This window comes from Burkholderia sp. Cy-637, assembly GCF_011753175.1.
In the GTDB taxonomy this organism is placed as follows: domain Bacteria; phylum Pseudomonadota; class Gammaproteobacteria; order Burkholderiales; family Burkholderiaceae; genus Burkholderia; species Burkholderia gladioli.
In genome coordinates this window covers 1-56921 of record NZ_VWWC01000003.1, presented here as the reverse complement: position 1 = coordinate 56921, position 56921 = coordinate 1, and the positions used below count along the sequence as shown (strand labels likewise).

Annotated in this window: 48 protein-coding genes (1 of these 48 running past the window's edge); 26 read left to right on the top strand and 22 right to left on the bottom strand. The window is 68.3% G+C overall.

Annotated features, from left to right (window positions below; genetic code table 11):
• On the bottom strand, nucleotides 1–710 hold the 5' portion of the coding sequence (locus F3J10_RS01850; RefSeq protein WP_167240767.1) for a zinc-binding dehydrogenase. The gene continues 430 nt to the left of window position 1, outside the view; 710 of the gene's 1140 nt are visible here — the first part of the coding sequence; the start codon lies at nucleotides 708–710; its stop codon lies beyond the left edge, outside the window.
• Nucleotides 711–846: 136 nt separating this feature from the next.
• Nucleotides 847–1761 carry a LysR family transcriptional regulator gene (locus F3J10_RS01845; protein ID WP_025098554.1) on the bottom strand — a complete coding sequence of 305 codons (915 nt, stop codon included), beginning with the start codon at nucleotides 1759–1761 and terminating at the stop codon, nucleotides 847–849.
• Between the two features lie 267 nt (nucleotides 1762–2028).
• Between F3J10_RS01845 and F3J10_RS01840 the strand changes: the two genes are divergently transcribed.
• Nucleotides 2029–3003: an oxidoreductase gene (locus F3J10_RS01840; protein ID WP_167240764.1), complete on the top strand. Its 975-nt coding sequence runs from the start codon at nucleotides 2029–2031 to the stop codon at nucleotides 3001–3003.
• 90 nt (nucleotides 3004–3093) lie between these two features.
• Here the strand turns inward: F3J10_RS01840 and F3J10_RS01835 are convergent, their stop codons facing one another.
• Nucleotides 3094–3861, bottom strand: coding sequence for an SDR family oxidoreductase (locus F3J10_RS01835; protein ID WP_166911294.1), 768 nt, complete (start codon nucleotides 3859–3861; stop codon nucleotides 3094–3096).
• Between the two features lie 96 nt (nucleotides 3862–3957).
• Here F3J10_RS01835 and F3J10_RS01830 point away from each other — a divergent pair, with 96 nt between their 5' ends.
• Nucleotides 3958–4893: an AraC family transcriptional regulator gene (locus F3J10_RS01830; protein WP_025098551.1), complete on the top strand. Its 936-nt coding sequence runs from the start codon at nucleotides 3958–3960 to the stop codon at nucleotides 4891–4893.
• Between the two features lie 7 nt (nucleotides 4894–4900).
• Here the strand turns inward: F3J10_RS01830 and F3J10_RS01825 are convergent, their stop codons facing one another.
• Nucleotides 4901–5845, bottom strand: coding sequence for an AraC family transcriptional regulator (locus F3J10_RS01825; RefSeq protein ID WP_025098550.1), 945 nt, complete (start codon nucleotides 5843–5845; stop codon nucleotides 4901–4903).
• Between the two features lie 103 nt (nucleotides 5846–5948).
• Between F3J10_RS01825 and F3J10_RS01820 the strand changes: the two genes are divergently transcribed.
• The 3 genes from F3J10_RS01820 (at nucleotide 5949) to F3J10_RS01810 (ending at nucleotide 9172) form a co-directional block, all read left to right on the top strand.
• Complete coding sequence (locus F3J10_RS01820; RefSeq protein ID WP_167240762.1) at nucleotides 5949–7028, top strand: zinc-binding dehydrogenase; 1080 nt, start codon at nucleotides 5949–5951, stop codon at nucleotides 7026–7028.
• Nucleotides 7029–7183: 155 nt separating this feature from the next.
• Nucleotides 7184–7615 (top strand): VOC family protein, encoded by a 432-nt coding sequence (locus F3J10_RS01815; RefSeq protein WP_013690350.1) that lies wholly within the window; start codon nucleotides 7184–7186, stop codon nucleotides 7613–7615.
• 264 nt (nucleotides 7616–7879) lie between these two features.
• Nucleotides 7880–9172 (top strand): MFS transporter, encoded by a 1293-nt coding sequence (locus F3J10_RS01810; RefSeq protein ID WP_230954765.1) that lies wholly within the window; start codon nucleotides 7880–7882, stop codon nucleotides 9170–9172.
• Between the two features lie 116 nt (nucleotides 9173–9288).
• Here F3J10_RS01810 and F3J10_RS01805 read toward each other — a convergent pair whose 3' ends face one another.
• Both F3J10_RS01805 and F3J10_RS01800 read right to left on the bottom strand, forming a co-directional pair.
• Nucleotides 9289–10674 (bottom strand): MmgE/PrpD family protein, encoded by a 1386-nt coding sequence (locus F3J10_RS01805; RefSeq protein WP_060002987.1) that lies wholly within the window; start codon nucleotides 10672–10674, stop codon nucleotides 9289–9291.
• Between the two features lie 103 nt (nucleotides 10675–10777).
• The gene (locus tag F3J10_RS01800; protein WP_240155311.1) at nucleotides 10778–11470 is read right to left on the bottom strand and encodes an FCD domain-containing protein; all 693 of its coding nucleotides are present in this window, start codon (nucleotides 11468–11470) and stop codon (nucleotides 10778–10780) included.
• A 323-nt stretch (nucleotides 11471–11793) separates the two neighbouring features.
• On the opposite strand from F3J10_RS01800, the gene F3J10_RS01795 reads away from it, so the two are divergent.
• The 10 genes from F3J10_RS01795 to F3J10_RS01750 all read left to right on the top strand — a co-directional run bounded on the left by F3J10_RS01795 (nucleotide 11794) and on the right by F3J10_RS01750 (nucleotide 23561).
• On the top strand, nucleotides 11794–13092 hold the full coding sequence (locus F3J10_RS01795; RefSeq protein WP_166911300.1) for an MFS transporter: 1299 nt from the start codon (nucleotides 11794–11796) through the stop codon (nucleotides 13090–13092).
• Nucleotides 13093–13234: 142 nt separating this feature from the next.
• Nucleotides 13235–14530: an MFS transporter gene (locus F3J10_RS01790; RefSeq protein ID WP_167240760.1), complete on the top strand. Its 1296-nt coding sequence runs from the start codon at nucleotides 13235–13237 to the stop codon at nucleotides 14528–14530.
• On the top strand, nucleotides 14527–15282 hold the full coding sequence (locus F3J10_RS01785) for an SDR family NAD(P)-dependent oxidoreductase (protein WP_025098543.1): 756 nt from the start codon (nucleotides 14527–14529) through the stop codon (nucleotides 15280–15282). Before F3J10_RS01790 ends, F3J10_RS01785 begins: the two co-directional genes overlap by 4 nt.
• A 124-nt stretch (nucleotides 15283–15406) precedes the next feature.
• On the top strand, nucleotides 15407–16576 hold the full coding sequence (locus F3J10_RS01780) for a porin (protein ID WP_167240758.1): 1170 nt from the start codon (nucleotides 15407–15409) through the stop codon (nucleotides 16574–16576).
• A gap of 76 nt (nucleotides 16577–16652) precedes the next feature.
• Complete coding sequence (locus tag F3J10_RS01775; protein WP_036038759.1) at nucleotides 16653–17207, top strand: heme-binding protein; 555 nt, start codon at nucleotides 16653–16655, stop codon at nucleotides 17205–17207.
• A 28-nt stretch (nucleotides 17208–17235) separates the two neighbouring features.
• Nucleotides 17236–17997, top strand: coding sequence for a gluconate 2-dehydrogenase subunit 3 family protein (locus F3J10_RS01770; protein WP_167240755.1), 762 nt, complete (start codon nucleotides 17236–17238; stop codon nucleotides 17995–17997).
• Nucleotides 17998–18125: 128 nt separating this feature from the next.
• Nucleotides 18126–19910 carry a GMC family oxidoreductase gene (locus tag F3J10_RS01765; protein ID WP_166911308.1) on the top strand — a complete coding sequence of 595 codons (1785 nt, stop codon included), beginning with the start codon at nucleotides 18126–18128 and terminating at the stop codon, nucleotides 19908–19910.
• 10 nt (nucleotides 19911–19920) lie between these two features.
• Complete coding sequence (locus tag F3J10_RS01760) at nucleotides 19921–21246, top strand: cytochrome c (RefSeq protein WP_167240753.1); 1326 nt, start codon at nucleotides 19921–19923, stop codon at nucleotides 21244–21246.
• Nucleotides 21247–21481: 235 nt separating this feature from the next.
• Entirely contained in the window at nucleotides 21482–22837 is a 1356-nt protein-coding gene (locus tag F3J10_RS01755) for an MmgE/PrpD family protein (protein WP_167240751.1), read from the top strand.
• Complete coding sequence (locus tag F3J10_RS01750) at nucleotides 22830–23561, top strand: MmgE/PrpD family protein (RefSeq protein WP_167240749.1); 732 nt, start codon at nucleotides 22830–22832, stop codon at nucleotides 23559–23561. Before F3J10_RS01755 ends, F3J10_RS01750 begins: the two co-directional genes overlap by 8 nt.
• A 49-nt stretch (nucleotides 23562–23610) precedes the next feature.
• Here the strand turns inward: F3J10_RS01750 and F3J10_RS01745 are convergent, their stop codons facing one another.
• Complete coding sequence (locus F3J10_RS01745) at nucleotides 23611–24351, bottom strand: GntR family transcriptional regulator (RefSeq protein WP_167240747.1); 741 nt, start codon at nucleotides 24349–24351, stop codon at nucleotides 23611–23613.
• Nucleotides 24352–24519: 168 nt separating this feature from the next.
• On the opposite strand from F3J10_RS01745, the gene F3J10_RS01740 reads away from it, so the two are divergent.
• Nucleotides 24520–24903, top strand: coding sequence for a VOC family protein (locus F3J10_RS01740; RefSeq protein WP_167240745.1), 384 nt, complete (start codon nucleotides 24520–24522; stop codon nucleotides 24901–24903).
• A gap of 232 nt (nucleotides 24904–25135) precedes the next feature.
• Entirely contained in the window at nucleotides 25136–26227 is a 1092-nt protein-coding gene (locus tag F3J10_RS01735; protein WP_060002951.1) for an alpha/beta fold hydrolase, read from the top strand.
• Between the two features lie 95 nt (nucleotides 26228–26322).
• On the opposite strand, the gene F3J10_RS01730 is transcribed toward F3J10_RS01735, so the two are convergent.
• The 5 genes from F3J10_RS01730 to F3J10_RS01710 all read right to left on the bottom strand — a co-directional run bounded on the left by F3J10_RS01730 (nucleotide 26323) and on the right by F3J10_RS01710 (nucleotide 33671).
• The gene (locus F3J10_RS01730) at nucleotides 26323–27792 is read right to left on the bottom strand and encodes an efflux transporter outer membrane subunit (RefSeq protein ID WP_025098532.1); all 1470 of its coding nucleotides are present in this window, start codon (nucleotides 27790–27792) and stop codon (nucleotides 26323–26325) included.
• A gap of 8 nt (nucleotides 27793–27800) precedes the next feature.
• Nucleotides 27801–29009: an efflux RND transporter periplasmic adaptor subunit gene (locus tag F3J10_RS01725; RefSeq protein ID WP_025098531.1), complete on the bottom strand. Its 1209-nt coding sequence runs from the start codon at nucleotides 29007–29009 to the stop codon at nucleotides 27801–27803.
• Nucleotides 28999–32217, bottom strand: coding sequence for an efflux RND transporter permease subunit (locus tag F3J10_RS01720; protein ID WP_166911319.1), 3219 nt, complete (start codon nucleotides 32215–32217; stop codon nucleotides 28999–29001). The genes F3J10_RS01725 and F3J10_RS01720 overlap by 11 nt, the downstream gene beginning before the upstream one ends.
• Before the next feature lie 254 nt (nucleotides 32218–32471).
• On the bottom strand, nucleotides 32472–33266 hold the full coding sequence (locus F3J10_RS01715) for a hypothetical protein (protein ID WP_167240743.1): 795 nt from the start codon (nucleotides 33264–33266) through the stop codon (nucleotides 32472–32474).
• Between the two features lie 207 nt (nucleotides 33267–33473).
• On the bottom strand, nucleotides 33474–33671 hold the full coding sequence (locus tag F3J10_RS01710) for a hypothetical protein (protein WP_167240741.1): 198 nt from the start codon (nucleotides 33669–33671) through the stop codon (nucleotides 33474–33476).
• A 375-nt stretch (nucleotides 33672–34046) separates the two neighbouring features.
• Here F3J10_RS01710 and F3J10_RS01705 point away from each other — a divergent pair, with 375 nt between their 5' ends.
• The 3 genes from F3J10_RS01705 (at nucleotide 34047) to F3J10_RS01695 (ending at nucleotide 37013) form a co-directional block, all read left to right on the top strand.
• A complete protein-coding gene (locus tag F3J10_RS01705; protein WP_025098529.1) occupies nucleotides 34047–35078 on the top strand; it encodes a glycosyl hydrolase in 1032 nt (343 codons plus the stop codon).
• A gap of 244 nt (nucleotides 35079–35322) precedes the next feature.
• A complete protein-coding gene (locus F3J10_RS01700) occupies nucleotides 35323–36411 on the top strand; it encodes a retroviral-like aspartic protease family protein (protein WP_167231823.1) in 1089 nt (362 codons plus the stop codon).
• A 122-nt stretch (nucleotides 36412–36533) separates the two neighbouring features.
• Entirely contained in the window at nucleotides 36534–37013 is a 480-nt protein-coding gene (locus tag F3J10_RS01695) for an Ivy family c-type lysozyme inhibitor (protein WP_167240739.1), read from the top strand.
• Between the two features lie 334 nt (nucleotides 37014–37347).
• Here the strand turns inward: F3J10_RS01695 and F3J10_RS36505 are convergent, their stop codons facing one another.
• Nucleotides 37348–37476: a hypothetical protein gene (locus tag F3J10_RS36505; protein ID WP_275691123.1), complete on the bottom strand. Its 129-nt coding sequence runs from the start codon at nucleotides 37474–37476 to the stop codon at nucleotides 37348–37350.
• Between the two features lie 313 nt (nucleotides 37477–37789).
• Between F3J10_RS36505 and F3J10_RS01690 the strand changes: the two genes are divergently transcribed.
• The gene (locus F3J10_RS01690) at nucleotides 37790–39643 is read left to right on the top strand and encodes an amidohydrolase (protein ID WP_167240737.1); all 1854 of its coding nucleotides are present in this window, start codon (nucleotides 37790–37792) and stop codon (nucleotides 39641–39643) included.
• A gap of 214 nt (nucleotides 39644–39857) precedes the next feature.
• Here the strand turns inward: F3J10_RS01690 and F3J10_RS01685 are convergent, their stop codons facing one another.
• The 3 genes from F3J10_RS01685 to F3J10_RS01675 form a co-directional block, all read right to left on the bottom strand.
• Nucleotides 39858–40649, bottom strand: a complete 792-nt coding sequence (locus F3J10_RS01685) for an ROK family protein (RefSeq protein WP_205200129.1) — start codon at nucleotides 40647–40649, stop codon at nucleotides 39858–39860.
• Between the two features lie 103 nt (nucleotides 40650–40752).
• Entirely contained in the window at nucleotides 40753–42432 is a 1680-nt protein-coding gene (zwf, locus tag F3J10_RS01680) for a glucose-6-phosphate dehydrogenase (protein ID WP_167240734.1), read from the bottom strand.
• 254 nt (nucleotides 42433–42686) lie between these two features.
• A complete protein-coding gene (locus tag F3J10_RS01675) occupies nucleotides 42687–43031 on the bottom strand; it encodes a cupin domain-containing protein (RefSeq protein WP_013690335.1) in 345 nt (114 codons plus the stop codon).
• A gap of 1423 nt (nucleotides 43032–44454) precedes the next feature.
• On the opposite strand from F3J10_RS01675, the gene F3J10_RS01670 reads away from it, so the two are divergent.
• A complete protein-coding gene (locus tag F3J10_RS01670; protein ID WP_025098523.1) occupies nucleotides 44455–45159 on the top strand; it encodes an autoinducer binding domain-containing protein in 705 nt (234 codons plus the stop codon).
• A gap of 57 nt (nucleotides 45160–45216) precedes the next feature.
• Here F3J10_RS01670 and F3J10_RS01665 read toward each other — a convergent pair whose 3' ends face one another.
• Both F3J10_RS01665 and F3J10_RS01660 read right to left on the bottom strand, forming a co-directional pair.
• Complete coding sequence (locus tag F3J10_RS01665; protein ID WP_167231835.1) at nucleotides 45217–46050, bottom strand: alpha/beta fold hydrolase; 834 nt, start codon at nucleotides 46048–46050, stop codon at nucleotides 45217–45219.
• A gap of 38 nt (nucleotides 46051–46088) precedes the next feature.
• Entirely contained in the window at nucleotides 46089–47330 is a 1242-nt protein-coding gene (locus tag F3J10_RS01660) for a cation:proton antiporter (protein ID WP_166911335.1), read from the bottom strand.
• A gap of 355 nt (nucleotides 47331–47685) precedes the next feature.
• Here F3J10_RS01660 and F3J10_RS01655 point away from each other — a divergent pair, with 355 nt between their 5' ends.
• The 4 genes from F3J10_RS01655 to F3J10_RS01640 all read left to right on the top strand — a co-directional run bounded on the left by F3J10_RS01655 (nucleotide 47686) and on the right by F3J10_RS01640 (nucleotide 51399).
• Entirely contained in the window at nucleotides 47686–49173 is a 1488-nt protein-coding gene (locus tag F3J10_RS01655; protein ID WP_025098520.1) for an amino acid adenylation domain-containing protein, read from the top strand.
• Nucleotides 49174–49202: 29 nt separating this feature from the next.
• A complete protein-coding gene (locus F3J10_RS01650; protein ID WP_166911337.1) occupies nucleotides 49203–49445 on the top strand; it encodes an acyl carrier protein in 243 nt (80 codons plus the stop codon).
• 61 nt (nucleotides 49446–49506) lie between these two features.
• Complete coding sequence (locus F3J10_RS01645) at nucleotides 49507–50430, top strand: chlorinating enzyme (protein WP_025098518.1); 924 nt, start codon at nucleotides 49507–49509, stop codon at nucleotides 50428–50430.
• Between the two features lie 123 nt (nucleotides 50431–50553).
• A complete protein-coding gene (locus tag F3J10_RS01640) occupies nucleotides 50554–51399 on the top strand; it encodes a TauD/TfdA family dioxygenase (RefSeq protein ID WP_025098517.1) in 846 nt (281 codons plus the stop codon).
• 193 nt (nucleotides 51400–51592) lie between these two features.
• Here F3J10_RS01640 and F3J10_RS01635 read toward each other — a convergent pair whose 3' ends face one another.
• The 4 genes from F3J10_RS01635 to F3J10_RS01620 form a co-directional block, all read right to left on the bottom strand.
• The gene (locus tag F3J10_RS01635) at nucleotides 51593–52837 is read right to left on the bottom strand and encodes an MFS transporter (RefSeq protein WP_167240732.1); all 1245 of its coding nucleotides are present in this window, start codon (nucleotides 52835–52837) and stop codon (nucleotides 51593–51595) included.
• 122 nt (nucleotides 52838–52959) lie between these two features.
• Nucleotides 52960–53805, bottom strand: a complete 846-nt coding sequence (locus F3J10_RS01630) for an alpha/beta fold hydrolase (RefSeq protein WP_167240730.1) — start codon at nucleotides 53803–53805, stop codon at nucleotides 52960–52962.
• Nucleotides 53802–56228 carry a GNAT family N-acetyltransferase gene (locus F3J10_RS36600; protein ID WP_345791180.1) on the bottom strand — a complete coding sequence of 809 codons (2427 nt, stop codon included), beginning with the start codon at nucleotides 56226–56228 and terminating at the stop codon, nucleotides 53802–53804. Before F3J10_RS36600 ends, F3J10_RS01630 begins: the two co-directional genes overlap by 4 nt.
• 18 nt (nucleotides 56229–56246) lie before the next feature.
• A partial coding sequence (locus F3J10_RS01620) for a phosphopantetheine-binding protein (protein ID WP_345791179.1) occupies nucleotides 56247–56921 on the bottom strand: 675 nt, incomplete at its 5' end.

Here is a 56921-nt window from a genome sequence, read left to right as displayed (position 1 = left end):
GCCTCGACCAGCGCGCTATCGAAATCGGCGGCGCTGCTGTCGAGAACGTATTGCGCGCCGAGTTCGCGCAGCAGGGCCACCTGCGAGGCGTTGCGCACCACGTTGACCAGCGGCACGCCGTCGGCCGCGCAGATCTTCACCAGCATCTGGCCGAGATTCGAGGCGGCCGCCGTGTGGATCAGCGCGGTGTGGCCTTCCACGCGCATCGTCTCCAGCATCGACAGCGCCGTCATCGGATTGATCAGCGCCGAGGCGCCCGCTTCGGGCGCCGTGCCTTCGGGCAGCACCAGCACCTCGGCGGCGCTCACCGCGCGGTATTGCGTGTAGGCGCCGAGCGGGCTGCGCAGCGCCACCGCGCGGCCGAGCAGGTGGCGCGCCTGGTTGCCCGCGGCCACCACGGTGCCGGCGCCCTCGTTGCCGAGGCTGAGCGGCAGGTCGTGGCGCGCGGCCGCCGAGGCCAGCAGTTCGGCCGGCACGTCGGCGGTGGTGACGGGTGGCTGCGCGGCCGCATCGCGGGCCAGGGTGGCGATATCGGCCGGCCCGAGCAGGCCGAGGATGTCGGAGGGATTGACGGGCGCGGCCTCGATGCGCACCAGGATTTCGTCGTCGGCCGGCGCCGGCACGGGCGCCGTTTCGAGCCAGAGGCGCAACTGGCCCTGCGAGGTGATCAGCGAGCGGAGTTCGAGTGCGGAGGTCGGTACCTGGGTCATGTCGGCGTGTATCCATGGGCAGCATCGGATCCGCCAGTGTCCGCGTTCGATCCGCAAAGAACAACGGGGAAAATGCCGTCGATCGATCTGGAAATCCGATCGATCGGCGCATCGATGCGCGACGTCCGTCGCGGCGTCAATCGCGCGGTTTCGGCAGCGTGCAGTAGGTGCGCGCCAGGCGCAGCAGCAGCGCGTTGAGCTCGCCGATCAGCGGGCGGTGGTCGTCGCGGCGCCAGACCAGGGCCGAGGCGATCGGCGGCAGGTCGATCTCGGCGAAGCTGATGCCGGGCGTGGCGTAATAGCAGGCGGCCCGGCGCGTCAGCATCATCAGGCCCTGGTGCGCGGCGACCGCTGCCATCGCCTCGCGCAGCGTGCGGATCACCGGGCCGTCGCCGATCGGCGCGCCTTGCGGCGTGAAGCGCGGCAGGTGGAAATCGAGCCATTCCTCGCTGGCCACGCCGGGCACCATCCGCACCAGCGGTTCGCCGGCCAGCGCCTCGCCCGACACGCGCTCGCGCCGGGCCAGCGGATGATCGTTCGGCACGCACAGCATGCGCCGATCCTCCATCAGCACCGGGCCGTGCATCAGGCCCGGCGCGCCGAGCGGCAGCCGGCAGATCGCCACGTCCACCTCGCCGCGCACCACGGCCAGGAAATGATCGAGGAAGGACAGCTCGACGAATTCGAGCTCGATGCCGGGAAAGCAGCCGCCGAATTCGGCGACCAGCGGGCGGTGCAGCTCGTAGAGGCCGCCGCCCAGGAAGCCGAAGCGCAGCTTGCGCGCCTCGCCGGCCGCCGTGCGCCGGCAATCGGCGAGGGTGGTCTTGAGCGACATGTAGGCGGCCTCGGCGCCTTCGCGCAATGCCTGGCCGAGCGGCGTGAGCGCCACGCGGCGGCTGGTGCGATCGAACAGCGGCGCGCCGACGGTTTTTTCCAGCGCGCGGATCGATTCCGATACGGATGACTGGCCTACGTGCAGGCGCTCGGCCGCGCGGCCGAAATGCAGCTCCTGGGCAAGCACGAAGAAGCATTCGAGATGACGGAAATCCATGCGGGCCTCGGGCGGTGAAGGGCACGACCGGGGCGCGACCGTGCGCGATGGCCATGCCTCGATCGATCGACGATGCCGATGGATTCTACGGAAATCCGGAGCCGCTTGCCGGCGGTGCCCGCGCGCTGGATGAATCGGTGCGCAGCCTGTACGCGCGACGAGGAATTGCGGCCGATCGATGATGGGCAAGGCGGGCGCGATGCTCGACCATCTCCCGAGCGAGCCGGCCATGTCGACCGGCTCCGCCAGCACACAGGAGAAATGCCCATGTCATCCCAGCAGACCCCGATCGATTCCGGCTTCGATGCGAACCACGCCGCGCGCGAGGTGATCGCCGGCATCGACCTGAGCGGCAGCACCGCGATCGTGACGGGCGGCCATTCGGGCATCGGCCTGGAGACCACGCGCGCGCTGGCCGGCGCCGGCGCCACGGTGATCGTGCCGGCCCGCGATCCGGCCAAGGCGCGCGAGGTGTTGCACGAGGTGCCGCGTACCGAGGTGGCCCGGCTCGACCTGCTCGATCCGGCCTCGATCGACGCCTTCGCCGCGCAGTTCCTGGCCAGCGATCGCGCGCTGCATCGCCTGGTCAACAACGCCGGCATCATGGCCACGCCCTTGCAGCGCGACGCGCGCGGCTACGAAGGCCAGCTCGCGGCGAACCATCTCGGCCCGTTCCAGTTGACCGCGCGTCTGTGGCCGGCGCTTGCGCGCTCGGGCAAGGCGCGGGTCGTCAACCTGTCCTCGGGCGCGCATCGCCGCGCGCGCTTCGATTTCGACGATCCGAATTTCGAGCGGCGCGACTACGACAAGTGGGTCGCCTACGGCCAATCGAAGACGGCCAACGTGCTGTTTACGGTCGAACTCGACCGGCTGGTCAGGGCGCATGGCGTGCGCGCCTTCGCCGTGCATCCGGGGCGGATCGAGACCAACCTGCAGCGCTCGCTGACGATCGAGGAGTTGCAGCGCGCGGGCTTTCGCGACGAACACGGGCAGATCCCCGCATCGCAGCGCGCCCTGTACAAGACGCCGGAGCAGGGCGCCTCGACCACCGTCTGGTGCGCGACCAGCCCGGCGCTCGACGGCATCGGCGGCGTGTATTGCGAGAACAACGAGGTGGCGCGGGCGGTGCCGGCCGATCACCAGCCGCTCGACGGGGTGCTGCCCTGGGCGATCGACGAGGCCGAGGCGGGCAGGCTGTGGACGCTGAGCGAGCGGATGACGGGCCTGAGGTTCGCGATCTGAGGCTCGCGCTGGGCAGCAAGCCGGCGGGGAGAGGATGTGCGGGCCGCCGCGCCGGCCCTTCCAGGACGGCGCGGCTGCCGAGAGCGAGCTTCAGTGGCCGGCCGCGGCTGCCGCCGCCACCGCCACCGCATCGGCGCCGGCGGGGATCCGCATCGGCGCGGCCGGATCGGTCACCGCCCGCCAGACCGCCTCGGCCACGTCGCTCGACTGCGTGGTCGGCGTGCTGGTGTCGCGCACCGAGGCGAACACGCGATCGCGAAACGCGGCATACGGCGCCGGCACGTCGTCGCCCATCAGGCGGCGCGCGTTGTCGCCGAAGCGCGTGGTGGGCGCGCGCCCGGGCAGTACCAGGCGCACGCGCACCTCGAAGGGCGCCAGCTCCAGCGCCAGCGATTCGGTGAAGGCGTTCACGGCCGCCTTGCTGCCTGTATAAACGGCCAGCAGCGGCAGGGGGCGCACGGTCACGCTCGAGGTGACATTGACGATCACGCCGGCGCGCCGCTCGCGAAACTGCGGCAGCACCGCCTGCGTCATCGCGATGGTGCCGAGCACATTGGTCTCGAACACCTCGCGCACGCTGGCCGGATCGGTGCCTTCGAGCGGCGCGAGCAGGCCCACGCCGGCATTGTTGACGAGCGCGTCGATCGGGCCGGCCGCCGCGAGGCAGCGCGCGATGCTGTCCGCGTCGGTGATGTCGAGCGGCAGCACGCGCAGCCGCTCGGAGGCGGGCAGCAGGTCCTCGCGCGGGGTGCGCATGGTGGCCACCACGCGCCAGCCCTGCGCGAGGAAATGGCGCGCGATGTCGAGGCCGAAGCCCGACGAGCAGCCGGTGACGAGAACGGTGGAAGCTTGGGACATCGTGAACTCCAGTGGGTTGGGATGCCCTCCACGATAGGCGTCAATTCGCGGACGAACTATACTTCCGAATCCATGAATTTGTAGAGATCGTCCGGAATGTCTGTCGACCCGCTCGCCGAAGTCGTGTCCTTGCTGCAGCCTCGCGCGGCCTTCTCCAAGCAGGTGATCGCCTCGGCGCCCTGGGCGGTGCGCCGCGCCGAGACGGGGCGCCCGGTGTATTTCGTGGTGCTGGAAGGGCGCTGCCGGCTGCGCGTGGACGGCCCCGGCCAGGACGAGACGATCACGCTGGAGGAAGGCGATTTCGCCATGATTCCCGCCGCGCGCGGTTTCGCCACCTCGAGCCTCGATCGCGAGCCGCCGCGCGAGGGCGAGCCCATCACCACGCCGATCGTGCCGATGCCGGGCGGCGCGCGCGTGGGCGATCCGGACGGCGCGGTGGATGTGCGGATGCTGGTGGGCGTGTGCCTGTTCGGCTCGCCCGACGCGGCGCTGCTGGTGTCCCTGCTGCCGCGATGGATCTGCGTGCGCGGCGAGCGCCGGCTCTCGACCCTGGTGCAGATGATCGGCGACGAGTCGCGCGCCGAGCGGCCCGCGCGCGAGATCGTGCTGGAGCGGCTGCTGGAGGTGCTGCTGATCGAGGCGCTGCGCTCGACCTCGGGCACGGCCGCCTCGCCGGGGCTGGTGCGCGGGCTCGGCGATCCGAAGCTGGCCGCCGCGCTGCGGCGCCTGCACGAGCGGCCGGCCTCGCGCTGGAGCGTGGCCGAGCTGGCGCGCGAGGCGGCCATGTCGCGTTCGGCCTTCTTCGAGCGCTTCAGCCGCGAGATCGGCATGGCGCCGATGGAATACCTGCAGGCCTGGCGCATGGCGCTGGCCAAGCAGTGGTTGCGGCAGGGGGAGCTGTCGATGGCCGAGATCGCCGAGCGTAGCGGTTATGGCTCGGTCAGCGCGTTCGGGGCGGCCTTCACGCGGCTGGCCGGGATGTCGCCGGGGCGGTATGCGCGCGGGGAGGTGGAGGAGGCGGGCCCGGCGTGAATGACGCTCAAGCAGCCCGCGCCCCCTCCTGCCCGCGTCGCGCGCTGCGATAACGCCCCGGGCTTTCCCCCGTGCTGCGCTTGAACGCGATGCTGAAGGCCGTATCCGACAGATAACCGACGCGCTCGGCGATCCGCGCGAGCGGTTCGTCGGTGTCGGCCAGCGCCGTCATCGCCAGCGACATCCGCCAGGCCTGCAGGTATTCGAGCGGCGCGCTGCCCACGCGCTGGCGGAACCGTTGCGCGAAGGCGGTGCGCGACATGCCCACCTCGCCGGCCAGCGTGTCGACGGTCCAGCGCTCGCCGGGCGCCGCGTGCATGCGCGACAGCGCGCGGCCGATGCGCGCGTCGGCCAGCGCGCCGAGCCAGCCGGCCGGCGCCTCGCTGGTGGCCAGGTAGGTGCGCAGCGCGTGCACCAGCACCAGGGTGGCCAGGCTGCCCTTGGCGACATCCGAGCCCGGCATTTCTCCCTCCGTTTCGGCGCGCATCAGCGCGAGCACGTGGCCGAGCGCGTGCGAGGCTACGTCGGCCGCGCGCAGATGGATCAGCGGCGGCAGGTGCGCGAGCAGCAGCGCCGACAGTTCGTTCTCGAAGGTGAAACGCCCGCTCGCGAGGCTGACCAGCGGCAGCTCGCCCGGGCCTTGCCAGCGCACCACGCCATCGGGGCCGCGCGCGGCGCGATAGTGGAGCGGGCCGTCGAGGGTCTCGCGGCTCGGGTCGCTGGCCGCGCAGAAGCTCGCGCCGTCGGTCAGCAGGTAGAAATCGCCTTCCTCCATGCGGTAGCGCCGCGTCTCGCCGACCATCCACAGATGAAGGCTGCCCTGCAGAACCGAGCCGAATTTCACGTGCTGGTAAGCAGGGAAATGAAAGGCCCAGGCGCCGCGTCCCTCGAAACGCGAGGACAGCGCACTGGAGACGCGCAGCATCGACAGCACTTCCGACAAGGCATCCATGAATGTACGAATGAATAGGAATATCGACCGGGGGATTATACAAACAACCGATTGAGGCGGGGATCATGGTGGCTGTCCATTCAGCCATCAAAAGGAGAAACCCATGAAAGCCTGGCAACTCGATCGCCTCGGCGGCGCCCTCGCGCTCGTCGATCGTCCCGTGCCCGAGGCGCGGCCCGGCAGCGTGGTGGTGCGCATGCAGTGTTCGGTGCTGATGTCCTACATGCGCGATTACGTCGAGGGCAGGCTGCCCGTCTATCGGGCGCCGGCGCGGCCCTTCGTGCCGGGCGGCAACGGCGTCGGCACGATCCACGCGGTGGGCGCCGGGGTCTGGCATCTGCAGGCGGGGCAGCGCGTGGTGATCTCGCCGCATCTGGTCGCGCCGGAGAACGTCGTCGATCCGGCGCAGATGCTGCTCGGTGTCACGACCGTGAACGACGCGGGCTTGCGCATGCAGCAGGACTGGCCAGACGGCACGCTGGCCGAATACGCGCTGCTGCCCGCATCGGCCGTGACGCCGGCCGATGCGGTGCCGGATCTGGACGCCCGCGCGCTCGCCACCAGCATGCGCTACACGGTGCCTTACGGCGGCCTGCTCAAGGGCCGGCTCGCGGCCGGCGAAACGGTGCTGATATCGGGTGCGACTGGCGCTTACGGATCGGCCGCGGTGCGGCTCGCGCTGGCGATGGGCGCGGCGCGCGTGATCGCCTTCGGTCGCGACGCGAGCAAGCTGCAGCACCTCGCGCGGGAAGCCGGTGCTCGCGTGACGCCGGTCGCCGCCACCGGCGAGATGGCGGGCGACGTGGCCGCCTTGCGCGCCGCCGCGCAGGGCGCCGGCATCCAGCTCGGCTTCGACATGGTCGGCAATGCGCGCGATCCGAACCTGACGCTGGCCAGCCTGCGCAGCCTGGCCTTCGGCGGCCGCCTGGTGCTGATGGGCACCATGGCGGTGCCGCTGCCCCTGCCGTACACGGAGGTGATGATGAACGGCTGGGAGATCCTCGGCCAGTTCATGTATCCGCGCGATGCCTATCGGCGCTTGCTGACGCTGATCGGCTCGGGGCTGCTGCCGTCCGACGCGATCCGCGCGATCGATTTTCCGCTGGCCGAGTTGCCGGCGGCGATCGATGCGGCGGCCGGCGCGACGGCGTCCGAATGCATCGTGATCGACCATCAGGCCTGAGTTTCGAGGTGGGCGAGGGCTGTCCCGGGGTTTTCCCGGGGCGCCGAATGAATATCGAATCATTCGAATGATTCGATTGACGTTCGCATGCGAGTCTCCTAGACTGGCCTCATCGCACGACAGGTTCGCGCGCCATCCACCCAGAGGAGACATCGATGCCGAATTTCATCAAGCACATCGCGTTCAAGGTCGAGGACGTCGAGCGCGAACGCGCCTTCTACGAGAACGTGTTCGGTTACAAGCACGTCAACACGGTGCGTCGCAAAGGCAAGAACGGCGACCACCTTTCGTATCACATGACCGACGGCTACATGGACCTGACCCTGATCCATTACGAATCGTCGAACTCGGACGAGGCGGACTTCGCCGGCCCGGCGCCCTGCATCCACCACATCGGCATGGAAGTGGAGGACCTCGAGGCCTTCATCGAGCAGATCAAGGCCAATGGCGGCGAGATCCTCACCGCGCCGGGGCACCTGCCCGTCAAGTTCCGCTCGCCCAACGGGCCGGTGGCCGAAGTGGTGCCGATGAAGCGCTGGGAGAAGGAAACGCTCGCGGCCGGCGTGCACGGCGAAGTGCTCGAGTAAGCAGCGTTTTTTCGCCTGCCTTGCCGCCGTTGCATCATCATGGGCGGCAGCAGGCAGGCGAGCAGGTCCAGGTCGTCCGGCAGCGAAGCGAGGGCGACATGCGCAGCACGACAGGCCCGCGAGGCAAGGCCCGAGGTCGACGAGGCGAACACGGAACACTCGGCGGCGAGGCGCCAGGCGCGGGTACAGGCAGTCCAACGACGCGCCTTCCAGAAACGGCGCGCATGGAGACAGACGATGGCTTCCTCTCGCCCCACGAGACGGTTGAGCGCCACCCATGGCGTCTTGATCGTGCTGTGCATCATGTCCTTCCTGATGTACGTGGACCGCACCAATATTTCCACCGCCGCGCTCGCGATCCGGCGCGACCTGGTCCTCAGCAATACCCAGCTCGGGCTGGTGTTTTCCGCGTTCGCGATCACCTACGCGCTGGCGATGATTCCCGGCGGCTTCATCGGCGACCGGCTCGGCGCGCGCAAGATGCTGGCGATCTGCGGCGTGCTGTGGGGGCTCGGTACCTTGCTGACCGGCCTCGCCGGGGGCTTCACGACGCTGCTGCTGGCGCGCTTCGTGGTGGGCCTCGGCGAGAGCCCGATCGTGCCGGCCTCGGCGCGCGCGCTCACCGGCTGGATGAAGCCCGATCAACGCGGCTTCGCGCAGGGCGTCACGCATGCCTGCGCGCGCCTGGGCAACGCCTCGACGCCGATCCTGGTGGCGGGCCTGATCGCCGCCTTCTCGTGGCATGCCGCCTTCGTGATACTCGGCTTGGCCAGCCTGGCCTGGGTGGTGCTGTGGGTCTGGTACTACCGCGACAACCCCGCCGACCATCCCGCGATCAGCGCCGAGGAACTCGCGCGCCTGCCCGCGAAGCTCGGCAAGACGCGCGTGCCGATGCGCTGGTCGCCGCTGCTGCGCGCGCTGTGGCCGGCCACGGTGGTGAGCTTCTGCCATGGCTGGATCCTGTGGTTCTTCCTGAACTGGATGCCCTCGTTCTTCGCGCAGGCCTATCACCTGAACATCCGCCACTCGGCGATCTTCAGCTCGGGCATCTTCCTGAGCGGGGTGGTGGGCACCACGCTGGGCGGCTCGCTGAGCGACCTGCTGCTCAAGCGCACCGGCAATATCCGGCGCTCGCGGCAGATCATGATCACGATCGGCTTTCTCGCGCCGATCGTCTTCTTCATCCCGATGTTCCTGCATCCCTCGGCCACCATGGCCGGCTTCTCGCTGGCCGCGGCGCTGTTCCTGTCGGAACTGGTGACGGCGCCCCTGTGGGCGGTGGCGATGGATCTCGCGCCGAATCACGCGGCGACCTCCAGCAGCATCATGAATACCGGCCTGGGGCTGGCCGCCTCGGTGTCGCCGCCGCTGGTGGGCTGGCTGGTCGACGCGCTGCATTCCTGGGAGCCGGTGTTCGCGCTGTCGATCTTCTTCCTGGTGCTCGGGCCGATCGCCGCGAACTGGATTCGTCCCGATCGTCCCTATCTCGGCGAGCGTGGCAGCCGGGACAGCGCGCAGCAGCCGGCCGGGCTCGCGCCGCAGCTCGATGCATCCTGAGCGGCGAGGTGTGATGCAGCGGGGAGGGGTAGGCAAGGGTGGCCCGTCATCGAACGGGCCATCGCCTCGATAAAGGAAAACGCGCCGCGGTCGGAGGACGGCGGCGCGTTTGGCGTTTACTGGCGGAAGGCCGAGAGACTGTCGAACCCGGCGTAGGTGAAGGCAGCCTCGCACCAGGCGCGAGCGAACTCGGCGCGCTCGGTTTCCCAGCCGCCGTAGCGCAGGTTGTCGAGGAACTTGGCGCCCAGCTCGTCCTTCGAGAGCGGTTCGCGGGCGCCGCCGCGCATGTGCGGCTGGCGAATCTCGTGGACGCTGCCGTCGGCCAGCACGGCGCGCAGATGCCCCGTGAAGTTCTTCGGGTACTCGTTCTCGGGATCGATCCGATAGCGGATCTTCCCGGCCAGCTCGAGCACGGCGGCATCACGAATGCGCGCTTCGGTGAACTGCTCGAAGCCGGCCTTGCGGTCGAAGAAGCCCACCGCCATGCAGAACGGCGTGCTGAATTTCGCGGCATAGGCGGTGGGCGGGCGATGCTTCACCGCCAGTTCCTCCCACAGCCGATGGACCGTGCCTTCGCCGACATCGCAGACGATTTCGCGGATCTGCGCGGCCTGCACGCCGCGCTCGGCCAGCGCGATCGCGCAGTCGATATAGGGTTGCGTCATGGTCCCGCAGGCATAGGGCTTGAAGGCGATCGTCTCCATGATCCAGCGTTCGCCGAGCTGGTCGAGCACCGGCACGAAATCGGGCGTGCGCGAGGGCGCGAAGGCCTTGAAGAAGCCGTGCGTGCCTTCCAGCACCGTGCGCGGGCCGTCGAAGCCGGCGCGCGCCATCAAGGCCGCGCGAATCCCCGATTGCGCCGCCCAGCCTGCGTGCATGCGCTTGGTGGAGGTGCCTTCCGCGAGATATTCGATGATCCCCGAAGCCATGCTGCCGGCGATGCCGAGCGCCGAGGTGGCGGCCCGCGCGTCGAGCCGCAGTGCGGCCGCCACGCCGGCGGCTGCAGCCAGCGCGCCGATCACGGCGGTGGGATGAAAGCCCGCCGAGTGGATCGCGCGCGGCGCGACCAGCGAGAGCCGGCACATCAGCTCCGCGCCGACCGCGATGCCGCGCAGCAGGGCGTCGCCGTCCAGCCCCTCGCGCTCGCAGGCGGCGAGCACGGCGGGCACCACCACGGCGCCCGAATGAACCGGGCCGCCTTCGAAGGTGTCGTCGTAATCCTCGCCATGCGCCGCGGTGCCGTTGACGAGCGCGGCATCGAAGGCGCTCAGGCCGCCCGCGTGGCCGAGCGCCGTGCAGGCGCCCGCGCGATCGGTGGCGGCCAGCGTCGCGCCGATATACGGCTCGCCGCGCCCGGCGATGCACAGGCCCACCACGTCGAGCAGCAGCAGCCGGGACGTTTCCACGGCGTTCGGGGGCAGACGGGCAGCATCGATCGAGGCGATCCACGCACCGAGTTGATCAGCAATGCTTAGTTTTACTTCCGGATGACTCGTGTTCATCGGGTGTTTCGCTCCAGTCAGGACTTGCGGAAAGATCCGTGATGCGTGATGCGTCATGCGCGGGGCACCTCGCCTGACCGAAGGCAGGCGCCCCGCGCGAGGCCTAGCGCGGCTGCCCGCTGCCGGCCGGGGTGCTGTTGAGCAGGTCGGCGCCGGGCTGGGCCGCGTCGCCGGCCGCGCCCGCGCAGTTCGCGCGCCGATAACCGGCCTCGACGTGCTCGCGCATGGTGCGCGCGACCGCGTCGGGATCGCGCGAGGCGAGGGCTTCGAGAATCTTGCGGTGCTCGTCGTGCGAGGCCTGCGAGCTGCCGGTCAGCGAAAAACCGCGTCGGCGCAGCAGGTGCATGCGATTGATGACCTGGCGGTAGAGCGCGAGCATGGTGGCATTGCCGGCCAGTTCCACCAGGCGATCGTGGAAGGCGATGTTCAGCGAGAAGTAATCGTTCAGCTCGCCTTCCTTCGAGCTGGCCTCGAGCCGGTCGAGCATGCCGCGCAGTTCCGCGAGCTCTCCATCGGTGATGACGGGAGCGAGGCGGCGGCCCGCCATTTCGTCCAGGCCCGCGCGTACCTCGTACAACTCGGCCGCCTCGGTATCGGAGATCTCGCGGATATACACGCCGCGATTCTTCTCCAGCCAGACCAGCCCGGCTTCCTCCAGGGCGCGGAACGCCTCGCGCACCGGGCTGCGGCTGATCCTCAGATGTTCGGCGAGATCCATCTCGTTGAGCTTCATCCCCGCCTGCAGCTCGCCGGTCCTGATGCGGCGCAGGATTTCGTCCTGCACGAGGCCCGACAAGGTGACGGAGCGGAGGAGTTCAAGCGAATTGGCGGCGCGTTGCATGACGGACGGACCCGAGGAGGAAAGAGAACGGGAAGAAATTTTACAGGAAAGCTTGCGCATTGAAGATTGTCGACAATATACTTCCAGCAACGCGGAAACTCAAGACATTCGGAGCGGTACACAGTCAGCCGATCGTGCGCCCCTCAAGATTGTCGACAATATGCGTAATGCAAAAAAGGCGATGGAGCGCGCTAGCGACCGTCAGCCTCCATGAGACGAAAGGCGCGGCATCCCGCCAGGCAACAGGGCATGCGGCGTTCGAGCAGACAGGAGACGGAATGCTCGCCAGTGCAGAAGACCGGTCCGCCGCCCAGGCGGTCCATGCTGCGCGCCCGTATCGCGTGTTCTTCGCGACCTGGGCGGGGTGGACCCTCGATGGTTTCGACAACGCGATCTATATCTACGTGATCGTCGCGGCCCTGACGGACCTGCTGCCCGCCAGCGGCTATCCCGCGGATCACGCGCACATCGCGCGCTTCGGCGGCCTGATGTTCAGCCTGTTCATGCTCGGCTGGGCCTGCTCGATGCTGTGGGGCTGGTGCGCCGACCGCTTCGGCCGGGTGCCCGCCATGTGCGCGACCATCCTCATCTACTCGATCTTCACCGGCGCTTGCGGCCTGGCGCCGGGCATCGTGTCGTTCGCGGCGTTCCGCTTCCTCACCGGCTTCGGCATCGGCGGCGAGTGGGCGGCGGGCGCGCCGCTGCTGCAGGAGTCGGTGCCCGAGCACCTGCGCGAACGCCTGTCGGGCTGGCTGCATACCGGCACGCCGATCGGCTTCCTGCTGGCCTCCCTCACCGCGCTGTTCGTGCTGCCTCATTTCGGCTGGCGCGCGCTGTTCCTGATCGGCGCGGCGCCCGCGCTGCTCACCGTGTGGCTGCGCGCCGGCGTGCCCGAATCGCCGCGCTGGCGCGAGCAGCGGGACAGCGGCGCGCCGCTGGCGCCGTGGCGCGAGCTGTTCGGCAAGGGGCGCGCGCGCACCACCTGGTGCGCCGCGCTGATGATGACCTGCCTGATCTTCGGGCTCTGGTCCTCGACCTTCTGGATTCCCACCCTGGTGTCGACCTGGCAGGCCGCGCAGGGCGAGTCGGCGCAGGCGGCGCAGCATCTCGGCTCGCTGAGCGGCTTGATCATGAGCGTCGGCACGCTGGCCGGCTGCGCCGGCATGCCGTGGATCGTGCGCGTCTTCGCCACGCGCCGCCGCGCGGCCGCGTTCTTCTTCACCGGCGCCGCGGTGTGCAACATGCTCGCCTACGGCCTGCTGGTCATGACGCTGAAGAGCCTGGCGCTCTTCATGTGCATGCTGCCCTTGCTCGGCTTCTTCACCAGCGGGGTGTTCTCCCTCTACACGATCTGGCTGCCGGAAATGTTCCCGACCATGCTGCGCGCGCTCGGCTCCGGTTTCGCCTTCAGTTTCGGACGCATCGTCGGCGCGGTCGGCCCGGTGCTGGTCGGCGCGCTGGCGGCGGCGTTCAGGTCGTATCCGCTGGCCATCACGCTGGTCTCGGCGATCTACCTGGTGGGCCTGCCGCTGGTGTTCCTCGCCCCGGAAACGGCGGGCCGGCGCCTGCGGACCTGATCCGGCGCTGCCGCGCCGAGCCTGGCGACAGGCCGGCACGCGGCACGTCCACGATCCAGCAATTCCCCCACGACGGGCCGGCTGACGACCCGCGCATCACGGAGACAGACATGCAGTGTGGCATTGGAAGGAACCGGGCACGATGAAGACGACCATTTTCAGGGGCGCGACAGGCCGCGTCTTCATGCTGCTCTGCCTGATGTATTTCATCGAGTACATCGACCGGGTGAACCTGTCGGTGGCCGCGCCGCTGCTCAAGCAGAACCTGCACCTGAGCAACACGGAGCTGGGCGTGGCGCTGTCGGCCTTCGGCTATTGCTACGCCACCTTCCAGATCATCAACGGCTACCTGGGCGACCGCATCGGGCCGCGCCGCATGCTGGCGATCTCGGGGCTGCTTTGGGCGATCGGCACCATCGGCACGGGCATGGTCGGCGGGCTCGGTTCGCTGGTGTTCGCGCGCATGTGCGTCGGGCTCGGCGAGGCCGGCACCATCCCCAACGCCACGCGCGCCATGACCAACTGGGTGCCGGGCGTGCGGCGCGGTTTCGCGCAGGGCTTCACGCATTCCTCGGCGCGCGCGGCCGCGGCCATCACGCCGCCGCTGGTGGTCGCGATGATTCCGCTGCTGGGCTGGCGCGGCGCCTTCGTCGTGCTCGGTTGCCTGAGCCTGGCCTGGGTGGCCGCCTGGTGGCTGTATTTCCGCGACGACCCGCGCACGCACCGCGGCGTGACGCAGACGGAACTCGACGCCTTGCCGCCCTACGCGGGGCCGCGTCATCGCACGCCCGTGCCGTGGTGGCCGCTGGCGCGCCGCATCATGCCGGTGACGCTGGTGTTCTTCTGCCACGCCTGGACCCTGTGGCTCTACCTGAGCTGGCTGCCGAGCTTCTTCGTCGGGCAATACGGGATCGAGCTCAAGCATTCGGCGCTGTTCACCTCGGGCGTGTTCCTCGCGGGCGTGATCGGCGACACCGCCGGCGGCCTGCTCACCGACGCGATCTACCGGCGCACCGGCGATCTCAACCGCGCGCGGCGCAACGTGATCGTGTTCGGCTTTCTCGGCTCGCTGGTGTTCCTGTCCGGCGTGTTCTTCGTGCAGGACCCGACCCTCATCGCGGTGTGCCTGGCCGCCGCGCTGTTCTGCCTGGAATCGACGGAAGGGCCGATCTGGGCGGTGCCGATGGACGTCGCGCCGGCCTTCGCCGGCGTCGCCAGCGGCTTCGTGAGCACGGCCGCCGGGCTGGCCGCGATCGTCTCGCCGCTGGCCTTCGGCATCGTCACCGATCTCACGGGCAGCTACCGCCTGCCGTTCATCATGTCGATCGGGCTGCTCCTGATCGGCAGCGCGCTGGCGTTCTGGATCCGGCCGGACCGGCCGGTCGACGCCAGCCGCCAACCGTCCAATCGTTCTGAAACCCTGGGAGCACAGTCATGAATGCAGTCACGCGCGAACGCGTCGCCGTGGTCACCGGCGCCGCGCGCAACATCGGACGCGCCATCGCGCTGGAGCTGGCGTCGGCTGGCGTCACCGTGGTGGTCAACGCGCGCAGTTCCTTCGACGAGGCCGCGGGCGTGGTCCGCGAGATCGAGGCGGCGGGTGGGCGGGCGGCCGTGGAGCTGGCCGACGTGAGCACGCCGCAGGGCGCGCAATCGCTGATGGAGGCCGCGGCACGGCGGTTCGGCCGCATCGACCTGCTGGTCAACAACGCCGCGCTGCGCCGCGAGGTGCCGTTCGAGCAGCTCGACTGGGTGCAGTGGCGCGAGGTGATGGCCGTGATCCTGGACGGCGCCTATCTCTGCGCCCACGCCGCCTTGCCGTATCTGCGCGCGGCCGGGGCGGGGGCGATCGTCAATATCGGCGGCATGTCGGCCCACGCTGGCTCGAGCGGGCGCGCCCACGTGATCGCCGCCAAGGCCGGGCTGGTGGGCCTGACGCGCGCGCTCGCGCACGACCTGGCGCCGGACGGCATCACCGCGAACTGCGTGGTGCCGGGCCTCATCGACACCCGGCGCGGCGGCGCGGCGGGCGACAGCGAACCCGCGCATCACGGGCAGCGCAAGACCCTGGTCGGGCGGCGCGGCGCGCCCGAGGAGGTGGCGGCGCTGGTGGGCTTCCTGTGCAGCGACAAGGCCAGGTACATGACCGGCCAGGTGATCCACGCCAACGGCGGCGCGTTCCTCGGATAGGGCGGAAGAACCAGGCAGGCGAACAAGGCAGGAACGGCGATCGATCGGATCGCCGCGAAGGGATTGGTTAGGCATGCAGATAAATAAAAGTTGAATCCGTCAATCGAATCAACAGGAGACAGGCATGAAGAAGGCAATCTTGGTGTTACCGGCACTGGGCCTGATGGCAGGAGCCGCCCATGCGCAGAGCAGCGTGACCTTGTACGGCATCCTCGACGAAGGGCTGATGCTCAATACCAACGCGAAGAACGTGGTGAACGGCCGTAACGTGGGCGGGCGGCAGTTCTCGGTCGACTCGAACGCCGGCACCCAAGGCAGTCGCTGGGGCCTCAAGGGCCGCGAGGACCTGGGCGGCGGCCTGGCGGCGATCTTCCAGCTCGAATCGGGCTTCAACGTCAGCAACGGCCAGTTCGGGCAGGGCGGCACCGCCTTCGGCCGGCAGGCCTATGTCGGGCTGGCGAGCCGCCGGTTCGGCACGCTCACCCTCGGCCGCCAGTACGACAGCGTCAACGACTACGTGGGCAACTACGGATTCGCCGCCGCCTACGGCGGCTCCACCACCGAGCACCCCGGCGATCTCGACAACGTCAACCACACCTTCCGCGCCAACAACACCGTCAAGTACGCGAGCCCGAACTTCAGCGGCCTGACGTTCGGCGGCACCGCGACGCTGGGCGGCGTGGCCGGCCAGATCTCGCAGTCGAGCGGCTACACGCTGGGCGTGAACTATTCGGCGGGGCCGCTCGGCCTGGGCGCCGCCTACGAGTTCTTCAGGAATCCCTCGGCGACGGGCGCGATCCTCAACAGCAACGCCTCGGCCGCCAGCTTCACCTCGCTCAATTCCGGCTACCTCGGCACCAACCCGGCCAATTCGCTGCAGATCGTGGCGGTGGGCGGCAGCTACCGGCTCGGCGCCGCCGTGCTCGGCGCGGTGTATTCGAACACGCGCTACCAGAACATCGGCGCGCTCGGCGGCGCGAGCGCCACCTTCAACAGCTACGAAATCAACGCGCTGTACCGCTTCACGCCGGCCTTCTCGACCGCGCTCGAATACAACTACACGAAGGGCAACGCGGTGCGCGGCGAGCTCGGCGACCAGAGCTACAACCAGGCCTCGCTGCTGTTCGACTACGCGCTGTCCAAGCGCACCGACGTCTATCTGCTCGGCACCTTCCAGACGGCGAGCGGCACCAGTTCGACCGGCGCACGCGCGGTGGCGGACATCGGCGGGCTGGGCGATTCGTCGAACAACCACCAGGCCGTGGTGCGCGTCGCGATCCACCACAAATTCTGATATCGCCGGCCAGCGACGCGCCTCGCCCCGGGCGGGGCGCGTCGCTGGAACCACCTCGTCTCGACAGGAAACCCTCATGCAGACATCACGCTTGCTCATGCTCCGCGCGCTGGCGCCGCTCGCCGTCGTGCTGGCGGCTTCGGGCGCCGCCCAGGCGCAAACGCCGGCGGCCCAGCCCGCCTCGCAACCCTCGGCGGGCGGCTTGCCGGCCCGCTCGCCGTTCGACGTGCCTTACGGCATGCCGATCGCGCTGGCCGACGCGAGCCGCGCGCTCGACGCCGCGCGCGCCGAAGCCGCCCGGCACGGCTGGCCCGAGGCGATCGCGGTGACCGATCCCTCAGGCTCGCTGGTCGCGTTCGCCAAGATGGACGACACCCAGAATGCCTCGCCGGAGATCGCCTTGCGCAAGGCCTCCACGGCGGCCCGCTTTCGCCGCGATACGCGGACCTTCTACAACGCCTACGAAGGCGGCCATCTCTACTCGTCGACGCTGGATCCTTCCCTGGCCGCGTCGCCCGGCGGTTATCCGCTGTTGATCGGCGGCCGCATCGTGGGCGCGATCGGATGCAGCGGCGGCAGCGGCGACCAGGATGCCGACATCTGCAAGGCCGGCGCCGACGCCCTGAAGTGAGCGCCCGTCAGCCAGGAGGAACAAGACCATGAATCCGAATTCCGAGAAGACCGACCTGCCGGGTCCGCAAGCCCCGTCGCGCCGGCGCTTCCTGGTCACGACGATCGCGGCGCTGCCGGTAGCCGGGGGGCTGGGCGCCTGCGGCGCGCACGATGGCGCGGCGAGCGCATCGAGCCCGGGCGGCGGCGCCACCGAAGCCGGCGGCGAGGGCGCGCCGTACCAGCCGTCGTTCTTCAAGCCGGCGGAATGGCGCTGCCTGCAGGCTGCCGTCGATCGGCTGATTCCGGCCGACGCCGAGGGCCCGGGCGCGCTCGAGCTGGACGTGCCCGTGTTCATCGACCGCCAGATGGAAACCGGCTTCGGCCATGCCGCCGACTGGTACATGCGCGGGCCCTTCGTGCACGAGGTGCCGGCCTTGTCGGGCTACCAGAGCCCGATGACGCCGCGCGAGGTCTATCGCACCGGCCTCGCGGCGCTCGACGCCCATTGCCGCGCGCAGTTCGGCGGCCAGGACTTCGCGGCGCAGTCGCACGCGCGGCAGGAGGCGTTGCTGCACGCGATGGACGCGGGCACGCTGAAATTCGACAGCACCTCGGCCGCGCGCTTCGTCGGCCTGCTCTGGCAGAACACGCGCGAAGGCTATTTCGCCGACCCGATCCACGGCGGCAACAAGGGCGCGGGGAGCTGGAAGATGATCGGCTTTCCCGGCGCGCGCGCCGACTTCACCGACTGGGTGGACCAGCCCGGCAAGGCCTATCCGCTGGGGACTGTGACGATCGCCGGCACCTGATCCGGTCGCGTGGTGGAAGCCATCCGGCAAGGACGGCAAGGGCGGTTGGGGCCATGAAGGACCACGAAGGATCACAAAGGATCACAAAGGATCACAAAGGACCGCGAGAGGTCCGCAAGGAGACGAGCATGGCGGATATCCGCAAACCCCCGGTGGATGCCGTGGTGGTCGGCATGGGCTGGACCGGCTCGATCATGAGCATGGAGCTGGCCGAGGCCGGCCTGCGCGTGGTGGGGCTGGAGCGCGGCGAGCAGCGCGACACCGATCCCGACTTCGCCTACCCGCGCATCGCCGACGAGCTGACCTACGTGCAGCGCAACCGCCTGATGCAGAGCCTGTCGCGCGAGACCGTCACGATCCGGCGCAATGCGCAGGAAACCGCCTTGCCGCTGCGCCAGTACGGCCCCTTCCTGTTCGGCGACGGCGTGGGCGGATCGGGCGTGCACTGGAACGGCTTCAGCTATCGCGCGCCGGAAGCCGAGCTGCGCCTGCGCAGCCATTACGAGGCGCGCTACGGCAAGGCCTTCATTCCCGAGCTGATGAGCATCCAGGACTGGCCGGTGAGCGCCGCGGAACTCGAGCCCTTCTACGATCGCTTCGAATACATGGCCGGCACCTCGGGCAAGGCCGGCAACCTCCGCGGGCAGCTCGTCGAGGGCGGCAATCCCTTCGAGACGCCGCGCGCACGCGACTACGCGCTGCCGCCGCTGGCAACCGCCTATCCCTCGCAACTGTTCGAGCGCGCCTCGCGCGAGCTCGGCCTGCATCCGTATCCCACGCCGGCCTCGATCGCCTCGAAGGCCTACACCAATCCCTACGGCATGCAGATGGGGCCCTGCAACTTCTGCGGCTATTGCGAGCTGTTCGGCTGCTACCTGTATTCGAAGGCCTCGCCGCAGGCCTGCATCCTGCCCGCGCTGATGAAGCAGCCCGATTTCGAATTGCGCGATCGTTCGCAGGTGGTCAAGGTCACGCTCGATTCGACCGGACGCAAGGCCACCGGCGTGATCTACATGGATGCGCAGGGCCGCAGCGTCGAGCAGCCCGCCGAGCTGGTGGTGCTGTGCGCCTACCAGATGCACAACGTGCGCCTGCTGTTGCTCTCGGGCATCGGCCAGCCCTACGACCCCGTCAGCGGCAAGGGCACCGTCGGCAGGAACTACGCCTACCAGCGCAACAGCAAGATCCAGTCGTTCTTCGGCGACGAGGTGATGATCAATCCATTCATCGGCTCGGGTTCGGGCGGCATCGTCTACGACGACTACAACGCCGACAACTTCGACCACGGGCCGCTGGGCTTCGTCGGCGGGGCGATCACCTTCGCCACCGTGACGGGCGGCCGCCCGATCGCCCAGGCGCTGACGCCGCCGGGCACGCCCAAGTGGGGCTCGGGCTGGAAGAAGGCGGTCAAGGATCACTACCTGCATGCCTTCGCGATCTCGACGCAAGGCTCGGTGATGTCCTATCGCGACAACTACCTGGACCTCGATCCCACCTACAAGGACGCCTACGGCCTGCCGCTGCTGCGCATGACCTTCGACTGGAAGGACAACGAAGGGCACATGACCCAGTTCGTGAGCGCCAAGGCCGCCGAGGTCGCGCGCGCGATGAACCCGAAGCCGCACACGGTGGCCGTCAACGCCGGCAAGCCGGGCGACCGCTTCGACATGGGCCCTTATCAGAGCACCCACACCACGGGCGGCGCGGTGCTCGGCGATCGTCCCGACAACAGCGTGGTCAACAAGTACCTGCAGAGCTGGGACGTGCCGAACGTGTTCGTGGTCGGCGCAAGCATGTTTCCGCAAAACTTCGGCATCAATCCGACCGCCACGCTCGGCGCGATGAGCTATTTCAGCGCGAAGGCGATCCGCGAGACCTACCTGAAGCAACCGGGCCCGCTGGTCCATGCCTGAGGAGCGCGCCATGAAGCTCAGCATTCACCGCCTGCGCCCGACGATCGCCGCGCTCGCGCTGCTCGCGGCGCCGTTCGTTTGCGCCGGCACGCCGGCCGCGGCGCCGCCTTCCGGTCCTGCCGCGCATTCCGGCGCGCTGGAGAAGGGCGCCTACCTGGCGCGCGTCGGCGATTGCGTGGCCTGCCACACCGCGCCGAACGGCCGGCCGTTCGCGGGCGGCCTGTCGCTGGCCACGCCGTTCGGCACGCTCTATTCGACCAACATCACGCCCGACGCGAAAACCGGCATCGGCAGCTGGCGCTACGAGGACTTCGCCCGCGCGGTGCGTGAAGGCGTCGCCAAGGACGGGCACCGGCTCTATCCCGCGATGCCGTATCCGTCCTATGCGAAGGTAAACGAGGCCGACATGCGCGCGCTCTACGCCTACTTCATGCAGGGCGTGGCGCCGGTTGCCGCCGTCAATCGCGAGGATCGGCTGCGCTTTCCCTACAGCGTGCGCCCGCTGATGCGCCTCTGGAACGCGCTCTACGTTCCAGGCAAGCCCTACGCGGACGACCCGCGCCGCAACGTCGAATGGAATCGCGGTGCCTACCTGGTGCAGGGGCTCGCGCATTGCGGTGCCTGCCACACGCCGCGCGGCAGCTTCGGCCAGGAAGCCGCCTTCGACGAACGCGGCAGCGAGGCATTCCTGTCCGGCGGCAGTGTCGCCGGCTGGTACGCGCCGAGCCTGCGCGAGCATCCGGCCGGCGGCGCGAGCGCCAGCAAGGCGGCATTGAGCGCCTATCTGCGCAGCGGCCGCTCGGCGGACGGCGCCGCGTTCGGGCCGATGACCGAGGTGATCGACCACAGCCTCCAGTACCTGAGCGACGAGGATCTCGACGCGATCGCCGCCTACCTGAGCTCGCCGCCCTTGGGCGGGCGACCCGGCGAGAGCCGCGCGCCGCCGGCCGCCCGGGACGACGCGAACACGGCCCTGGCCTTGCGCGCCGGCCATCCGGCCAACGCGGGCGCCTGGCTCTACCTGAACAACTGCAGCGCCTGCCATCGCTCCGACGGCGCCGGCGCGATGCCGACGTTCCCGGGCCTGGCCGGCAACGCCGCGGTGCTGGGCGCGAATCCCGATTCGCTGATCCATCTGGTGCTGAGCGGCTCGCACATGCCATCGACGAGCCGCGCGCCCACGCCGCTGGCGATGCCCGCTTTCGGCTGGCGCCTGAGCGATGCCCAGGTGGCCGAGGTGCTGAGCTTCGTGCGCGCCAGCTGGGGCAACCGGGCCAGCGCCGTGAGCGCCGAGGCGGTGAGCCGCGTGCGCGCGCTCACGCTGGGTTCGCCATGAGCCAGCGTCACGGCTTGAAATCAAAGTGTCGACACTTTGATCGAAACCCCTTGGTTTTCCCGAATGGAGGCGGGTAGAATTTCGCAAAGTGTCGACGAAACTGCCAATCGGGCGATTCGCTGCCTGAGCCTGAAGCGGCTCCGCCCGAGCGGTTTTTCATGATGTGATCGATTGCCGATGCGAGCCGGGGAAAGGGTCTCCGGCGCGTCGGCCAAAGTCTGGAGGAATCGTCCGAATGAGTTCCATTGCCGCCGCGTTTGCGCACGGCCTGTACACACTTGCGGGGCAGCCGCTGCCTGCGAAGGTCGCCGACGAGGCCCGGCGCTCCCTCATCAACGTGATCGGGACGTCGATCGGCGCCTCGCGCCATCCCGGCGTCGACGCGATCCTCGCCGCCGCCGTCGAGATCGGCGCGCAGCCCGCCGCGCCGGTGCCGGGGCGCGTCGAGCGCACCGACCTGCATTTCTCCGCGCTGGCCACCGGCTTCGCGGGCCATCTCGACGATTTCGACGATACGCATCTCGCCACGGTGATCCACCCGGCCGCCTCGGTGTTCGCCGTGCTGACGGCGCTGGCACCGTCCACGCAGCCGAGCGGCGCGCAGGCGCTGACGGCCTTCGCGCTGGGCTGCGAGGCGCAGTTGCGGGTGGGCGTGTCGATCTCGCCCGAGCATTACGACCGCGGCTGGCACATCACCGGGACCTGCGGCGTGATCGGCTGCGCCGTGACGGCGGCCCTGCTGCTGGGGCTGGACGCCGACGGCATCCGCCGCGCGACGGCCATCGCCGCTTCGATGTTCGTCGGCCAGCGCGAAGCCTTCGGCACCATGACCAAGCCTTATCACCCGGGCAAGGCCGCGGCCAACGGCATCGCCGCCGCGCAACTCGCGCAGCGGGGGCAGCCGGCCGAGGACGACATCTTCGAGGCGCCCGGCGGTTATTCGCACTCGCTGTCGACCAAGGTCGATTTCGAGCTGATGAACGGCGCGATGGGCGAGCGCTGGGAACTGCTGTCGAACACCTACAAGCCTTATCCCTGCGGCATCGTTGCCCACCCGGCGATCGACGCGGGACTGGCCCTGTCGGCGCGGATTCCCGAGGTCGGCGAGATCGAGTCGATCACGCTGCGCTGCCATCCGCTGGTGCCCGAGCTGATGGGCAACCCGCAGCCCAAGGATGGTCTGCAGGCGCGCTTCAGCGCGATCCACGGCGTCGCGGCGGCGCTGTGCGACCGTCGCGTCGGGATCGCGCAATACGAGGACGCGCGCGTGGTGCAGCCCGACGTCAGCGCGATGCGTGCCCGCACGAAGCTGGTGCCCGACAGCGCCGTGAATCGCGACGAGGTGTTCATCGAGGCCCTGCTCAAGGACGGCAGCAAGGTGGCGCATCACGTCGAGCACGCGCGCGGCAGCCTGGCGCGCCCGCTCACCGACGACGAGCTGCGGGAAAAGATCGAGCTGCTGATCGATCCGATCCTCGGCGACGGCGCCACGCGACGGATCGCCGAGCAGGTTCGCGATCTCGAATCCCAGCCCGACCTGCGCGCGCTTTTCGAACTTTGCCTTCCCACCGAGGACCAGAATCATGCATGAGGCCGCCACCCATTCCGACGTTTCCGCCGCGCTGGTGAGCTTCGCGCTCGCGCCGCTGGCGAAGGAGGCGCGCTCCGCCGTCGCGGCGGCCCATCGGGCGATCGCCGAGGCGCGCGCGATCCTGTCATCGACCTCCGCCGATGCGGCGGTTGCCGGGCTGCCGGCGCAGGCGGGCTCGTCGAGCGACCTGCGCCTGCGTGCCTGGAGCCTGGGCGCGCAGTTGACGGCGCAGGCCGTGCTCTCGCTGGCGACGCCGGTGGTCGCGGCGGCGCTGACGGCGGGCGAGCGCTTCGGCGCATCGGACGAGGCCATCGCCGAAGCCGTGGCGATCGGCACCGAGGCCGCCACGCACACGCTGGCCGCGCTCGACAGCAGCGAATACCGGGCACGCTGGAACCTCGTGTCCTCGATCGGGGTGCTGGGGGCCACGCTGGCCGTGGCGCGCCTGCTTGGGCTCGACGCGCCGCGTGCGCAGCATGCGCTCGGCGTGGCGGCGACCCAGGCGGCGGGGCTCGCGCGCAACGCGGGCAAGGCGATGGAAGCCATCGAGATCGGCAAGGCGGCCGCCGACGCGATCGAATCGGCCCTGGTGGCCAAGCACGGCTTCACCAGCGCGGTGGCCTCGATCGACGGGCGGCGCGGCCTGGCGGCGCTGATGGCCTATCGCTTCGACGCGGCGCGGATTGCCGGCGAGCCGGCCGTCTGGTGGTCGACGGTGGCCTGAGCCGCGAGTTGCTTGTGACGACCGCCGCAGGCATCGCGGCGGCGGTCTTTCAGTCCTGCAGCCCGCGCGTGTTGCGATACACGCAATGGCTCGATTCGACGAAGCGCACGCGATGCTCGACGGGCTTGTCCTTGAAGGTGTAGGCGGTGCGCTCGACGCGCAGCACCGGCGTGCCGGGCTCTACCTGCAGCGCGTCGGCCACCTTCTGGTCGGCGACCGCGCCGGCCAGGTCCTCCACCACGCGCACCACCGAGATGCCGAAATGCTCCTGGTAGAAGCCGTAGATCGAGCCGCGCCGCGCCGCGAAGTGCTCGGCGGTGAGCTTCGGGAACAGGTCGAGCGGAATCCACAGATGGTCGAGCATCACCGGCACCTCGCCGAGCAGGCGCAGGTTGTCGATGCTGGCCAGGCGCGCGCCGCGCTCCAGCTTCAGGATCGAGGCCAGCGCCGGCGTGGCGCGCTCCTTGCCGAAACGCAGCAGCCGCGCGCCCACCGTCACCGTCTCGCCGGTGTGGTCGACGAAGTTGAAATACTGGTCGAAGGCATGTTCGTCGGCGAATTTCGCGACGATGGTGCCGAGCCGCGCGCGCCGGATCAGCAGGCGCTCGGCCACCAGTTCCTCCACCGCGCGGCGGATGGTGCCGATGCCCACGCCGAAGGCCTCGGCCAGTTGCGGTTCGGTGGGGATCTTCTCGCCGGCCGCCCAGACGCCGGTGCGCAGACGCTCGAGGATTCCTGCGCGGACGATTTCATACAGCGGCTGGTCGGCTGAAGGGCGGGTGGCTGGCATCGATCTGACAAGGATTGGGCTGGACGCGCGAACCTGCGAAGGATACAGGATCGGAACGCTGGTTCGGCGCGAGCGTTCCCCGGCCGGAAAGCGGGCGGCGGCGCCGATCGCGCCGAAAACCCGCATCATGGTGGTCTTGCCATCCTGTTCGCCCCAAGGAGCCCGACCATGCCGCTGATCGACCATCTCGACCACCTGGTGCTGACCTGCGTCGACCCCGATGCCACCCGGCATTTCTATACCGAGGTGCTGCAGATGCAGCTCGAGAGCTTCGGCGCCGGGCGCCTGGCGTTTCGCTTCGGCAAGCAGAAGATCAACCTGCACGTGCGCGGCGCCGAGTTCGAACCGAAGGCGCATCTGCCGGTGCCGGGCGCGCTCGATCTGTGCTTTATCGCGGCGGTGCCGCTGGACGAGGTGATCGCGCACCTGGCGCGCATGAGCTGGCCGATCGTCGAGGGCCCGGTCGAGCGAACCGGCGCGACGGCCCGGATCCGCTCGGTCTATGTGCGCGACCCGGACCTGAACCTGATCGAGATTTCCGAATTGCTGTGAGCGGCGGTGCCGCCGCGCGGCCCGGTGCCGGGCGGGAAGCCAAAAGCTTTGTCGCGCATCGATAACGCGTACAGGAAAACCGGAAGATTGTCCCATCCGCCGCCGCCTGCCTTCGCTACATTGGAGCAACGGCCGGCGGGGCGGACGGCATCTGTCATGCCGCCGGGCACCCGCGGCCGGAACTCCGATTCGATGCGAACGGATCCCCGAACCTGCAATGACAGAGAAAGCCATGAAAAGCATTTTGTTGGGCTGCGCCGCGATGACGGTCTGCGCGCTGGGCCACGCGCAGACGCCGGCGCCCGCCGGGGCGGCGGACGCGGCCGAAACGGCAGGCGACTACCTCGCCCGCGATTTCCGTTTCTCCGACGGCTCGGTGCTGCCCGAGGTCAGGCTCCATTACACGACCCTGGGCCGGCTGCGGCGCGACGCGGCGGGCCATGCCACCAACGCGGTGCTGCTGCTGCACGGCACCACCGGCAGCGGCGCGCAGTTCCTCACCAAGAGCTCGCGCGAGGCGCTGTTCGCGCCGGGCGCGCCGCTCGACACCAGCAAGTATTTCGTGATCGTGCCGGACGGCCTGGGCCGCGGCGGGTCGAGCAAGCCCAGCGACGGCCTGCGCGCGCGCTTCCCGCAATACGGCTACAACGACGTGGTGCAGGGCCAGTACCGGCTGGTCACGGAAGGGCTCAAGGTCGACCACCTGAAGCTGGTGCTGGGCACCTCGATGGGCGGCATGCAGACCTGGCTGTGGGGCGAGCAGCACCCGGCGATGATGGACGCGCTGATGCCGATCGCCTCGCAGCCGATCGCGATGGCCGGCCGCAACTGGCTGTGGCGGCAGATGGTGGTGGGCGCGATCGAGCATGATCCGGGCTGGCAGCAGGGCGATTACGCCAGCTCGCCGCAGCAGTGGATCCGCACCATGCCGGTGTTCGCGATCATGACGCAGAACCCGCGCCAGTTGCAGCTCGCCGCGCCCGATCGCGAGGCCGCCACGAAGCTGTACGACTCGATCGTCGCGCAGTACGCGAAGTACGACGCCAACGACGTGCTGTACTGGTTCCGCTCCTCGTCCGACTACGATCCCGCGCCGCAGCTCGGCAAGATCCGCGCCAAGCTGTTCGCCGTCAACTTCCAGGACGACCTGATCAACGCCACCGATCTCGGCGCGATGCAGCGCCTGGTGCCCGAGGTGCCGGGCGGCCGTTTCGTGGAGATTCCGGAAGGCGCGGGTTCCTATGGCCACCAGACGCTGGCGCATCCCGAGGTCTGGGGCAAGTACCTGGTGCAGTTGCTGGACGAGGTGGGCACGCCGCGCTGAGGCTTGCGAGCCGGGCCCCCGGCCTGATTCCCGGGCCCGGCCCGATACGACCGCGCGCGCCGGGCGACGAGATCGCCTGCGCGCGCGGCGTGGTTTCAGCCCGCCTTGGGCGGCGGCGCCGTGGCGACGGCCGGCGCCGCCTCCGGCTTCGAGAGGTCGTCCAGATCCCCGTCCGACCAGCCGCCGCCGAGCGCGCGCACCAACTGCACGTTGGCCACCAGCTGGCGGGTCTGGATGTCGAGCACGCTGCGCTCGGTGCTCAGCGCGGTGGTCTGCGCCTGCACCACGTCCAGGTAGCTGGCGATGCCGCGCTGGTAGCGCGTCAGCGCCAGCTCGACGGCGCGCTGGGCGGCATCGGCCGATTCGCGCTCCTGGTCGAGCGCGGTGCCCAGGTCGTGCAGCAGGGTCAGGCTGTCCTCGACCTGCTGGAAGGCGGCCAGCGCGACGCCGCGGTAACGCGCGGCGGCCTCGTCGGTGGCGGCCTTGACGGCATCGAGCTGGGCCCGGCGCAGCCCGCCGTCGAAGATGTACTGCGCGATCGACGGCCCGACCGACCAGAAGAAGTTCGGCGCGCTGAAGAAGTTCGTGTAGTTCGAGCTCTGCAGCCCGCCCTGGGCGCTGAGCGTGATCTGCGGGAAATAGGCGGCGCGCGCCACCCCGATCCGCGCATTCGATTCCGCCACGCGCCGCTCCGCCGCCGCGATGTCGGGGCGCCGCTGCAGCAGGGCCGAGGGCACGCCCACCGGCACCGGCGGCAGCACCACGTCGGCCGCCGAGGTCTCGACCCGGAAGTCCGAGGCCGAGGCACCCACCAGCACGGCGATGGCATGCTCGTTCAGCGCGCGCTGGGCGAGGTTCTGCGTGAGCTGCGATTTCGCGTCGGCCAGCAGCGCGGTGGAGCGCGTCACGTCGAGGCCCGATACGGCGCCGGCGTCGTGCAGCCGCTGCGTGAGTTGCTGGGCACGCTGGAAGGCGGCCACCGTGTCATTGAGCAGCTTGGTCTGGCGATCCAGGCCGCGCAGTTGCAGGTAGCTCTGCGCGAGCTGCGCCTCCAGGCTCAGCTGCACCGAGGCGAGATCGGCCTTGGTGGCCTGCGCCTCGTCCTTGGCCGCCGCCACCGTGTTGCGCACGCGGCCCCACAAATCGAGCTCGTAGTCGATCTCGCCGCCCAGCGAGACGGCGTTGTACTCGTTCGGGCTGCCGGCGCCGCGCAGCGGCCGCGTGTCCGACTGGCGGTTGCGCGTCGGGCTGGCGGTGGCCGAGACGCGCGGCAGCTCCGCCGCGCTCTGCTGCGAGACGAAGGCGCGCGCCTGCGCGTAATGCGCGAGCGCGGCGGCCAGGTCGGCGTTGCTGGCCAGCAGGCGAGTTTCCAGCGCGTCGAGCGCAGGCTCCCGATAGGCCTGCCACCAGGCGTCGCGCGGGATCTGGTCGGACGGCTGGGCCGGCGCCCAGGGGCCCACCGTGCGATAGGCCACCGAGGCCGGCACCGGCGGCACCTTGTAGTCGGGCGCGAGCGAACAGCCGGCCAGCGCGAGCGCGGCCGCCAGCAGCGTCAGACGGGACATCGGCCGCTTCATGAACGGGCCCTCTGGGCGCCGCCGTCGGCGTTGCCGCCATTGCCTGCGTTGCCGCCGGTCGCGATGTGCACCGCATCGCCGTCGGCGAGCCCGTCGGGCGGCGTATCGACGATCCGCTCGCCGGCCCCGATCCCGTCGGCGATCTCCACCTGGGTGCCGAGATCGCGCGTGATCTTCACGCGGCGGTAATGGATATGCCCGTCGGCGCCCACCGTCATGACGCGCGTGCCCTGCGCGTCGAACAGGATCGAGCTGGCCGGCACGCGCAGCGTATCGGCCGAGGCCGGCAGCGCGAAGGCCAGGTTGGCGAAGGCGCCCGGCAGCAGCGCGCCGTCCCGGTTGTCCACCACCAGCTGCACGAGCGTGGTGCCCGATTGCGGATTGACCGCGCCCGAGGCGGCCACCACCTTGGCGACGAACTTGCGCTGCGGGTACTCGGGCACGGTCAGCGTCGCGTCGGTGCCGGCTCGCACGCTCGGCGCGTAGTTCTGCGGCACCTGCACGTAGACGCGCAGCCGCGTCACGTCCGACACGGTGAACAGTTCCTCGCCGGTCGAGCCGCCGGCGTTGACCAGCGCCCCCACGTCGGTGCGCCGCGCGGTCACCACGCCGTCGAACGGCGCCACCAGCCGCGCGAAGCCCTTCAGCGCGACCAGCCGGTTGACGTTGGCCAGCGCCGAGTCCACCGCGGCGCGGCGGGCCGCGTAGTCGCTGGTGCGCTGGTCGACGTCCTGCTTGGAAACGGCATCCGAGCCCAGCAGCGACTGCCAGCGCTTGGCGGTGATCTCGGCCAGCGAGGCATTGGTGCGCGCGCTCTCCAGGTCGGCGCGCGCCTGCAGCAGTTGCTGGTCGACCTCGGGCGTCTCGATCACGCCGAGTTCCTGCCCGCTCTTCACGTGCGAGCCGATGTCGTACTGCCAGGACTTCAGGTAGCCGCTCACGCGCGCCAGGATCGGCGCGCTCGACCAGGCCTCGAGCCGGCCCGGCAGGTTCAGCGCGGGCCCGGCGTCGGCGCGCGACACGGCGATCACGCGCACGGTCGGCACGGCATTGGTGTCGGTCCAGGCGCGCACGCGCGAGGCGTCATGGGCGCGTACCGCGATGCCGGCGGCCACGATCGCCACGGCGATCACCACGCCCGCCACGGCGGCGGTGCGCAGCCGGCGGCGGGAGACCGATCGTGGACGGGAAACTTCAGACGACATGGCCGGTTCCTTGCTCAGAAATATCGGAAGAGGGCGCCTGGCGCGGGCGCGCATGAATCATGGAGAACACGGCGGGCACCAGGAACAGCGTGGCCGCGGTGGCGAACATCAGGCCGCCGATCACGGCGCGCCCGAGCGGCGCGTTCTGTTCGCCGCCCTCGCCGAGGCCGAGCGCCATCGGCGCCATGCCGATCACCATCGACAGCGCCGTCATCAGCACCGGGCGGAAGCGCGTGAAGCCGGCCTCGATCGCCGCGCGCAGCGGGTCGCCGTGCTCGGCCAGCGATTCGCGACAGAAGCTGACCACCAGGATCGAGTTGGCGGTGGCCACGCCCATGCACATGATCGCGCCGGTCAGCGCCGGCACCGACATGGTGGTGTGGGTCGCGAACAGCATCCAGATGATGCCGGCGATCGCGGCCGGCAGCGCCGTGACGATCACGAAGGGATCCGACCAGGACTGGAAGTTCACCACGATCAGCAGGTAGATCAGCACCACCGCGCCGAGCAGGCCGAACAGCATGCCGCCGAACGCGGCATTCATGGTCTGCACCTGGCCGAGCAGGGCCACGCTGGAGCCGCGCGGCAGATCCTTGGCGTGCGCCGAGACGATCCGGTTGATGTCGCGCGAGACCGAGCCCAGGTCGCGATCCTGGGTGGTCGCGAAGATCTCGACCATCGGCTGGATGTTGTACTGGCTGACGATCGAGTTGATGTCGGCGCGGCGGATGGTGGCCAGCCCGCCGAGGATCTGGGTGGCGTTGCCGGCCGCGGCGGCGTTCGCGCCGGTGGCCGAGATCGGCAGGTTCTGCAGCGCCGCCAGCGTGTCGAGGTTGTACTGCGGCGTCTGCATCACGATCGGGTAGGAGATGCCGTTGGCCGGGTTCAGCCAGTAGGTCGGCGCCACCTGGCTGGAGCCGGCCAGGTTCACCACCAGGCTGTTGGTCACGTCGCGCTCGGTGATGCCCAGCAACTGGGCGCGGGTGCGATCCACGTCGACCGAGAAGGCCGGGCTCTGCTGCGACTGCTGGATGCGCGCGTCCACCACGCCCGGCACGCGGCGGATCTCGCGCAGCAGCGTGTTGGTGTAGTCGAAGTTGGCGGCCAGGTTGTTGCCGCGCACCTGCAGGTCGATCGGCGCCGGCGAGCCGAAGTTCAGGATCTGGCTGATGATGTCGGCCGGCGGGAACGAGAAGGTCACGCCGGGGAAGCGGCGCGGCAGTTCCTCGCGCATGCGGCGCACGTAGTCGGCGGTGGGCCCGTGACCCTCGTTCAGGGTGATCTGGATGTCGCCGTCCTGAGAGCCGATGGTGCCGGTGTTGTTGTAGGCGGTGTTGATGCCGCTCGAGGACAGGCCCATGTTGTCGACCATGGTGCCGAGCTCGGCGGGCGGGATGATGCCGCGCACCGCCTGCTGCACCCTGGCGAGGATCTCGGCGGTGCGCTCCACGCGCGTGCCGACCGGCGCACGCACGTGCATCACGATCTGGCCGGCATCCACCGAGGGGAAGAAGTTCTGGCCCAGCAGCGGCACCAGCGCGAACGAGACCAGCACGAAGCCGAAGAACACCGAGACGAAGGGCTTGCGATGCGCGAGCGCCAGCTCCAGCAGGGCGCGATAGCGGGCCCGCACGCGCTCGAAGCGCGCCTCGAAACCGCGCTGGAAGCGCACCAGCGGGTTGCGGCTGGGCGCGCGTTCGGCGCCGTGCCCGCCTTCGGCATGCGCGTGCGGCTTGAGCAGGTACTTGGCCATGGTCGGCACCAGCGTGCGCGACAGGATGAACGAGGAGATCATCGCGAACATCACCGCCTCGGCCATCGGCACGAACAGGAAGCGCGCGATCCCCTGCAGGAAGAACATCGGCACGAACACGATGCAGATGCACAGCAGCGAGACGAAGGCCGGCGTGACGATCTGCGCGGCGCCGTCGAGGATCGCCGGCTCCACCTGCTTGCCCTGTTCCAGGTGCCAGTTGATGTTCTCGATGGTCACGGTGGCGTCGTCCACCAGGATCCCGACCGCCAGCGCGAGGCCGCCCAGGGTCATGATATTGAGCGTCTCGCCGAGCGCCGAGAGCGTGATGATCGAGCCGAGCACGGCCAGCGGGATCGAGGTGGCGATGATCAGGGTCGAGCGCCAGCTGCCGAGGAACAGCAGGATCATCAGGCTGGTCAGCACCGCCGCGATCACGCCCTCGCGCGCCACGCCGCTGATGGCCGCCGTGACGAACAGCGACTGGTCGCCGATCGGGGCGATCTGCAGGTTCTGCGGCCAGCCGGCCTTGCCCTGCTCGACGTGCTGCTTGATGCCCGAGATGATCGCCAGCGTCGAGGCCGCGCCGTTCTTGAGCACCGTGATCAGCACCGAGCGGTTGCCGTCGACGTGCACGATGTTGGTCTGCGGCGCGCTGCCGTCGTGCACGTTGGCGATGTCGCGCATGTAGATGGTGGTGCCGTTCACCGCCTTGACCGGCAGGTTGGCCAGCTCGCGGATATCGCCGGGCGCGTCGTTCAGGTTCAGCGTGTATTCATAGTCGCCGATCTTCTCGGTGCCGATCGGCGTAAGCAGGTTCTGGCCGGCCAGCGCGTTGGCCACGTCCTGCGCCGACAGCCCGCGCGCCTGCAGCGCGGCCGGATCGACGTCGAGCTGGACCTGGCGCGTCTTGCCGCCGAACGGGAACGGGATCGCCGCGCCGGGCACCGTCACCAGCGCCGGGCGCAGCGTGTTGAGGCCCAGGTCGGCGAGGTTCTGCTCGGACAGGCCCTTGCCCGACAGCGCGAGCTGGATGATCGGCACCGTCGAGGCGTTGTAGTTCAGGATCAGCGGCGGGGTGGTGCCGGGCGGCAACTGGCGCAGCAGCGTCTGCGAGACCGCGGTGACCTGCGCGTTCGCCGTGTTGATGTCGACGCCGGGCTGGAAGAAGATCTTGATCACGCCGAAGCCGGTGATCGACTGCGCCTCGATGTGCTCGACGTCGTTGACCGTGGTGGTCAGCGTGCGCTCGAAGGGCGAGGAGATCCGCCCGGCCATCTGGTCCGGCGACAGGCCCGTGTACTGCCAGATCACCGCAATCACGGGGATGCGGATGTTCGGGAAGATGTCGGTCGGCGTGCGCAGTGCTGCGAGCGGCCCAATGATCAGGATCAGGATTGCGAGGACCACGAATGTATACGGTCTTCGCAAGGCAACGCGTACTAGGCCGAGCATGTATCTTCCGAAATCGCGACAAATTGAGGAAAAGTCCGCCGCAGCGGGCATCGCGCCCGTCGCATCGGCGGGATACTACCGGCTCAATTTCCGCCCAGCCAACAGGTTTTTTGTTTGCTGTCAATGCTGCCAGATTCCCGTCAGGCAGGCGTTCCCCGGCGGCCTGCTCGGCGTCGCCAGGAGGGGAAAAGGGCAGAGGAAAGCGGGCCGCGGCGCGTGCCCGGGGCGCCTGGGTTCGCCGCGGCCCGGCGGCGTCAGCCGCGTGCCTTCGCCTTGGCGGCGGGGCGCTTGCGCTCCTCGGCCGGCGCCGGCTTGCGATCGTCGACCGGCGTGAAGTGGACGGTGAGGGTGGTGGCGCGGTTCAGCTTCTTGTCCCGCGATGCCGACAGGTCGACGAGGTAGAAGGAAATGCCGCCGCCGGCCTTCGATTCGGTCGAGATGCCGACGTCCACCGAGATGCTGTCGCCCTTGTAGGCGTCGTCGGTGGCGTGGAAGCAGGGCCTCACGGCGGCGGCGCGGATGATCGAGTCGCGCAGGTTGTCGAGCAGGGGCGTGAGCACGGCATCGTCGCGGATCGCCGGGTCGTTCGCGCCGGCCTCGCCCAGCGCGTTCAATTGCTTTTCATAGTCCTGGCTGGTGGGTGGGAAATAGGCATAGGTGACTTTGTTCGAACCCGAATGCGTGGTCGACAGCGTGCCGCTCAGGTCCGGCTTCACGGTGGCCGGGATCGACAGGCCGGCGCCGCCGCTGAGCGACAGGTTCGAATCGGCCGACATCTCGATCGTGACGCTATCGATCCGGAAGCCGACATAGCCATCGCCGCAGGTCGGCGTCGCGATGTCGAGCCGGTTGCGCAGCTCGGGCCATTGCTTCTTCACCTGCACGCTGTCGTAGAGAAACAGCCCGACTTCCTGTTTGACGCGAATCAGCGCCTGGTACATGTCGGCCGACGAGATGGTCTGTTCGGCCGGCCTGGCGACCGGGCCGCTCTGGCAGGCGGAAAACAGCAAGGCGCAGGCGCATGCCGCGGCAAGGGGGAGGGTTTTCATCGCGAGATCCTTATTGTTGGGACCACCAGGCCGGAACGGCGAATGGGTGGGTGCCGCCCTGGTGTCGCAATGTTTTATATAGGGATCCGATGAATCGGGAAGCCGGCTTATTGAAATTCCAATAAATTTAACGCATTGAGAAATGATAAAAATTGTCGATGACGGCGTCGGCGGGTTATCAGTTTTACTGATTTTATTTCAAATTCATTACATGCCGAGCCACAGCTGATGGCCGGCACTGAATGGCCCGCTGGCGATCATGGCGTTTCCGGATTCGAAAAAATCATCCAATAAATTCATCGAATATCGTTCCGTAAATTTTTGCATGCTCCGGATTTTCGGAACGAAATCCTTTGCTGGACAGGCTTTCGGCCTGATCTCGATCTCCGGCGCGGAAATCTCCATATCTAAATGAATATCGAATTGCGTTCGCCATGGGCGTTACGCATACTCGATTCCGCCTTTTCGATTTCACGACAATCATTTACCTGATAAACGTTTCGCGGGACAGGTATCGCGATTCGATTCTTACAAAGCCTTCGATCGACCCGCGAGTCGATCGGAAAGGCGCACTCGCAGCATCTGGATTGCAGTTCGACGTGAGGATTTTTCGATTGCGGGCCGGCGCCGCCGCGAGGGGCGGGGCGCCGGCCGGCGGGTTCGGCCTCGACAAGCGAGGCCGGGCAGGGAAGTCGCGCCACGCAGGATGGTGGCGTCACCAACAGCGGGCGAATCCACGCCCGCGCATCGTCGTCTCACACTCTCTTCAGGAGAATTCAGATGAAATCGCTTCGACTCAAGGGCCTGGCCGCCTTGCTCTGTCTCGCCGCTTCCGCGCCGGTACTGGCCGAATCGGCGGCCACCGCCGCGGTGGCCTCCAACTTCATCTACAGCCCGTATTTCTACTCGGGCGACTTCAGCGGCGCCCAGCTCAACACCACCGTCACCGGCAGTTCCAAGACCTTGCTGAGCGTGATGCCGGCCAAGCTCCAGGCGGTGACCTGGGCCTTCGCGACCGGCAACTGCGGCAGCGAGAACTGGAGCGGCGTGTCGGCCTCCTCGTTCGCGAAGGCGAACGTGCAGGGCTTCGTGAACGCCGGCAAGAAATACATCGTCTCGACCGGCGGCGCCGGCGCGAGCTTCCTCTGCACCTCGGACGCCAACTTCCTGAAGTTCATCCAGACGTACTACAGCGCCAACATGCTCGGCGTGGATTTCGACGTCGAGAACGGCCAGAGCCAGAGCGACATCAACAACCTGGTGGCGCGCGTGGCGAACGCGCAGAACACCTACCCGAACCTGCGCTTCAGCTTCACGATCGCGACCGAGGGCGGCAACGCGGGGCAGAGCCTCGGCGACATCGGCGTGAAGGTGATGACGGCGATCCAGAACTACGGATTGAAGAACTACACGATCAACTTGATGACCATGGATTTCGCGGATTCGGGTGACGAGGATCCCTCGCTCTGCACGCTCAACAGCAGCGGCAAGTGCGACATGGGCAAGTCGACCATCGCGGCGGCCGAGAACCTGCACAACCACTGGAAGGTGCCGTACAACCAGATCGAGGTGACGCCGATGATCGGCGGCAACGACAGCATCGACGAGACCTTCACGCTGGCCGACGCGGTGGCGGTGTCGAACTACGCGCTGTCCAAGCAGATCGCCGGGATCCACTTCTGGGCCTTCTCGCGCGATCGCGATTGCAAGCCGGCCACCTCGGACAACAACTCGTCCGATACCTGCAACAACTACGGGAAGGCCGGCACGCTCGGCTACACGAACCAGTTCATTTCCTCGCTGGGGCTGTGAGCCGGGGGAAGGGGATCCGGTGAAGCAGGGCCGGGCCGCGCGTCCCGATACTCGCGGCCCGGCCCGGATTGGATGGGAAAGCGAGGCCCTGGCGCCGGTATTCCTGATCGCGAGTAGTCAATCGCGATCCGCCTGGCCGAGCGGGCGCATTCACGTCGCGACTTCCGTGCTAGGCTTTCGAAAAATTCGAGCGCTGCTCGTCAGCGCCGTGTGTTCCGATCTCCTTCCTCGCTCCAACAATAAGATGACGAGAATGATGGCCCGGCCGGCCAAGCTGTTCGTTCTTTGCGCGATCCTGCTCTCGCAGGCTGCCTGCGACGAATTCAAGGTACCCATTCCCAAGGACATCAAACCCGCCGTCGACACCTATCGACTGTCGAGCGTCGCCATTTCCGACCTGAGCAAGCCCGATATCCGGCGCCCGCTGCTGCAGTTGAGCCGAGAGGCCTGCAATCGCGACGCCATGGGCCGCCTGGCCGCCGAAATCGACGCGCTCGGCTACCGGCGCGAGAGCGCCGACGCGCTGGTGGCCTTCGTGGATCGCTGCGGCAGGGCGGACGGCTTCCTCAGCGCGGCCATCGAGGACCTGATCGCCACGAGCGACTACCAGGGCGCGGTGGCGATCGCCAACCGCCTGCTGGCGAACGATGCCACCGAGCCGCAATACTATTTCGATCGCGGCCGCGCCTACGAGGGCGCGCAGCAGGACGAGGCGGCGCTGGCCGACTACATGCAGGTGCTGGCCTTGTCGCCGGACCGCGCCTCGATCACCAGCAACCTGTTCATCCGCATCGCGGACCTGCATGCCAAGGCCGGCCGCTACTGCGACGCGGTGAGCGCGATCCGCATGTGGGTGTCGGCCGATCCCGAGCGCGCCGACAACGCGCAGGCCAAGGGCATCATCGCCCGTTATGCCTCGCATGCCAGTTGCCCGACGAGTTATGCCTCCGGGCAGGAAAGCTTCGCGCGCAAGGGCAGCAATACCATCCAGGTGAAGGCGCGCATCAACGGCGTGGAAGGCACCTTCATCGTCGATACCGGGGCGAGCTATGTCGTGATGAGCCAGGCGTTTGCGCAGCGGGCCCGGATCGACACCGCGCAGGCGCGGCACATTCGCCTGCAGACCGCCAATGGCCCGCGCGAGGGCCTGCTGGCCCAGGCGGATTCCGTCAAGCTCGGCCAGGTCGAGGCTTCCGCGGTACCGGTATCGGTCGATCCGGCCAGCAAGGCGCCGTTCGGGCAGGGCATCGACGGACTGCTCGGGCAATCGTTCCTGTCGCGGTTCGAGGTGTCGTTCGCGCCGACGAGATGGTCGATCCGGCAGCATTCGTGAGCCGAGCCGGCGCGGGGGGCGCGACGCAATCCGGCGCGTTCCGCAACGCCTGGGCAGGAAACTTACGGCTGACTTTCGGCACTAAGACGGCACCGATATCGAATGGATCCAGGAGGTTCCGCATGTCATTGAAGATTTCCTTGCTTGCCGTCGCCGTCCTGGGCATCGGCCAGGTCGGCCAGCTCGCGTGGGCTGATGAAGCCGCCAAGGCCGATCCGCAGTCGTTCAGCGCGATCGCCGGCAATCGTGATGCGGCGGCGGCCTTTGCCGCCATGAAGAAAGGGCATCGATTGCCCGACTGGGTGGCGCGAGGCGGCACCGAATCGCCGGCGAGCACGGTGTCGTTTGGCGGCCACGATGTTTATGTCATGAGCGCCTGCAAGCCGCATGATTGCGGCGCGCAGCGAATTGCCGTGATGTACGACCCGCGGGCGAAGCGGATGGTCGGCGTGCTGTCGGTCGTCGATCCGAAGCGTGACGTCGAAAGGCTGACGTGGTTGAACATCGGTGGCGACAACGAGTCGATCGACGGCCGCACGATCCTGTACGCAGCGCTGAGCGGGAGCCTGGAGAATCATCCGGGGGCATTCAGCTACAAGTAAGCGGGCGGCGGGCCCGGGTCCGGGGCAGCCCGCGGCCGGGCCGCCGAGCCAAGCCAGTGACGGACGCCGGGCCGAACGCCTGCGCTCCTGGACGATTGCGAATTCGATCGGCGACGATGCCAAAAACTTGAGGCCTTATTTATAAAGAGTCGTCGCGTCAATGATGCAGATCAAAGCAGCAGCCGAAATAATAATATCTACATCAATCCACTGAGACTTCCGTGCTAGTTTCGCATTTGCCCGCGAAAGCAATCGGTGTCGTGCCATTTGCAAGATACCGAGATCGAGTCATTCGGTTCGCGCGGTGAAGATGCTTCCTTGCAAGCCGAAATCATCATTCGGCATTCAAATAACGAATAAATCTCTCCGGGGTAGCTGTGATGGCGAGGATTTTGGATTTCATCGGAACCGAGTGGAAGCTGGGCGTGACATTGCCCGTCACGCTCGCCGTGGACGTCTCCATTCCCATTCTCGATATCGCGAGGCCCGGATTCGATAAGCTCGGCATTCGCTTTCGATATTGACAGCATCGTTTTGCCGAACCCTTGGCTGTGTTTCGGCCATCGTTAAATCATGCCGCCGCGACTTGCAGCGTTGTCGAAGGAATGATGCGGCATTGAAGGCTGTTATTCGACACGTCGCAGCGGCGGTCGGGAAGAGCAGGGCGCTCGGATATCGATGCGCCGCTCGAAGCGAATGCCGAGCTTATCGAATCCGCCTCTCGTGATATCGATCGTGATTATCGAGACCGCGGTGAAAACCCACGAGGAACCCCTATGTCGGAACGTTTCCAATTCGGTTGTGCCTGTTGCAGCCCGCATCTGCTGCCGTCCTACCGCCACGATCACCACCAATGGCAGGCCGCGCTCGATGGCGCCGTGCCTCGGCCGGCTTCCCGGGGACCGTCGCAGTCCGTTATCTTCCATGGTGGGCACATCCACCCGGACCCGGAGCATCCCGAGCAGCGCGTCAAGGCGCTCGGCATCGCGGATGGCCAGGTGATCGCGAGCGGCGATCTGGCGGAGGTGCGTAAGGCGATGGCCGACTACGCACCGGTGATCGAGCGGCCGCTCACGGCCGACGAGACGCTGTTGCCCGGCCTGATCGATCCGCATGCGCATCTGGTGACGAGCGCATTGATGACGACCTGGGCCGACCTGTCGCCGTTCGACGGGCAGAACCTGAACCCGCGGTATGACCGGCAAGAGATCGCGCGGCGGCTCCAGGACGCGGTCGCGGCGGCGCACGCGGCGAGCCCGCCGCGCAAATGGGTGACGGGCTACGGCGTCGATCCGTCCTTGATGACGGTCTGGCAGGATGTCGACGCCGGGTTTCTCGACGACATCAGCACCGACGTCAAGATCTTCCTGCTCAACGCGTCCGGCCATATCAGCTATGCCAACACGCCCGCGTTGAAGGCGGCCGGCCTCGACGGCAGCCATAAGGACGGCGTGCTGACCGAGCAGCAGTCGGCGGCGGTGCTGGCCGCCATGCCGCCCGTCACCGCGGAGCAGATCCTCGCGGGCCTCGCGATCGTGTTCCAGCAGGCCAACCAGCGCGGCATCACCACCGTGTTCGACGCGAGCGTCGGGCTGATCGCGGGGCCGGGGGAAGTCGCCATGATGAAGGCGCTGGCGAAGACGCCGGCCATGACCGTGCGGGTGGGCGGCGCGCTGTACGGCAACGGCAACGATCTGATGACCTGGCTCAACGCCTACAAGCCGGAACTGGAGAGCGACCCGAACGCGCTGTTCACGCTGCGCGCGATCAAGCTGATCGCCGACGGCTCGAACCAGGGGCTGACGGGTTTCCAGAGCCGCCCGTACCAGTGCTGCGACGAGCACACGGTGCCCGGCGTCGGGGCTTACGGCCTGTTCAATTTCGACCCGGTGCGCAAGCTGGCCGACTTGATGGCGATGGTGGCCGACGCCGGCTGGCCGATTCTCACGCACGCCAACGGCGACGAGGGCATCGCCAACGTGCTGGCGGCTTACCAGAGCGCGCTCAGCACGGTGCCGCCGCCTCCGCCGCCGAAGCAGCCGTATCCGACCCAGCCGGCCTGGGCCATGCAGCGTCACCGTATCGAGCACGCCTCGCTGCTGCACGACGACGCGATTGGCCAGATGCGGCGGATGGCGATCTCGCCGAGCTTCCTGATCGGCCACGTGGGCTACTGGGGCGCCGCGTTCCGCGACACCATCCTGGGTGCCGAGCGCGCGCAACTGCTCGACCGCGGCGCCTCGGCATTGAAGGCGGGCCTGAGGATCAGCCTGCACAGCGACCACTTCGTGACGCCGTTCGGGCCGCTGCGCTGCATGGAGCAGTCGATCGGGCGCGTGATGGAGGCGCTCGAGCACGGCTCGCCGTCGTCCGGCGGCACGGAGAACGTGCTCAACCCGCGCGAGCGCCTGGATGTCTACCAGGCGCTGCGCGCCGTGACCATCGACGCGGCTTGGCAGTGCCATCTCGATCACCAGATCGGTTCGCTGCTGCCGGGCAAGCAGGCCGATCTCGTGATCCTGGCGAAGAACCCGCTGCGATGGACCGAGCCGAATGCCGCCGGCATGCGCGACATCGGTGTACTGGAAACCTGGGTGAACGGCAGCAAGGTGTTCACGGCCGCGCAGTAAGGGTGGCGAGGTGGCCGGCCAGGCGCTGTCCGTGCCTGGCCGGCTTGCCACTGACATTTCCTCGTGGCTTGTGTTTGTCGTCGTTGTTATTTGACATAACGCGAATTAACGACAATTTGTGTGTAGTAGCTTTATAAAAATGTCGTGTTCTAGCCGTTTAGAAATGTCGTGTTCCAACCTCGATACGCCAGCTGGTTCCCCGCGAGACCAAGGCTCAGCGCGTCTCGCGCACCGAGCGCGGATGCCACAGCAGCGCGCCGCCCTCGATGCCGCGATCGTTCGGCACGGTCGCGACATTGGCCGGCAGCTCGAATTTGAGACGCGCGGCGTTGCCGCCGCCGATCCAGAGCTTGTCGAAATGCACGAGCGATTCGAGGATGCCGATCACCTTCTCGACGCGACGGTTCCACCGCGCGTTGCCGGCCTTGCGGCGCGCGGCGTCGCCGATGTATTCGTCGTACGCGTGCTTCTTGCTGACGCGATGATGGGCGAGTTCGAGATGCGGCATCAGCTCGCCGTCGCGAAACAGCGCCGTGCCCGCCCCGGTGCCGAGCGTCAGCACGAACTCGAGGCCGCGCCCCTCGATCGCCGCGAGCCCCTGCATCTCGGCATCGTTGATCATGCGCACGGCGGCGATGCCGAGCCGCTCCCCCAGCCTCGCCGCGAGCGGCACGTCGCGCCACTCGGGGCCACCCAGATGGGGCGCCGTCAGCACGTGGTTGTCGCGCACGAAGCCCGGAAAGCCGATCGAGACCTGCGCGACCGGATCGCGCGCCAGCAGCGGCGCGACCAGCCCGTGCAGCGTTTCGACCAGCAGGTCCGGCGGACATGGATGCGGCGTCGCCACCCGCACACGCTTGGAGCGCAGCGTGGCGTCGGCGTCGACGATCGCCGCCTTGAGACCGGAGCCGCCGATGTCGATCGACAGGGTCGGCCCGGCGTCGCGCGCGCCGGTGGAATCGGCCGCGTCATGCGGCTTGGTGCTCGGTTTCTTGCCTGGTTTCATGAAATGCGTCTCGCTGTTCGTCTCCATGGATTCGTACACCCGTTCGCCTCGCCGCACGCTCCGCCCTGCCTCGGCGAATACCTGCGCGCGCGGCGCGCGGGCCTCACGACGGGTCGTGCTGGCCGGCTTGCTCCGCCTTCGGCTTGTCCGGCTCGCCCGAGTTGTCCGGCTCGGGCCGCATGAGCGGCTGCCACGCGCGGCCGTCCCGCTCGATCAGCGCGTCGGCCTCGGCCGGCCCGTCGCTGCCCGCCGGATAGGCGTGCACCGGGATCGTCTCGCCGTCGGCCGGATGCAGCACACCCTCCACCGCCGCCCAGGTCGCCTCGATGCTGTCGGCGCGCTGGAACAGCGTCTCGTCGCCGAGCAGGCAATCGTAGAGCAAGGTTTCGTAGCCGACGTTCGCGCGCTCCGGAAAGAACGCATCGTAGTCGAACGACGAGCGCACCGCGCCGATCTGCATGACGGGCCCCGGCGTCTTCACGTTGAAATCGAAGCTCGTGCCGTGCGACGGGTCGATGCGCAGCGTCAGCACGTTCGGCGTGAGCGCGTCGGTGGGCGTGTCGCGGAACAGCCGGAACGGCACCTGTTTCAGCTGCACCGAGATTTCCGTGCGCCGCTCGCGCAGGCGCTTGCCGGTGCGCAGATAGAACGGCACGCCGGCCCAGCGCCAGTTGTCGATCTGCACGCGCGCCGCGGCGTAGGTTTCGGTGCCGCTGTCGGCCGCGACGTCCGGCTCGTCGCGATAGGCCACGCCGGCCGGGCCCGCCGCGTACTGGCCGAACACCACGTCGCGCGGTGTCAGCGGCTTCAGCGCGTCGAAAATCTCGGCCTTCTTGTCGCGCACGGCGTGCGCGTCGAACGAATTCGGCGGCTCCATCGCGACCATGCCGAGCAACTGGAACAGATGGTTCGGCACCATGTCGCGGAACGCGCCGGTCTGTTCGTAGAAGCTGCCGCGCCGCTCCACGCCGATCACCTCCGACGCGGTGATCTGCACGCTGTCGATGTATTCGCGCCGCCAGACCGGCTCGAACAAGGCGTTCGCGAAGCGCACGGCGAGAATGCTCTGCACCGTCTCCTTGCCGAGAAAGTGGTCGATCCGGTAGATCTGCGATTCGCGCACGAAGCTCAGCAGATGCTGGTTCAGATCGCGCGCCGAGGCGAGGTCGTCGCCGAACGGCTTTTCGATCACGATCCGGCGAAACGGGCCGTCGCCGTCGCCGCGTTCCTCCAGCAGGCCGGCGTGGCCCAAGCGCTCGACGATCGGCTTGAAGAAGCGCCCGCTCACCGCGAGGTAGAACACCACGTTGCCCTGGCCGCCCTCGCCTTCGTCCTTGCCTGCGCCGAGCCGTTTCGCGAGACGCTGGTAAGCGCCGTCGTCCTCGAAATCGCCCGCCATGTACTCCAGGCGCTGCGCGACCCAGTTCCAGGCCTTGTCGTCGAGCTTGCCGGCGTGGAAGGTGCTCGCCTTGTCGGCGGCGAGTTTCTGCAGCGCCGTATGCAGATCGTCGCGCCACGCGTCGGTCTCGCGCTCGCCGTGATTGACGCCGACGATCCGCATGCCGTCGTCGAGCAGCCCGTCCACCGCGAGGTTGTACAGGGCGGGCATCAGCAGGCGGCTCGTCAGGTCGCCGCCGGCGCCGAAGATCACCAGCGTGCACGGCGGCGCGCGGTGTCGACCGGCCGCCGAGGCGGGCGCGCCGGCCGCCGGCGTGGGCAGCTTGGCGCTCGCGGACGCGCCGGATTGATCGGGGGACTGGGGAGTGGAATCGTGGGTCGGCATGATCTCGTCGAGGCGGGGTGGAGCTGGACGGAGAAGCAAGCCGGATACCTGAAAGGAATAGGCGCTCGACGGGTTTGGGAAGCCTTGCGGCGCGGTGTCGGCCGGCCTGACATCCCGCGACGCTTCGGATGGAAAAAACTACAAACGGGTTCTTGATTCGACCGTATCGCGATCGACGATGCGCAACCACGCGGCGACCGAAGCGATGCCGCGAGAATCCGCGGCTCGCCTGGATCGCGCCGCGTCGCGTTCGTTCAGGCAAAGACGAAGTACTTGCGCACCGTCTCCACCACCTCCCAGGTTCCTTTCATGCCGGGCTCGATCACGAACACGTCGCCGCCCTTCAGATGCACCGGCGCCTCGCCTTCCGGCGTGATGATGCAATAGCCTTCGAGGAAGTGACAGAATTCCCACTTCTCGTAGTTCACCTCGAACTTGCCCGGCGTGCAGATCCACGTGCCCATGATCTTGCTGCCGTCCTTGGACAGGTAGGCGTTGAGATTCACGGTGTGCGGATCGCCACCGATGCGCTTCCACTTCGTGGCATCAACGACCGGCATCGGGCAGGTTTCGCGCAGAACGGTAATGAAGTCAGACATGTCGTGTGGGTCCAAACGGGCTGGTGGGAAGGCCTTCACGGTAGTGAAAAACCGCTGGCGGTGCCGTTACGCGTCCGACGTCGATTTGTGGTTTTTCGACATCGGCGCGCGTGGGTCGGTGAACGGCCATGACATTGTTCGTTACGGCCGTCTCACTAGCGTGCGCGCGGCTGAGCAGCTCGGGCTCACCGAACATTCATCGACGACGCGAGCAACCGCCTGATCGACCTTCCGCGCAATGCCGATACGCGCACGCCCTCCCTCGCCCCCTTCCTTACATCCGCATTTCACCAAGCCATCGGCGGGCCTTGCCCGGCATTTTTCCAGCCTCGACATCGCGATATCGTCGAGGAGAAATACGATATTTTCCCTCGTCACTCGTAGCCATAGGAATCCATCCATATTTATTTCGAAGTGCTATTGAATCGATCCGGGCGACATGCAGTTCGGTATCCCAATTAAATCACGCGCCTCCTGACAAAGCATCTTTCCCTCGACATCACCGATCCGGCTCGAGCCATTCGACGGAAGGGCCACTGCCTCATCCCCTCGAATCATTGACAAAATCAAAACAAAGCTCGTATCAAAACCAGATATTTACATTCCGCCAAAATCCTGGCCTCCGAATCCGGTTTTGATGGCATCGCCGGCTCCCGTGGCAATCTTTTTGTTCGGAAATTCGTGATACGAAGGAATTTCTGGAGCTTCCGTATCTCAATGCAGGGATGCTTGATGAAAATTTTTCCGCCAATAAAAATAAGCTTATCTATCTTTCTTAAATTAAAATTTTCCCCTAGAGTAGCAATGCTTCGATCGCTGTGCTCGCGATCATGAACCTGAGATGAGTTGAGAGAAAATGAACAATTCCACCGTTGCATCCCGTCATGCAGATCCGACCCGATGCGGGATTAATCCCGACCCGTTTCTTGCCTCGATTAATCACGGCGTAACGCGTCGGTACGAGTCGAGGGCGCTCGTCGCGGGCAGCCGGAATATGTCGTCTCCACCACCCGCCTGGCCTGGCCGGGTCGCATGACGCGGCGCCGCCGCGACACTGCCGCGCGAGGTTCGTGCTGACGGGCCCGGCAAGGCTTCGGGTATCACGCACACACACAATCGAGCATCGACACTTGTGGAGCGTCGCCTCCAGGGAGGCGATTTCCCGGCTTCCTGAGCAAGCCTCGCATCCCGGTGGCGATTCAGCTTGCGATTCCGGCTTTTCGATCAGGACGCCTCGCACGTCGTGATTCAAAAACGACGCCTCGCGCGCCGTGGCTCGACGCGGCCTGAAATCTTTCCTTGATGCGCCGGCTCATTAATTGCCGGCGCTGACTTATATGTATTCCGATAACGATTTCCTCACGCTCCAATTCCATGGGCGAGGAAATTGAAGGATCTTCTGCATATCAATGCAAGGTGTCCAATGCAAGATTTTCTACAGATTTGGCTATACGAATTTTCCCGCATCGAGAAACCCCAGCATATCGGCTCCCTATTGGGCCGGGTCGCGGCAATACTCGGCTACGAGTTCGTGGCTTATGGAATAAGGCGGCCGTTTCCCCTGAGCAATCCTCCCTCGCTGACGGTATCGAACTATCCGGCTCGCTGGCAGGAGCGCTATCTGGGGCTGCGGCTCGCCGAGATCGACCCGGTCGTGCGGGCGGCGAACGCGAGCGACCGGCCGGTGGTGTGGTCGTCGCAGGGTAATGGATCGGACCAGGCGTTCTGGGAGGAGGCCTCGGCGTTCGGGCTCATGCACGGCTGGTCGTCGGCCACGCGCGGCGCGGAAGGCACGCTGGGCGTGCTGTCGCTGGCACGCGGCGGCAATGCGATCGACTCGGTCGAGCGCGATCGCAACGAACTGATCGTGCACTGGCTCGCCAACGCCGCGCACGCCGCGATGGCGCCATTCCTGCCCACGGCCGGCGAACCCGACGCCAATCTCACGCCGCGCGAAACCGACGTGCTGAAGTGGACCGCGGACGGCAAGACCGCCTATGAAATCTCGCGAATCCTCAGCATTTCGGAGAGCACCGTGAACTTCCACGTGAAGAACATCATGTCGAAGCTCGGTACCTCGAACAAGATCCAGGCCGTGGCGAAGGCGGCACTGACGGGCATGCTGTAAGGCTTGCCGGGGCGGGGCCGCGGCCCCTGCCCCACTGTCGCCGCGGAGCTCCGCGGCTCAGGCGGGCGCCGCTTCTCGCGCGCCCAGGAAGGCGCCGATGTGCGCGACGAGTTCCGGGTTGCCGCGGCACAGCTCGTAATGATCGCCGGCGACGCCCACGCTGCCCGCATGGCCGGGCAAGAGCGCGCCGATCGCCATCGACCCGGCCGCGGCGACATGCAGGTCACTGCCGGACACCACGGTCAGCGCAGGCTGCGCGACCTGCCGCGCCACCTCGGCCATGTCGATCGCGCGATACGCCAGATAGTTGATACCGTAGCGATGCAGGTGACGATCGGACGAGAACGGTTCGGTCACCTGGAACTCGTTGCGCGTTCGCTCGGCGCTCGCCGCGAGTTTCTCCTGGATCGAACCCGCGAGCGTGCGGCTGCGCGCTGCCAGTGACAGGAAGATGTCCATCTGGCGCTGGATATCGGTGGGTTCGGCGTGCGCCGTCGAGGGCAGGTACTCGCCGCCCACCAGCACCAGCCGCGAGATCGCCTCGGGCGCCAGCCTGGCCGCCAGCAGCGCGACACCGGCCCCCGAGCAATAGCCCAGCACGTCGGCGCGGGCGGCCGGCGCGGTGGCGCGGATCACGCTCGCCAGGTCGCGAGCATGCAGGCAGGCGTCGAACGCGCTGCTGTCCTCGTCGCGCTCCACGTCGAGCAGGAATCGCGATTCCCAGGTGATCACGTCGAAGCGCGCGTGCAGCGCCGCGTACGCACGTGACAGCATCGAGTGGCGCGCGCCGAACGGCAGCGCCACCACGACGGCGGGCATTCCCGCGCGAACGGCGGAGCGGAACACATTCAGCTCGCGTCCGTCGTCGGCGAAGATCGACTCTCGAATCATTCGAACCATCCCTTGCTAGGCGATCTGAGCGGCCGCGCTCAGGCCGGACGCAGCGCCGCGCGGCGCCACAGATGGACGAACGGAGTGGTCATCGCGGTCGTCGCGAGGGCAACCAGCAGCAGCACGGCGTACGCGCCCGGCGAGAGCGCATTCATCTGCAGTCCGGCTGACAGCACCACCAGCTCCACCAGCCCGCGCGTGTTCATCAGCGAGCCGACCAGCGCCGCATCGCGACGCGGCAGGCCGGACCAGCGCGCGCCGAGGTACGAGCCGCCGAACTTGCCGACGAAGGCCACCGCGAGGAACGGCACCAGCCAGCCCCACTGCGTGGCGCCATCGAAGGACTCGAAACTCACATGCAGCCCCGAATAGACGAAGAACACCGGCAGCAGCACCGCGTTCACGAATCCCTCGATCTGCCGCTCCCAATGCGCCTGGAGCCCGGGCACGCCGCGCAGCATCACGGCGGCGAGCAGCGCGCCGAACGCACTGTGCACGCCGATCGCGGTGGTCGCCCAAGCCGACACCATCACATAGGGCACCACCACGGCCAGCAGCGCGCCCGGCGAATCGCGCCGCGTCGCCTCGCCGGCGAGCGGCGCCACCACGAACTTCACGACGAGCTTCGAGACCGCGAGGAAGGCGGCGATGCCCGCCACCACGTGCCATGCGCCCGACAGGTCGGCCTTGGCCACGGAGATCGCCGACACGAAGGCCAGCATCACCCAGCCCGCCAGGTCGGTCAGCATCGCGGCGGACAGCGCGAGCATCGACGGCGGCGAGCCGACCAGGTCGGTGTCGGTCACGATGCGCACCATCACCGGCAGCGCGGAAACCGACAACGCCACGCCGCAGAACAGCGTATAGGGCAGCGCGGCGACCTGGGGCGCGAGCGTATCGTGCGACAGCCAGCCGATCGCGCAGCCGCCCGCGAGCGGCAGCAGCATGCCGATCGCGGCGACCTTCACGGCCGGCGGCGCGGCGCGGGACGCTGCGCGCCCGGCCTGCCGAGGATCGTCGCCGACCCGCAGGTGCAGGCCGATCTGGAACATCAGCATGATCACGCCGACCTCGCCGAGCTGGGTGAGCCCGGCCGACACGGCCGGCCCGAACAAGGCCGCCTGCAGGTTCGGATCGACCGCGCCGAGCACCGCCGGCCCCAGCACGATGCCTGCCGCCAGTTCGCCGACCACTCTTGCCTGGCCGACCCGCTGCGCGAGCCAGCCGAAGCACCCGCACGCGGCAACGATCAATGCCAGTTGAAACAGCCAGGTGACCATCCAGACGCTCCCTCGATTTGTATAGGTACGGTGCCGCGCAAGCCGTCGATTCAGCTGCCGCCACGGCACCGCAAGTACAAAACAAGCCGCGGTTCCCGGCAACTATCAACTCTGATAGGAGCGACCATCGCGGGCAAGGCATGCCGGTCCCACCTATAGAAGTTCATAGTTTTGCAAACCGATCGCATCGTCTCTAATGAGCGCAGTCATCCCGGGCGATCGGAAACGATCGTCGTCGCCATCGCCGGCGCGGCCCCGCCTGGGCCTTGGCGAGCACGGCAAGTCTCGATCCGGTGCCCGCTTCGCGGCGAGCATCGTTCGGCATCCTATTTTTATTTCGGGGAGATTCATCATCTTGACCTCCGTCAGCGTCAACCGGCTGTTCGATTCCCAAGCCCGCTTGCACCCCGATGCGATCGCCCTGTCGGGCGGCGCCACGCAGCTCACCTACGCGCAACTGGCGCGCTGCGCCGATCATCTCGCGCGACGCCTGGTCGAGGCCGGGGTCCGGCCGCTCGACCGCGTGCTGCTCTGCCTGCCCCGCTCGGTCGATGCGGTGATCGCGATGCTCGCCGTCGCCAAGACGGGCGCGGCGTTCGTGCCGGTCGATCCCGGCTATTCGGCTCCGGTCCTGCATGGCTATGCGCTCGACAGCGGCGCGCGCCACGCCCTGGTGCGCCCCGGCGACGGTGCGGCGCTGGGCGACGCGGTGCGGCTCGTCGAGGTGCACGACCTGGGCGCCGCGCGCGAGGCCGAGGCGCCCGTCATGGATGCCGGCCACGACGGCGAGGCGCCGGTCTACGTGATGTTCACCTCGGGCAGCACCGGTCGTCCGAAGGGCGTGATCGTGCCGCATCGCGGCGTGGTGCGGCTGGTACGCGACACCAACTACATCCGCATCGACGCGACCGACACGTTCGCCCTGCTCTCGCCCATCACCTTCGATGCCTCGACGTTCGAGATCTGGGGCGCGCTGCTCAACGGCGCGCGACTCGCGGTGTACGAGGAGCCGGGCTTCGATCCGAACGCGGTCGGCCGGCTGGTGGCCGAGCAGCACGTGACGGTGATGTGGCTGACGGCGGCGCTGTTCCATCTGGTGGCGCGCCGCTTCGTGCGACTGCTCGACGGCGTGCGCGTGTTGCTCGCCGGCGGCGACGTGCTGCACACGAAGGCGATCCACGCGGTATTCGACGCGCACCCGGACATCACCCTCGTCAACGGCTACGGGCCGACCGAGAACACCACCTTCACCTGCTGCCACGTGATGACCAACGCCGAGCGCCCGCATGGCTCGGTGCCGATCGGCCGCGGCATCACGGGCACCACGCTGTGGGTGCTCGACGACGCGCTGCGGCCCGTGCCCGACGGCTCGGAAGGCGAACTCTGCGTCGGTGGCGCGGGCGTCGCGCTCGGCTACCTGAACGCGCCCGAGGCAACGCGCGCCGCGTTCGTCGCCTGGCCGGACCAACCCGGCCCGCTGTATCGCACCGGCGATCGGGTGCGGCGCGGGCACGACGGCGTCGTCGAGTTTCTCGGCCGCAAGGACCGCCTGGTGAAGATCCGCGGCTATCGCGTCTCGCTCGACGAGCTGCAGAAAACGATCGCGGCGATTCCGGGCGTGGAAGAGGCGATCGTCTCGGTGTCGGAGGACACGCTCGGCGAGCGACGGCTCACCGCGACGCTGCAGGCCGCCGACGCCGGCCCCGAGCAGCAGGCCTTCGTGCGCCGCGAGCTGCGCAAGCGCGTGCCGCCGTTCCAGATTCCCGACGAGATCCATATCCATCCCCATCTGCCGTTGAACGCCAACGGCAAGCTCGACCGGCACCGTTTGCCGGCCGCATGACGAGCCCCCTGCCTATCCGGAGAGAAGCCATGACCAACACCATCGATATCACCGAAACCATCCAGGCGACTTGCCGCGAGCTGTTGAAGTTGCCCGATCTCGCTGCCGGCGAGGATTTCTTCGACCGCGGCGTCAGCTCGCTCACCGTGGTCGAGCTGCAACTGCGCATCGAGGAGCAGCTCTCGCTGCAGGTCGCCACCAGCAAGCTGATGGCCGCGCCGTCGATCGACGGCTGGGCGAATGCCTACCGCGACGCCGCCGCGGCGGCATGAGCGCCGGCGGCGCGTCCCGCCATTTCCCGCAACACCCGTCACTACCCGAGGAGGCACTCCCATGTCGCAATTCAAACTGACGCCCGAGGACATCGCGCGTTTCCGAGAACAAGGCTATCTCGGCCCGTTCAAGCTGTATTCGGAGGACGAGGCGCGCGAGCGCTATCGCCAGATCCGCGCGCAGCTGTTCGATCGCGAGTACGCGATCTACGACCTGCCCGCCACCAGCCCGATCGCGAACTACGATCGCCACCTCGACGTGAACCTGCTCAGCGAGCACGTCATGCGCGCGGAGATCGTGCAGAAGCTCAATGCGATCCTCGGCCCCGACCTCATCTGCTGGCGCTCCGAGATGTTCCCGAAGTATCCCGGCGACGAGGGCACCGACTGGCACCAGGCCGACACCTTCGCGCATGCTTCCGGCAAACCGCAGGTGGTGTGGCCCGGCGACGGCCGCTTCGGCGGCGCCATCACGGTCTGGACCGCGCTCACCGATTGCGACGAGGAAAACGGCTGCCTGCGCTTCGTGCCCGGCACCCACGAGGAGATGTTCTACGACGAGGCGAAGAAGATGGCATTCGACCCGTCGAACATCAACGCGCTGGAGAAGGACGGCATCAAGCGCGGCTTCTTCGGCTACGACTATCGCAGCCTGCAGAAGGATCCGGACTGGAAGCCCGACGAAGGCGCGGCCGTGTCGCTCAAGATGAAGGCCGGCGAATTCGTGATCTTCTGGTCGACGCTGATGCACTCGTCGTTCCCGAACTCGACCAAGGACCGCACCCGCCTCGGCTATGCCTGCCGCTACGTGCCGACCTCGGTGCAGATCTACCCCGACACCGATACCGTCAGCGAGTACGGCAGCGAGGTCCGGCTCGACAACTACGGCGTCGTGCTGGTGTCCGGCGAGGACCATTTCGACCACAATCGCCGCGTCACGACCAACGCACGCGGCCTGCCGTTCCTGCAGAAGGTCGAGGCCTGATCGCCGCGCGCGGCGCACCGCGGCGCGGCCAGCCCTGGCTCGCCCGCCGCGCCGCGCGCCGGACGGGGTTCGTGCCCCGGCTCCTCCCATCCCCCCGGCGTCATCCGCCAGCCAGGATTCCGAATGAAAGTGACCCCCTTGTCGTCCGCGCTCGGTGCCGAAGTCCGCGGCATCGACCTGACCCAGCCCTTGTCCGCGCAAACGCGCGATGAACTCATCGGCCTGCTCACCGAGCACCAGTTGCTGGTGTTTCCCGGCCTGCACCTGTCGAGCGAGCAGCAGATCGAGGCTAGCCGCAATTTCGGCGCGCTCGAGCCGCATCCGATGACCACCAATACCTCGCCCTACCCTGAAATGACGGTGGTCTCGAACGTGACGACCGACGGCAAGCCGCTCGGCTATCCGACGCCGCCGTTCCAGCTCTGGCATTCCGACCTCTGCTACCTCGAGCGTCCCGCGAAGATGACCCTGTTCTACGCCGAGTCGGTGCCCGAGCAGCATGGCGACACCTGGTTCGCGAACATGTTTCGCGCCTACGACACGCTGCCCGAGGACCTGAAGGCCGCGCTGGACGGCCGCAATGCCGTCTTCAGCCTCGACGGCAGCCTGGTGAAGCGTTGCCGCAAGATCGGCTTCGACCTCAACATCGCCGCCGACGACTTCAAGCCGACCGTCTCGCATCCGGCCATCCGGGTCCATCCGGAATCGCTGCGCCGCTCGATCTTCGTCAACTGGGCCCATACCGACAGCGTGGAAGGCTATACGCCCGAGCAGAGCGAGGCGCTGCTGGAGCGCGTGTTCGCGCATTGCCTGAACGAGGACTTCATCTACCGCCACCGCTACACGGCGGGCGAACTGGTGATCTGGGACAACGCCTCGGTGATCCACACCAATTCCCCGCATGTTCCCGTGGGCAACCGCATCATGCGCCGCGTGATGGTGACCGGGCAGGCCCCGTTCTACCAATAGGCAGGCCGACATGCCGGCGCCCGATGCCTGGGCGCCGGGGCCGGCGGTACCTGCCACCGGCCCTTCGCTTCAACTCCCTCGTTTCAACTCCCTCGCTTCGATTCCTTCGCTTCGACTCCCATCCCGCGCCTTCCCCCTCTTCGCGTTCCCCGGCCTTCCTCGGCCGCCGGCCTCACCTTCACCGGCCTCACCTTCATCGCTCACCGCTCGCGACCGTCTGCTCGGCCCCGACCAGGGCGCCCTCGTCGGGCTCGACGCCGTCGGCCGCGGGCACGCAGGCGATGACCGCCGCGAGCGCCGCGACGGCGGCGATCAGCAGGCCGAGCGCCGAGGCCGACTGCCATTGCATCAGCGTCGCGAAGCTGGCCACGCCGGCGGCGATCATGAACTGCTGCACGCTGCAGATGGTCGACGCTTCGTCCGCGTGTTCACGAAAGCAGTACAGGGCCGCGGCGAAGTTCGGCGCGATCAGCATGCCGGTGCCGAACATCACGAGCGCGAAGGCCGCCGTCATCGGCACCACCGGTTCGGCGAGGGTGGCGGCCATGGCCACCGCGAACCCGCCCAGCAAGGCACAGGCGCAGGCGAGCCGGGTCCGGCTGGCCTCGCCGAGGCGGCGGCCGGCGGCCGGCGCGAGCAGCGAGCCGGCGATTTCGAGCACGCCGCAGCAGCAGAAGGCGATCGAGAATTCGTTCTGACTGAGGCCGTAGGTGCCGAGCAGGATGCCGGGCAGGAACGAGAAGAAGCAGAAATTGATGGTCGTGCCGATCGCGCAGAGCAGCGCATGGCGCCAGAAGCGCGAGGCGCCGAGGATGCGCGCATAGACCTCGCGCGACGGCCGCCGCGCGTCCTGGTCGCCGAGCCCGAAACGTGCCGCCGGCTGGCGCGCGAAAAACAGCGTGGTGGCCACCGAGACCGCGAGCAGCAACAGGAATACCGCGCGCCACGAGCCGCTCAGCTGCAGCGCTTGCGAGCCGATCACCGGCCCGGCCAGCGGCGCGGCGGTCACCGCCACCGTCAACAGCGTCGTGCCGCGCAGGTTGTCGGCGCGGTCGCGCGCCTGGTCGGCGATCGCCGCGTACGAGAGCGAGACGCAGATCGCGGCGGCCGCGCCCTGCACCACCCGGCAGGCGATGAACAGCGCGATCGACGAGGTCGCGGCGCAGCCCGCCGTGGCCAGCGTGAAGGCGCCCAGTGCGAGGCGGATCGCCCGGCCGCGCCCGAGGCGGCGGGACAGCTCGCCGATCGCGAACTGGGTGGCGCCCAGCGAGACCACGAAGGCGCTCAGGGTCAGCTGGAGCTGGTTGGGGCTCGCGCCCAGCGCGTCGCGCAAGGCATCGAGCGCGGGCAGGTAGAGGTCCATCGACAACTGGCCCAGCATGACGACGGGCACCAGGATCCAGACGATGGACGACGGGGAATTCGAACGCAGGCTCATGGGAACGCGTCTCGCGAGGAAGGAGGATACAAGCGGATGGAGGGGCGAGCGCCACCGGGCCGCCCCGGTCCGGCGGGCGGCCCGGGCGCGTCCGGGACTCGGCGATTCAGGCCATCAAGGGATCAACGGATCGGCTCGGTCGCGGCCTCGAGCGTGAGCGCGGCGAGCGCCGCGGCGTGCCGCTCGATATAGAAGTGATCGCCGTCGAAGTCGTGACGCGAGCAGGCTCCCTCGGTGAGGGTCGCCCAGGTGCGCAGCCCGGGTTCGGTCACGCTCGGATCGGCGCGCCCGCTGCACACCACGATCGGGCAGCGCAGGCGCGGGCGGCCGCTGCGGAACGCGTAGGACTCGTAGAGCCGGAAATCGCAGCGCAGCACGCTCATGAAATAGCGCATCGACGCGGGTATCTGCGCGATCTCGGCGGGCATGCCGTTCAACGCATGCACCGCAGCGCTGAACGCCGCGTCGTCGAGGTGCGCGATGTGCTCCTCCTCGGCGATCGTGGGCGGCGCGGACAAGCCCGAGACCACCAGCCGCGTGACCGGATCGACGCCGCCGGCGCGCCGGGCGGTGTGATTGACGCGCATCGCCAGCTCATAGGCGATCAGCGCGCCGAAGCTGTGGCCAAACAGGATGGGGGGCGGCGCGGGCAGCGCGAGATACTCCACGGCGATCTCGTCGAGCAGCGCATCGAGGTCGGTGGCCGCCGGCTCGTCGGCGCGTGCGCCGCGCCCCGGCAGCTGCACGCCGGAGATGCCGACACCCGCCGGGAGATGCGGCTTCCAGGCGTAGAAGCGCTCGATGCTCGCGCCGGCCCAAGGGATGCAGAGCAGATGCGCGGCGCCCTGCTCGGGCGCCAGCAGCGTGCGGATCGCGTGGCGGCGGCGCGCCGGCGTCGGGGCGGATGCCGCCGGCGCCACGCCGGGCGCGGCACGCGGCGGGTCGAGTCGGACCAGGCGGCTCGTCATCGTGCGTCTCCCGTCGCCGCGGCGAGCGCGCCGCGATTCGAATGGACCTGGAACGTGCAGACTTCGCGAAAGCCGAGCCGGCGATAGACGCCGAGGCCGTCCGGCGAGGCCTGCAGCGCGGCGCGGCGCGCGCCGAAGCGCTCGCGCGCATCGCGCAGCACCGCCTGCAGCGCGACGGTGCCGAGCCCTCGCCGGCGCCGCGCCTGCGAGGTGCTGACGTCGAACACATGGGCGACCTCGTCGGCCAGGTAGATCGCGACGGTGCAAACCGGCTGCCCGTCCAGCTCGCCGACATAGAGCTTGAGCGGTTCGTCGGCCGCCAGGCCGAGATCGGCGGCGTGCCGGTAGAACGTCTCGACGCAGGGATCCGGCGGCACGAACAGCGCACCGATCAGCGCGCCGAAGCTCGCGATGTCGCCGCCCTCGCCGATCTGCCTGACCCGGAAACCGCTCGGCGCGCCGATTTCGGGCAGCACGGCCAGGTCGGCGAGCATGCCGACATCGGTCTCCTCGTGCTCGAAGCCCACCTCGGCCAGCGCACGCCGCAGCGAATCGTCGGTCGCGCGATCGCACACCCACCACGCGGCGGGCAATCCCGCCTTGCCGAAGCCGCCCGCGATTTCCGCGATGCGCTCGGGATGCGTGAGCGCGCCGGGCGCGCTGATCACGAGATTGAAGGTGTCGGTCGGCAAGCCGCTGTTCACGACCTGGTGGCCGTCCTGCTCATACACCCGCATCGCGGCGCCGATGCGGCGCGGCAGGTAGCCGTTCTTGTGCTTCATGCCCTCGATCAGGGTGGCCAGCTCGGCCTCGGGCGCGCCCTGGTCGGCCGCCGGCGCGCGCAGCGTGATGTCCACGCAGCCGTTGAGCAGGCAGGCCTCGACGCCGGCCTGATGGCAGGCCTCGATCATCTTGCGCGCCTCGCGCATGGCGAGCGAGGTCTCGTCGTATTCGAGGCTGCTGATGAAGGTGAGCCAGGGCTCCTGCGCCATCGCGTAGATGAACACGCGCTGCGCCCCGATGATCCGCGCGAGCCGGAACCCCGCGGCGGAATCGGAGCCGTTCAGGCGCCGGCTCTCGTCCATCGAGCGCGCGATGCGGGTGTCCAGCATCGAGCCGTACAGCCAGGAGACCGGCGCGCCCTCGCACTCCATGCCGATGAACAGCGTGTCGATGCGCCCGTAGCGCGCGCGGATCCGTTCGTAGAGCCGATCGTCGAGATTGTTGCTGTCGGCCACCATCAGCACGCGCCGCTGCGGCGTTTCCACCAGGAAGCCGAGCTTGCTGCGGATGTCCAGGTCGCCATGCTCGCCGAGGAACGGCACCGCGTGCAGCGTGCCGTTGCGCAGCGGCAGCGCATCGAATTCGCTCATCACCACCACGTTCGCGAAGCCGAGCGCCTGCGCGACGTGCTTCATCGACGGATCCATCAACTGGCCGTAGGTGTTCTGCGGCAACACGATGGTCTTCACGCGGTCGCGCAGCTGCAGCAGCGTCTCGAGCACGAAGTGGTCGTGATGCGAGTGCGTGATCACCACGTAGTCGATCACCTCGGGCAGGTCCTCGTAGGTGAAGCGCGGCGACTGGCCGTCGAAGGCGTAGCTGACCAGCGGATCGAACAGCAGGTTCTCCGCGCCGGTCTGCACCAGCACGCAGGCGTGGCCGAAATAGCGCACGCGCGGCTCGTGGGGCTCATTGCGCGGCGCCGGCGGCGGCTCGCTGGTGAACAGCGCGGCCAGCGCCTCCATCTCGGTGCCGGGCGCGCGGCGCGCGAGCAGCGCGTCGAACTGGTCCTGGTCCAGCCCGTGCCGGCGTGCCGCGGTCAAGGCGATCGCGAGCGGATCGGCGAACGGCAGGTCGAGCAGCACGTCGCCGCTCGACGGCAGGCGCGGCGTGCTCAGGCAGAACGGCCGGCTGTCGTCGGACTGCGGCGCGAGCGCGAACGACTGCAGCGCGCGCGCCTCGTAGGCGTCGTAGAACAAGGCTTCCATCAGGCGCGGATAGGCGTGGTTGCCGCGTTGATACGCCAGCTCGACCAGGCCGCGCAGGCGCTGCGGCAAGCGCGCGTAGAAGGCGTTGAGCGTGTGGCCGTCGGCCTCCTTGAGCGTGAGGGCGAGCGCGTCGAGGTCGTCGGCCAGGCCGAGCAGCGCCGCGCCGTCGGCGCGCGTGCTGTCGATCAGCGCCTGCATCGCCGGCACGTCGTCGACGGCGAGCCCCTGGGCGAACGGGCCGCCGCGCATGCGCGGATCGTCGGCCGCCTTGCCGTGCAGCGCGGGATGCTGGACGAACGAGGCCATGATGGCGAGGTGGTGTCGTGTCAGGTACGCGGCGGTCGGCGGATAGACGAGCCAGGGATTGGCGTGCCAGCGATTCACCAGCGGCTCGATCTTGACGTGCTTCTTCAGGAAGTATCGGGTTGTCACGGCTCTCTCTCGTTGATCTTATAGGTTGTCGAATTGCTCGGCCTCGAATGCCGGCGCCGGCGTCGAGGCCGCCGCGGGGGCATGCGCGAGGCCGGCCGCGAGCCCCAGGCGCTCGCCCAGCAGGCGCGTCTGTCCGGCCACGCTCGGGGCGTCGTAGCAGTCCACCACCTGCATCGGCAGCGCGTGCGTCGCGCTCAGCTGCGCCACGCACTGCGCGACGGTCAGCGAGTTCGCGCCCTGTTCGAACACGTTGTCGATGCCGCGCAGCGCGGGTTGCCCGAGCAGCCCGCGCCATTGCGCGAGCAGCAGCGCTTCGAGCGCGATCAGGCTGGCGGGCGGCGCACTGGTGGCCGCTTTCCCGGTGCCGGCGGTGCCGCCGGCGTCGCTCGTGCGCCCCGCCTCGATCCAGTGGCGCTGCCGCTCGAACCGGTAGGTCGGCACCGCCACCGGCGGCCGGACCCGCGGGCCGGCCGAGGCACGGAAGTCTAGCGCAATACCGGCGCGCCACAGTAATATTTGTAAGTCGATTTCGGCCCGTGCCGGCTGCGCTTCGTCGCTCCCCAGGCCGGCGCCGTCGGCGCCCCTCACGCGCCACGCGCCGTCGTGCACGTCCAGGCGCAGCGGCGATGCATCGTCGTGCCGGATGCCGAGCGCGGCGAGCCGGGCCGCCAGCGCATCGGGCTGGCCGCCCGA

What these genes read in the sequence shown, in the direction of transcription:
- F3J10_RS01845 (WP_025098554.1), bottom strand. Translation starts at nt 1,761, where the DNA reads ATGGATTTCCGTCATCTCGAATGCTTCTTCGTGCTTGCCCAGGAGCTG.
- F3J10_RS01840 (WP_167240764.1), top strand. Translation starts at nt 2,029, where the DNA reads ATGTCATCCCAGCAGACCCCGATCGATTCCGGCTTCGATGCGAACCAC.
- F3J10_RS01835 (WP_166911294.1), bottom strand. Translation starts at nt 3,861, where the DNA reads ATGTCCCAAGCTTCCACCGTTCTCGTCACCGGCTGCTCGTCGGGCTTC.
- F3J10_RS01830 (WP_025098551.1), top strand. Translation starts at nt 3,958, where the DNA reads ATGTCTGTCGACCCGCTCGCCGAAGTCGTGTCCTTGCTGCAGCCTCGC.
- F3J10_RS01825 (WP_025098550.1), bottom strand. Translation starts at nt 5,845, where the DNA reads ATGGATGCCTTGTCGGAAGTGCTGTCGATGCTGCGCGTCTCCAGTGCG.
- F3J10_RS01820 (WP_167240762.1), top strand. Translation starts at nt 5,949, where the DNA reads ATGAAAGCCTGGCAACTCGATCGCCTCGGCGGCGCCCTCGCGCTCGTC.
- F3J10_RS01815 (WP_013690350.1), top strand. Translation starts at nt 7,184, where the DNA reads ATGCCGAATTTCATCAAGCACATCGCGTTCAAGGTCGAGGACGTCGAG.
- F3J10_RS01805 (WP_060002987.1), bottom strand. Translation starts at nt 10,674, where the DNA reads ATGAACACGAGTCATCCGGAAGTAAAACTAAGCATTGCTGATCAACTC.
- F3J10_RS01795 (WP_166911300.1), top strand. Translation starts at nt 11,794, where the DNA reads ATGCTCGCCAGTGCAGAAGACCGGTCCGCCGCCCAGGCGGTCCATGCT.
- F3J10_RS01790 (WP_167240760.1), top strand. Translation starts at nt 13,235, where the DNA reads ATGAAGACGACCATTTTCAGGGGCGCGACAGGCCGCGTCTTCATGCTG.
- F3J10_RS01785 (WP_025098543.1), top strand. Translation starts at nt 14,527, where the DNA reads ATGAATGCAGTCACGCGCGAACGCGTCGCCGTGGTCACCGGCGCCGCG.
- F3J10_RS01780 (WP_167240758.1), top strand. Translation starts at nt 15,407, where the DNA reads ATGAAGAAGGCAATCTTGGTGTTACCGGCACTGGGCCTGATGGCAGGA.
- F3J10_RS01775 (WP_036038759.1), top strand. Translation starts at nt 16,653, where the DNA reads ATGCAGACATCACGCTTGCTCATGCTCCGCGCGCTGGCGCCGCTCGCC.
- F3J10_RS01770 (WP_167240755.1), top strand. Translation starts at nt 17,236, where the DNA reads ATGAATCCGAATTCCGAGAAGACCGACCTGCCGGGTCCGCAAGCCCCG.
- F3J10_RS01765 (WP_166911308.1), top strand. Translation starts at nt 18,126, where the DNA reads ATGGCGGATATCCGCAAACCCCCGGTGGATGCCGTGGTGGTCGGCATG.
- F3J10_RS01760 (WP_167240753.1), top strand. Translation starts at nt 19,921, where the DNA reads ATGAAGCTCAGCATTCACCGCCTGCGCCCGACGATCGCCGCGCTCGCG.
- F3J10_RS01755 (WP_167240751.1), top strand. Translation starts at nt 21,482, where the DNA reads ATGAGTTCCATTGCCGCCGCGTTTGCGCACGGCCTGTACACACTTGCG.
- F3J10_RS01750 (WP_167240749.1), top strand. Translation starts at nt 22,830, where the DNA reads ATGCATGAGGCCGCCACCCATTCCGACGTTTCCGCCGCGCTGGTGAGC.
- F3J10_RS01745 (WP_167240747.1), bottom strand. Translation starts at nt 24,351, where the DNA reads ATGCCAGCCACCCGCCCTTCAGCCGACCAGCCGCTGTATGAAATCGTC.
- F3J10_RS01740 (WP_167240745.1), top strand. Translation starts at nt 24,520, where the DNA reads ATGCCGCTGATCGACCATCTCGACCACCTGGTGCTGACCTGCGTCGAC.
- F3J10_RS01735 (WP_060002951.1), top strand. Translation starts at nt 25,136, where the DNA reads ATGAAAAGCATTTTGTTGGGCTGCGCCGCGATGACGGTCTGCGCGCTG.
- F3J10_RS01730 (WP_025098532.1), bottom strand. Translation starts at nt 27,792, where the DNA reads ATGTCCCGTCTGACGCTGCTGGCGGCCGCGCTCGCGCTGGCCGGCTGT.
- F3J10_RS01725 (WP_025098531.1), bottom strand. Translation starts at nt 29,009, where the DNA reads ATGTCGTCTGAAGTTTCCCGTCCACGATCGGTCTCCCGCCGCCGGCTG.
- F3J10_RS01720 (WP_166911319.1), bottom strand. Translation starts at nt 32,217, where the DNA reads ATGCTCGGCCTAGTACGCGTTGCCTTGCGAAGACCGTATACATTCGTG.
- F3J10_RS01715 (WP_167240743.1), bottom strand. Translation starts at nt 33,266, where the DNA reads ATGAAAACCCTCCCCCTTGCCGCGGCATGCGCCTGCGCCTTGCTGTTT.
- F3J10_RS01710 (WP_167240741.1), bottom strand. Translation starts at nt 33,671, where the DNA reads ATGGAGATTTCCGCGCCGGAGATCGAGATCAGGCCGAAAGCCTGTCCA.
- F3J10_RS01705 (WP_025098529.1), top strand. Translation starts at nt 34,047, where the DNA reads ATGAAATCGCTTCGACTCAAGGGCCTGGCCGCCTTGCTCTGTCTCGCC.
- F3J10_RS01700 (WP_167231823.1), top strand. Translation starts at nt 35,323, where the DNA reads ATGACGAGAATGATGGCCCGGCCGGCCAAGCTGTTCGTTCTTTGCGCG.
- F3J10_RS01695 (WP_167240739.1), top strand. Translation starts at nt 36,534, where the DNA reads ATGTCATTGAAGATTTCCTTGCTTGCCGTCGCCGTCCTGGGCATCGGC.
- F3J10_RS36505 (WP_275691123.1), bottom strand. Translation starts at nt 37,476, where the DNA reads ATGGAGACGTCCACGGCGAGCGTGACGGGCAATGTCACGCCCAGCTTC.
- F3J10_RS01690 (WP_167240737.1), top strand. Translation starts at nt 37,790, where the DNA reads ATGTCGGAACGTTTCCAATTCGGTTGTGCCTGTTGCAGCCCGCATCTG.
- F3J10_RS01685 (WP_205200129.1), bottom strand. Translation starts at nt 40,649, where the DNA reads ATGAAACCAGGCAAGAAACCGAGCACCAAGCCGCATGACGCGGCCGAT.
- zwf (WP_167240734.1), bottom strand. Translation starts at nt 42,432, where the DNA reads ATGCCGACCCACGATTCCACTCCCCAGTCCCCCGATCAATCCGGCGCG.
- F3J10_RS01675 (WP_013690335.1), bottom strand. Translation starts at nt 43,031, where the DNA reads ATGTCTGACTTCATTACCGTTCTGCGCGAAACCTGCCCGATGCCGGTC.
- F3J10_RS01670 (WP_025098523.1), top strand. Translation starts at nt 44,455, where the DNA reads ATGCAAGATTTTCTACAGATTTGGCTATACGAATTTTCCCGCATCGAG.
- F3J10_RS01665 (WP_167231835.1), bottom strand. Translation starts at nt 46,050, where the DNA reads ATGATTCGAGAGTCGATCTTCGCCGACGACGGACGCGAGCTGAATGTG.
- F3J10_RS01660 (WP_166911335.1), bottom strand. Translation starts at nt 47,330, where the DNA reads ATGGTCACCTGGCTGTTTCAACTGGCATTGATCGTTGCCGCGTGCGGG.
- F3J10_RS01650 (WP_166911337.1), top strand. Translation starts at nt 49,203, where the DNA reads ATGACCAACACCATCGATATCACCGAAACCATCCAGGCGACTTGCCGC.
- F3J10_RS01645 (WP_025098518.1), top strand. Translation starts at nt 49,507, where the DNA reads ATGTCGCAATTCAAACTGACGCCCGAGGACATCGCGCGTTTCCGAGAA.
- F3J10_RS01640 (WP_025098517.1), top strand. Translation starts at nt 50,554, where the DNA reads ATGAAAGTGACCCCCTTGTCGTCCGCGCTCGGTGCCGAAGTCCGCGGC.
- F3J10_RS01635 (WP_167240732.1), bottom strand. Translation starts at nt 52,837, where the DNA reads ATGAGCCTGCGTTCGAATTCCCCGTCGTCCATCGTCTGGATCCTGGTG.
- F3J10_RS01630 (WP_167240730.1), bottom strand. Translation starts at nt 53,805, where the DNA reads ATGACGAGCCGCCTGGTCCGACTCGACCCGCCGCGTGCCGCGCCCGGC.